Raw genomic sequence first — 57,671 nt, forward strand, 5'->3', positions numbered from 1 at the left:
ATCGCTTCCGGCTCCAACATCTCCTGCACTCCGCAAACCACACGGCGCACAGGATCTACCTCAATGTGCTTCGTTTCCAACGATGGCCTCCTTGCGAACGAGGGGGTCAGTTCCTCGTGTCGCTAGGGGGTCAATTTACGGTGTCGCCTGACACCCCGCGGGCGGCGATGCGCCGGCTCCGCTTGCACGCGCGCCGCCACTACGTCAGCGAGGTATCGACAGCGCGCCGCTGCAAGGCCAGATACGCCTTGGACTGCATCTCGCGCAAGCGCGAGACCGTGCGTGGGAACTCATGCGCAAGCAGGCCCTCGGTGTAGAGCTGCTCCGGCGGGACGGCGGCCGAGACGATCAACTTGACACGACGGTCGTACAGCACATCCACCAACCAGGTCAGGCGCCGCGCCGCCGACGCCATGTTGGCCGGCAGATGCGGGACGTTGCTCAGCAGCACGGTGTGAAACTGGCTGGCGATTTCCAGATAGTCGTTGTGCGAGCGGGGGCCGCCGCACAGGGTGCGAAAGTCGAACCACACCACACCGCCGGCACGACGAATGGCGCGAATTTCACGCGCCTCGATCTGCAACACCGGATTTTCGTCCTGTGCCTCGGCCAAGCGCTCGAAGATGGCCTCCATTTCGCGCTCGGTGGCCTCCCCCAGCGGGGTCAGGTACGAGCGCACGTGCTCCAGCGTGCGGCCGCGGTAGTCGATACCGTGATCGACATGGATCACCTCCATGGTGCGCTTGAGCAGCTCGATGGCCGGCAGGATGCGGTCACGATGCAGGCCATCGGGGTAGAGGCCATCGGGATGAAAATTGCTGGTGGTCACCATGCCGATGCCATATTTGTGCATTGCCTCCAGCAAGCGGTGCAAGATCATGGCGTCGGTCACATCGGCGACGTGAAATTCGTCGAAACAGATGAGCCGAAAGCGCACTGCCATCCGCTGGGCCAAGGCGTCCAGCGGATCGACGGTGCCTTGCAGGTCAGCCAACTGCCGATGCACCTCACGCATGAATTCGTGAAAGTGCAGCCGGGTTTTGCGGCGCAGTGGCACCGCGTTGTAGAAGCAGTCCATCAAAAAGCTCTTGCCCCGCCCCACTCCGCCGTACAGGTACACGCCTCGCGGAATGGGCAGCCGGTTGATGAGCTTTTTGAGGGGGTTGGAGCGCCGCTGCTTGAAGTGGGTCCAATCGGCTGCGCAGCGCTCCAGCGCTTCGATACCGCGCAACTGGGCCGGATCGCTGCGGTAGCCGCGTGCGGCCAGTTCGGCTTCGTAGGCGCGCCGCACTGGCCCCCAGGCTGGCATGGGAGCCGGTGCGGCGCTGGGCACAGCATCACGGGCCGTCATGCCGCCCACGTCAGAAGTTCAGCGTGCGCTTGTCCACCGCCAGCGCGGCTTCTTTCGTAGCCTCGGACAGCGAGGGGTGGGCGTGGCAGGTACGCGCGATGTCCTCGGCGCTGGCACGGAATTCCATCGCCAATACCGCTTCGGCGATCAGCTCGGAGGCCATGGGGCCGATGATGTGCACACCGAGCACTTCGTCGGTCTGCGCGTCGGCCAGGATTTTGACCATGCCGGTGGTATCGCCCAGCGCGCGTGCCCGCCCATTGGCAAGGAACGGGAAGGTGCCGGCTTTGTAGGCGCGCCCGGCAGCCTTGAGCTGCTGTTCGGTTTGACCGACCCAGGCGATTTCCGGGCTGGTGTAGATGACCCAGGGAATGGTGTTGAAGTTGACGTGCGGGTGCTGGCCGGCGATGCGCTCGGCCACCGCCACGCCCTCCTCCTCGGCTTTGTGGGCCAGCATCGGGCCGCGCACCACGTCGCCCACCGCCCACACGCCAGGCAGGTTGGTGCGGCACTCATCATCCACCACGATGGCGCCACGTTCGTCCCGCTGCAGACCCACGGCGTCGGCGTTGAGGCCGGCGGTGTTGGGCACACGGCCAATCGAGACGATGAGCCGGTCGGCTTCCAGCGTCACGGCTTCGCCTTTGGCGTTGGTGTAGGCGATGGCAACGCCCTTGCGGCTGGTTTTGACCTCGCCCACCTTGACGCCGAGCTCGATCGTCAAGCCTTGCTTGTCGAACGCCTTTTTGGCTTCTTTGGCGATTTGCTCGTCGGCAGCAGCCAAGAACGTGGGCAAGCCTTCCAAAAGGGTGACTTCCGCCCCCAGGCGGCGCCACACCGAGCCCATTTCCAGCCCGATGACGCCAGCGCCGATGATCGCCAGCTTCTTGGGCACCGCTTGCAGGCGCAGTGCGCCGTCGTTGGAGAGGATGCGTTCCTCATCGAACGCCACTCCGGGCAAGGCGCGCGCGGTCGAGCCGGTGGCCACGATGATGTGCCGGCCGATGAGCGTGGCCGGCTGGGCTCCGGTGACGGCGATCTCGTAGCCACCTTCGACCGCCTTGACGAACGAACCGTGGCCGTGGAAGAACGTGACCTTGTTCTTTTTGAACAGATACAGGATGCCGTCGTTGTTTTGTTTGACCACGGCGTCCTTGCGCGCGATCATGCGCGGCACGTCGATTTTGACCGTGCCGACGCCGATGCCGTGCTCGGCGAAATGGTGCTGCGCGTGCTCGAAATATTCGGACGACTGCAGCAGCGCTTTGGAGGGAATGCAGCCAACGTTGGTGCATGTGCCGCCGGGCGCTGCGCCGCCGGCGGCGTTGGTCCAGGCGTCGATACAGGCAACCTGCAGGCCGAGTTGCGCCGCGCGAATGGCGGCGATGTAGCCACCGGGGCCGGCGCCGATGACGATGACGTCAAAAGTCTGGGACATGATGGGGGGTTCCTAGGGCGTTGCGCCAGCGCCCCCGCTTGGGCGCTGGCCAGAGCAGACAAGGCCTACTCAGATATTGAAGAGCAGACGGGCCGGATCTTCCAGCGCTTCTTTCATCGCCACCAGGCCCAGCACGGCTTCGCGACCATCGATGATGCGGTGATCGTACGACAGCGCCAGGTAATTGATGGGGCGAATGACGATTTGGCCGTTTTCCACCACCGGGCGTTCCTTGGTGGCGTGAACGCCCAGAATTGCCGACTGCGGCGGATTGATGATGGGGGTGGACAACATCGAGCCGAACACGCCACCGTTGGAGATCGAGAACGTGCCACCGGTCATTTCCTCGATGCCGAGCTTACCCTCGGCAGCGCGCTTGCCGAAGTCGGCGATTTTCTTCTCGATATCGGCAAAGCTGAGCTGATCGGCATTGCGCAGGATCGGCACCACCAGCCCCCGCGGCGAGCCCACGGCGATGCCGATGTCGAAGTAGCCGTGATAGACGATGTCGTTGCCGTCCACACTGGCGTTGAGGATGGGGAATTTTTTCAGCGCATGCACCGCGGCCTTGACGAAGAAGCTCATGAAGCCGAGCTTGACGCCATGCTCCTTCTCGAAGCGTTCCTGGTATTTTTTGCGCAATTCCATCACCGGCGCCATGTTGACCTCGTTGAAGGTGGTCAGGATGGCGTTGGTGGCTTGTGACTGCAGCAGCCGCTCGGCGATGCGGGCCCGCAGGCGCGTCATGGGCACGCGCTGCTCGGGACGATTGGCCAGCGCGGGCGACAGCCCGAGCGGGGCGCTGACCTGAGGCAACGCCTTGGCAGGTACGCCGGTGGGGATGGCAGCCGGGGCGGCTGCGGGTTTAGGGGCGGCGACGGCAGCCAGCACGTCGCCCTTGGTGATGCGACCGTCCTTGCCGGTGCCGGCCACCGAACCCGGCGCCAAGCCGTGGTCGGCCATCAGTTTGGCGGCAGCGGGCATGGCGATGGCGGCTGCAGCTACCGTTGCCGGGGCAGGGGCAGGCGCGGTGGCCGGGGCCGCCACCGCCGTACTCGCAGCCACGGGGGCGGCAGCCGCAGCCGTGGCCGCTGCCTTGCCCGTGGTGTCGATGCGCGCGATCACCTGCTCCGAGACCACGGTGCCGCCGTCGCCGACGACGATTTCGGACAAGACGCCGGCAGCGGGCGCCGGAACTTCCAGCACCACTTTATCGGTTTCGATTTCGATCAGGATTTCGTCGGCGGCAACCGGCTCGCCGGGTTTTTTCTTCCACTGCAGCAGCGTTGCTTCCGCCACCGATTCGGACAGCTGCGGCACTTTGACTTCGACGATGGCCATGATGTGTTCTTCCTCTGTCAATACGACTGAAAAGCGGTGTGGCTAGCAGCGCGCTCCGCCTACGCAGGGCGCGCCGCTGAGGCCTTGGGGTGATTTATTTGGTCAGGATGAAGCCCTTGAGGCGGCCAAAAGCGGCTTCCACCAGCGCTTTTTGCTGCTCTTGGTGCAGATGGGCATAGCCCACTGCGGGCGAGGCCGAGGCAGCGCGCCCGGCATAGCCCAGGCGCTGGCCATCGAGCATGTTTTCGTGAATGTTGTGTTGCACGAAGAACCAGGGTCCCTGGTTTTGCGGCTCATCCTGACACCAGACGACGTCGGTGGCGTTCGGGTAGCGTTTCATCTCCGCCGCAAAGGCTTTGTGCGGGAACGGATAGAGCTGCTCGATACGCACGATGGCGACGTCGTCCAACCCCTTGGCCTCGCGCTTCTTGACGAGGTCGTAGTACACCTTGCCCGAGCAGACGATGACCCGCTTGACGCGCTGCGCGTTCTTGACGATGTCGGCGTTTTGCTCGGGGATCACGGTTTGGAAGCCACCCTTGGTGAATTCGGACAGCGGCGAAGTCGCTTCCTTGGCACGCAGCAGTGACTTCGGCGTGAAGACGATGAGGGGCTTGCGCAGGTTGCGAATCATTTGCCGGCGCAGCACGTGGAAGATCTGCGCCGCGGTGGTCGGCTGCACGATCTGCATATTGGTGTCGGCCGCCAACTGCATGAAGCGCTCGATGCGCGCCGAACTGTGCTCCGGGCCCTGCCCCTCGTAGCCATGCGGCAAAAACAGCGTGATGCCGTTGACGCGTCCCCACTTGACCTCGCCGGAGGCGATGAACTGGTCGATGACCACTTGCGCGCCATTGGCGAAGTCGCCAAACTGAGCCTCCCAGATCACCAGCGTATTCGGCTCATTGGACGCGTAGCCATATTCGAAGCCGAGCACCGCTTCTTCCGACAGGATCGAGTCGATGACGGTGAAGGGGGCTTGATTGTCGGCCACGTTTTGCAGCGGGATGTACGTGCCCTCGTCCCACTTCTCGCGGTTTTGGTCGTGGATGACCGCGTGCCGGTGTGTGAAGGTGCCACGACCGCAGTCCTCGCCCGACAGCCGCACGCCATAGCCACTGGCCACCAGCGAGGCAAACGCCATGTGCTCGCCCATGCCCCAGTCGACGTTGATTTCGCCGCGCCCCATCGCTGCGCGGTCGGCCAACACCTTCTTGACCAGTTGGTGCGGCGTGATGTTGTCCGGCACCGTGGTGATGCGCTCGGCCAGGCGCTTCCACTCCGCCAAGGGAATGGCGGTGTCGGCGGCGTCGGTCCACTTTTTGCCTAGGAATGGCGACCAATCGACCGCGTAGGTGCTCTTGTAGTTGGTCAGCACCGGCTCCACCGTGCGCCGCCCTTCATCCAGAATGGCGCGGTAGGCCTTGACCATCTGTTCGGGTTCATCGGCGCCGAGCACGCCTTGCGCCACCAGCTTGTCCGCGTACAACTTGCGGGTGCCGGGGTGCGCCGCAATCTTCTTGTACATCAGCGGCTGCGTCAGCGAGGGCGTGTCTTGCTCGTTGTGTCCGAGCTTGCGGAAGCACACGATGTCGATCACCACGTCCTTTTTGAACGTCTGGCGGAACTCGACCGCCAGTTGCGTGGCTAGCGTCACCGCTTCCGGATCGTCGCCGTTGACGTGCAGCACCGGTGCCTCGATCATCTTGACGACATCGGTGCAGTACAGCGTGGAGCGGCTATCACGCGGGTCGGAGGTGGTAAAGCCGATCTGGTTGTTGATGACCAAATGGACCGTGCCGCCGGTGTAGTAGCCGCGCGTCTGCGCCAGTGCCAGGGTTTCCATGACGACCCCCTGCCCGGCAAAGGCGGCATCACCATGCACCAGTACCGGCATCACCTGGTCGCCGCGACGGTCGCCGCGACGATCCATGCGCGCCCGCGTCGAACCCTCCACCACCGGGTTGACGATTTCCAGGTGCGAGGGGTTGAATGCCAGGCTCAAATGCACCGGGCCGCCGGGGGTGGAGACGTCGGAGCTGAAGCCCTGGTGGTACTTCACGTCTCCGGCCGGTAGATCTTCCGGCGCGGTGTGCTCGAATTCGGCGAACAAATCCTTGGGCATCTTGCCCATCACGTTGACCAGCACGTTGAGCCGGCCGCGGTGCGCCATGCCGATGACCACTTCTTGCACACCGCGCGCGCCAGCTTGCTGGATCAGCTCGTCCATGGCGGCGATGAAGCTCTCGCCCCCTTCCAGCGAGAAGCGTTTCTGCCCCACATATTTGGTGTGCAGGTAGCGCTCCAGCCCCTCGGCTGCGGTCAGGTTTTGCAGGATGTGGCGCTTTTGCTCGGACGTAAAGTTGGGCTTGCTGCGGATGCGTTCGAGCTTTTCTTGCCACCAGCGCTTTTGCGTCTGGTCGGTGATATACATGAACTCGGCGCCGATCGTGCCGCAGTAGGTCTCGCGCAGCGCATTGAGCAGCTCGCGCAGCGACATCGTGTCTTTGCCGAAGTAGGTGTTGCTGGTGTTGAACACCGTCTCCAGGTCGGCGTCGGTCAAGCCGTAGAAGGCCGGATCGAGCTCGGGAATGTTCTCACGCTCGGCGCGCTTGAGCGGGTCCAGATTGGCCCAGCGTACCCCCAGATTGCGGTAGGCGGCAATGAGCTGCTGCGTGGCCACCAGCTTGCGCGCCTGCTCCGGATCGGCGGGCTGGGCGGCGGTGGTCTGCAAAGTCCCTTGCTTGGCCATCTCCGCAAAGGCGGCGATGACCGGCATGTGCGGAATGTCGCGGGCGTCACTGCCATCGACCGCTGGTACATGCTGCAGCGCGTCGAAATAATCACGCCATTCGGCTGGAACGCTGGTGGGGTCGGTGAGGTATTTCTCGTACATCTCTTCGACATAAGGCGCATTGCCGCCGAAGAGATAGGAGTTGGCCGAGAACGCCTCGTAGACGCTTGTCGTCTCGCTCATGGAATCGCTGACCTCCGTCCCCCTGTAGGGGACTGACGGGTGGGTGAAAAAACCTTCCGCGACACGGCTGAACCGGTTGGCGGACGCGACAGTGGCACTGGAAGGGACTGTGCAGAGCGAATTGTGCCATCAAGCGCCCATGATGCCAATGGGCTTTGTATCAGATGGCATGTCATAAGATGTCATTATGCTGGCACCGGGCCGCCAGGCGAGCTCGGCCCGGGCCGTCACCGTCACAGCGGCGTTGCCGCGCGCAGCCACAGCATGCCCGGCTGCGCCTGGGTTGCCGCAGGGTATTTGCGCTCGGTGGAGGCCCGTGCGGTCGTCGGGGCGTTTAGCTGCGCCGGGGCAGCAGCCGCTCTGCGCCGGGCGTGCTGCCGGGGTTGTCGAGTTCGATGGCGATTTGCGTGCAGACGGTGCGGCACAGGGCCACCGCCTGCTCACTCTGTACGCGGTAGTACACCTGCGTGCCTTCTTTGCGCTTGGCCAGCACGCCCGCGCGGTACAGCAGATTGAGGTGCTGCGACAGATTGGGCTGTGTGGTGTCGATTTCGGCCAACAGCTCGGAAACCGATTTTTCCTTGTCGCACAGGGCGTTGAGGATGCGCAAACGGGTTGGCGTCGCGAGGATGCCGAACAGCTCGGCCGCCAGCTCGAATACACGATCCTTGTCCGCAAGGGTGTCGTTATCGGTGAGTGGTTGCATATATAAGCGGACGCATCTCTACGTCCGCTCATCATAGCGGGAAAACGCTCCACCACCAACGGTTCAGACGACACGAGCCAACCACCGAAGCGCGCTGCCGCCGATGGCACCGCTGCGGGCGACGGCCTTTTGCATCGAGGCCGACGGCGCGTCGCCGCGCGCAGCGGTGACGCGACCGCCCGGCCTTACGCGCTAGGGGGCTGCACCAAGTCGCGAATCTGCTGCAGGGCGCTGGGGTCGTCGAGGGTGGTCAAGTCACCGGGGTCGCGCCCTTCGCACACGGCCTGGATGGCACGCCGCAGCAATTTGCCGCTGCGCGTCTTGGGCAGCAGACTGACGAAGCGCACGCGTGCCGGCCGCGCCACCGCCCCCAACTGCTCGTCCACCACTTTCATGATCTCGCCTTCGAGCTTGAGCGCATCGGCCTCGGTGGCGGCGCGCGCCGGGTCTTTCAGCACCGCGAAGGCCACGGCCACCTGCCCTTTGAGCGCATCGGCCACACCCACCACCGCGACTTCGGCCACCGCCGGGTGGCTGGAGATGCTTTCCTCGATCTCGCGCGTGCCCAGCCGGTGGCCGGCAACGTTGATCACGTCGTCCGTGCGACCGAGGATGTAGTAGTAACCGTCGGCGTCGCGCACCCCCCAATCGAAGGTGCTGTACATCTGCCGTCCCGGGATGCTGGACCAGTAGGTCTTGACGTAGCGCTCGTCATCGCCCCAGACGGTCTGCAGACAACCCGGTGGCAGCGGCCCCTGCACCGCGATGACGCCTTTGCGGTTGGGTTCGGTGATCTTCTCGCCGGTGTTTTCGTCGATCAGGCGCACGTCGTAGCCATACACCGCCTTACCAGGGGAGCCGAACTTGGTAGGGGCTGGCTCGACACCATTGCAAACGGCCAAAATCGGCCAGCCAGTCTCGGTTTGCCAGTAATTGTCGATGACGGGTTTGCCAATGGCCTGCGCCATCCAGGTGGCGGTGGGCTCATCCAAGGGTTCCCCCGCCAAAAACAAGGCGCGCAAAGAGCTCAGGTCGTACTTCGTCAGATAGGCAGGATCTTGTTTTTTGAGCACCCGCGCCGCCGTGGGTGCGGTGAACATGACGGTGACGCGGTAGTCCTGCACCAGGCGCCACCAGATGCCGGCATCGGGCCGGATCGGCGTGCCCTCGTACATGATGGTGGCCATGCCGTTGATGAGCGGGCCGTAGATGATGTAGCTGTGGCCGACCACCCAGCCGATGTCACTGGTGGAGAAATACGTCTCACCTGGCTGCGCCATATAGATGTAGCGCATGGAGGCAGCCAGCGCCACGGCATAGCCGCCGGTATCGCGCTGTACCCCTTTCGGTTTGCCGGTGGTGCCGCTGGTGTAGAGAATGTAGCTGGGGTGGGTGCTATCGACCCACTCGCACGGGACCTGTGCCTGTAGATGTGCTTCGCGTAAGGTGGCATAGTCCACGTCGCGCTCGGCCACCGGGTCCAACGGAGCCAGTCCGCGGTTGACCATCAGCACGCGCTGCGGCTGGTGGCGGGACAGGCGAATGGCCTCATCCAACAGATGCTTGTAGGGAACGACTTTGCCTGCACGCATGCCGGCATCGGCACTGACGATGACCTTGGGGGCGGCGTCGTCGATGCGGGTGGCCAGGGAATGACTGGCGAAGCCGCCGAACACCACCGAGTGGATGGCGCCGATGCGCACGCACGCCAGCATGGCAAACGCCGCCTCTGGGATCATCGGCATATAGATGAGCACGCGGTCGCCCTTTTGCACGCCGAGTGCGCGCAGGATCGCTGCCATGCGTTGCACCTCGGTGTGCAGTTCGCGGTAGGTGTAAGCACGCTCGGTACCGGTTTCGGTGGAGACGTAGATCAGCGCGTTTTGGTCGGCCCGCGTGGCCAGATGGCGATCGACCGCGTTGTGGCACAGATTGGTCAGTCCGCCTTCGAACCAGCGCGCAAACGGCGGGTTGTCGTAGTTGCACACCCGATCGAACGGGCGCTGCCAATCGATCAGACGGGCCTGCTCGGCCCAGAAGCCATCGCGGTCGTCGATGGAGCGGCGGTAGAACGAGGCGTAATCGGTGTGGCTCATGGCGGTCTCTCTCCTCGGGTCGTCGGGGGACTGACCATCGCATTATGGAAGAGCGCCTTGCGCGGCGCTGACGCTCGCGGCAAACACCAAACGGTCAATAAAAAACCCGCTTGCAGCAAGGCTACAAGCGGGCGCGATGTTTGGTGGGTGATGCAGGGTTCGAACCTACGACCCCTGCCGTGTGAAGGCAGTGCTCTACCGCTGAGCTAATCACCCGGTCGTGTCTGACAACGAATCGGATTATAGCTTAGTTTGGGGGTCTGTTTGCCGCCGTGGCGCTGCTCGCCGCCTCCAGGCGGCGCCACACGGTGCGGCCCTTGCTTTCCTGGTCGAGTGAGGCCAGCAGCGCCTCGTGCGCGGCGCGCTCCTCGGCACTGGCCTGCAGTACCGGCAACGCCAAGGCGGACAGATCGATGCGCTGCAGCGTGGCGCTGCCGTCGTCCTCACCGTGGACATCGATGACCAGCGATTCCTGGCCGCGTGTCATGTAGATGTAGACGTCGGCCAGCAGTTCGGCGTCCAGCAGCGCTCCGTGCAGTTGGCGGCCGGAGTTGTCGACGCCCAGGCGATCGCACAGCGCGTCGAGCCCGTTGCGCTTGCCGGGCCACATTTCCTTGGCCAACACCAGGGTATCGATGACGCCCGCCACCAGGCTACGCGTGGGCCCCAGCCCCAGGCGAGCGAATTCGGCATCCAAAAAGCCCAGGTCGAACGGCGCGTTGTGGATGATCAGCTCGGCGCCGCGCAGATAGTCGAGTAACTCGGCAGCGACGTCGGCAAAGCGCGGCTTGTCGGCCAAAAATTCGCGCGTGATGCCGTGCACACGCAGCGCTTCTTCATGGATGTCGCGCTCGGGATTGAGGTAGAAGTGGCGATTGTTGCCCGTGAGCTGGCGGTTGACGAGCTCCACGCAACCGATTTCGATGATGCGGTCACCGTCTTGCGGCGACAGGCCGGTGGTTTCGGTGTCCAGCACGATTTGTCGCATCGCCCTGCCCCGCTTCAGTGACGCTCGCGCGCGTGGTTGATCGAGTAGCGCGGGATTTCGATGGTGACGTCGCGCGTACCCAGCCGAGCCTGACAACTCAAGCGCGATTGTGGCTCCAGCCCCCAGGCTTTGTCGAGCATGTCTTCTTCTTCCTCGCTGGGCGGATTGAGCGACTCGAACCCTTGGCGTACCACGACGTGGCAGGTGGTGCAGGCACAGCTCATTTCGCAGGCATGCTCGATTTCGATGCCGTTGTCCAGCAGCGCCTCGCACAAGCTGGTGCCGGTGGGCGCTTGCAGACGTGCGCCCTGCGGGCAGTACTCGGGGTGGGGCAAAACCGTGATGGCAGGCATGGGGCAAGGGGGGGTTAGATGTGGTCCACGGACTGGCCGGCCAAAGCCCGGGCAATGCTGCGGTTCATGCGGGCCGCGGCAAACGCCTCGGTGCCTTTGGCCAGCGCCTGCGTGGCGGCGTCGATGGCGGCTGCGTCGTCGCCCTGGCGCGCTTGCTCGACGGCCTGCATCAGCGCTTCGATGGCGGCGCGCTCACGGTCGCTGAGCAGATCGCCATCGGCGGCCAGCGCGCTGCGCGTGGCCAGCAGCATGCGCTCGGCCTCGACCCGCGCTTCGATGAGGGCGCGCAGGCGCATGTCGGCTTCCGCCGCGGCAAAACTTTCCTGCAGCATGCGCGCCACCTGATCGTCGCTGAGCCCATAAGAGGGCTTGACGTCCACATGGGCTTCAACGCCCGTGGTCAATTCGCGGGCGCTGACATGCAGCAGCCCGTCGGCGTCCACGGTGAAGGTGACACGGATACGCGCCGCGCCCGCAGCCATCGGCGGGATACCGCGTAACTCGAAGCGCGCCAGACTGCGGCAGTCTTGCACGCGCTCACGCTCGCCCTGCACGACGTGGATCGCCATCGCCGTCTGGCCGTCGCGGTAGGTGGTGAAGTCCTGTGCGCGCGCCGTGGGAATGGGGGTGTTGCGGGGCACGATGCGCTCCACCAACCCCCCCATGGTTTCGATGCCCAGCGACAGCGGCGTGACGTCGAGCAAGAGCAGTTCGCCGTTGGGGTCGTTGCCCGCGAGCTGGTTGGCCTGGATGGCCGCGCCCAGCGCCACCACTTCGTCGGGGTTGAGGTTGGTCAGTGGCGCCCGTCCAAACAAGCGCGCAACCGCATCACGCACCACGGGCATGCGGGTGGCACCTCCCACCAAGACGACGCCTTGCACTTCATCCACCGTCACCTGGGCGTCGCGCAGTACGCGGCGCACGGCCGTCAGCGTGCGTTCGGTCAGTGCATGGGTGATCGCCTCGAACTGCGCCGGGCGCACGGGCACCGCCACATCGCCATCGGGCCCTGGCACGAGCAGTGTCACGGCATCCCCGGCCGCGCAAGCGCTCAGCGCCTCCTTGGCCTGGCGCGCGCGCGCCAGTAGGGTGGCGCGCGCGCGTGCGCTCAGCTCGGCGGTCTGTGCGCCCGGGCGCACCTGTTGCAAGGCCCAATCGGCCAGGGCGCGGTCGTAGTCGTCGCCACCAAGGGCGGAGTCACCTCCGGTGGCCACCACCTCGAATACGCCACGCGTCAGACGCAGCAGCGACACGTCGAAGGTGCCGCCGCCCAAGTCATATACCAGGTACAGCCCTTCTGCCGCATTGTCCAGACCATAAGCGATGGCCGCAGCAGTGGGTTCGTTGAGCAGGCGCAGCACCTCGATACCGGCCAGCCGCGCCGCGTCCTTGGTGGCTTGCCGCTGGGCGTCGTCGAAGTAGGCCGGCACGGTGATGACGGCGCCGTAGAGCTCGGCGTCGAACGTCTCTTCGGCGCGTTGGCGCAGCGTGGCCAGAATCTCGGCGCTGACTTCCACCGGCGTTTTGTCGCCGGCGACGGTGCGCACCACCACCCCGCCTGGGCCCTCGTGCACGGGATAGGGCAAGCGCGCCGCCACTCCCTGGGCCTGGATGTCCGCCAGTGAACGCCCCATCAGTCGCTTGACCGAGCTGATGGTGTTGGCCGGGTCGTCGACCTGCGCCGCCAGCGCGTCGAACCCCACCTGACGCGACGGGCGGCTGCCTGGCGGCAGATAGCGCACCACACTGGGCAGGATCACCCGTCCCTGGGCGTCGGGCAGGCACTCGGCCACCCCGTGGCGCACCGCTGCCACCAGCGAATGCGTGGTGCCCAGATCGATGCCGACGGCGATGCGGCGCTGGTGCGGGTCGGGCGTCTGCCCCGGCTCGGAAATTTGCAATAAGGCCATGCGCAAGCAAAAGGTTAGGTGTCGAGCCGCTCGTGCAGCGTCTCAAGGAAGCGCTCGATGAACATCAGCGCGCGGACCTGGGCCGCGGCAGCAGCGGCATCGTGATGGGTGTCGATGGCGGCGGCCAGCGTCTGCAGGCGCGCGTCGCGCTCGGCCTGCACCTCATGCCGCAGGCGCTGCAAGTCGGTGGGATCGCGCGCCTCCTCCAAGGCTTCGCGCCACTGCATTTGCTGCAGCAAGAACTCGGCCGGCATGGCCGTGTTGCTGTCGGCCTGCACCGGCTGCCCCTGCAGTTCGCACCAGTAAGCGGCACGGCGCAAAGGGTCGCGCAGGCGCTGATAGGCCTCGTTGACCCGCACCGACCACTGCATGGCCAGGCGCTGTGCGGCCGCACCGGCATGGGCATGACGATCCGGGTGAGCCAGACGTTGCAGCGCCTTCCAGCGCTCTTGCAGCAACGCTGCATCCAGCGCGAAGCGCTGCGGCAGCCCGAACAGCGCAAAATCGTTGGCGGACAGCGACGGCTCAGACACGGAAGGATTCGCCACAGCCACAGCGGTCGCGTTCATTCGGGTTGTGGAAGCGGAATCCCTCGTTGAGGCCTTCGCGCACGAAATCGAGCTCGGTGCCGTCCAGGTAGGGCAGGCTCTTCGGGTCGACCAAGACCTTGACGCCATGCGCTTCGAAGACGATGTCTTCGGGCGCAATGTCGTCGGCGTATTCGAGCTTGTAGGCCAGTCCGGAACAGCCCGTGGTTTTGACCCCGAGGCGCACGCCGATGCCCTTGCCCCGCCGGGACAGGTATTTGTGGACGTGCCGCGCAGCGGCTTCGGTGAGTGTGACGGCCATGAACGAACTGGAATGCAGGAAAACGGGAAAGACAGCCGAGCTGGCCGACGCTGCCGGCTTCGCGCGCGGCATGCGTTGGCAACGGGTCACGCGGCCGCGGTCTGGGCAGCGTGTTTCTTCTTGTAGTCTTCAACCGCCGCCTTGATGGCGTCTTCGGCCAGAATCGAACAGTGTATCTTGACCGGCGGCAGCGCCAGCTCTTCGGCGATCTGGCTGTTTTTGATTTGCGCCGCTTCGTCCAAGGTCTTGCCCTTGACCCACTCAGTGACCAGCGAGCTGGAGGCGATGGCCGAGCCGCAGCCATAGGTCTTGAAACGCGCATCTTCGATGATACCGGTCTGCGGGTTGACCTTGATTTGCAGCTTCATCACGTCACCGCAGGCCGGCGCACCCACCATGCCGGTGCCGACATGGCTGTCATTTTTGTCGAAGCTGCCGACGTTGCGCGGGTTTTCGTAGTGGTCGATGACCTTGTCGCTGTATGCCATGGTGTGCTCCTTTCGGTGAAACCCGCCGCGTCAGTGCGCGGCCCACTGAATGCTGTTCAAGTCGATGCCCTCTTGGTACATCTCCCACAGGGGCGAGAGTTCGCGCAGTTTGGCGACGTTGGCCTTGATGGCTTCGATGGCGTAGTCGATCTCTTGCTCGGTGGTCCAGCGCCCGATGGTCATGCGCAGGCTGCTATGGGCGAGCTCGTCGCTGCGCCCAAGCGCCCGCAGCACGTAGCTGGGCTCCAGGCTGGCCGACGTGCACGCCGAACCGCTGGACACCGCCACCCCCTTGATGCCCATGATGAGCGACTCGCCCTCGACGAAGTTGAAGCTCATGTTCAGGTTGTGCGGCACGCGCCGTGTGGGGTGGCCGTTGATGAAGGACTGCTCGATCTGCGTCAGCCCCGCCACCAGCCGGTCGTGCAGCCGCTGGATGCGCGGCAATTCGGTGGGCATCTCCGCCTTGGCGATGGCGAACGCCTCGCCCATGCCGACGCATTGGTGGGTGGCCAGCGTGCCGGAGCGCAGCCCGCGCTCGTGGCCGCCGCCGTGCATCTGCGCCTCCAGCCGCACGCGCGGTTTACGCCGCACGTACAGCGCGCCGATGCCCTTGGGGCCGTAGGTTTTGTGTGAGGCCAGGCTCATCAGATCCACCGGCAGCTGCCGCAGGTCGATCTGGACCTTGCCCGTGGCCTGTGCGGCGTCCACATGAAAGATGACGCCCTTTTCGCGGCAAATGGCGCCGATGGCGGCGATGTCCTGGATGACGCCGATTTCGTTGTTGACGAACATCACGCTGGCCAGGATGGTGTCGGGCCGCAGGGCGGCGCGAAACGCGTCCAGGTCCAGCAAACCGTACTCGTCCACGTCCAGGTAGGTGACTTCGAACCCCTCGCGCTCCAGGTGCCGGCAGGTGTCCAGCACGGCCTTGTGCTCGGTCTTGACGGTGACGATGTGCCGCCCCTTGCCTTGGTAGAAATGCGCGGCGCCTTTGAGCGCCAGGTTGTTCGACTCGGTGGCGCCACTGGTCCAGACGATTTCGCGCGGATCGGCGCCGATCAGGTCGGCGACCTGTTCGCGTGCATGCTCGACGGCTTTTTCGGCCTCCCAGCCCCAGGCGTGGCTGCGCGAAGCGGGATTGCCGAAATGTTCGTATAGCCACGGCACCATCTTTTCGACCACACGCGGATCGACGGGCGTCGTGGCGCTGTAGTCCAGGTATAGGGGCATGTGCGGGGTGCTGCTCATCGAAAACTCCTGGTGGCGGGTGGCACGAGCGGGACGTTCATTCGGCGGCGGCCGTAGCCAGCGCGAACACCGAGTTCGGCGCGTTGACACGGATGGGCTTGACCACCGGGGTGGCCGAGATGGCCCGCTTGAGCGAGGGTGCCGGCTCCACCGCCACCCCCTTGGCCAGCTGCTGGTCGACGAGTTGCTGCAGCGTCACCGAGCGCAAAAAATCGATCATGCGCTCGTTGAGCTCGGTCCACAGATCATGCGTCATGCAACGCTGCCCGTCGCCGTGGCAGTTTTCCTTGCCGCCGCACTGGGTGGCGTCGATGGGCTCATCCACCGACAGAATGATGTCAGCCACCGTGATGTCGGCGGCGCGGCGCCCGAGGGTATAGCCGCCGCCGGGGCCGCGCGTGGACTCCACCAGCCGGTGGCGGCGCAGCTTGCCAAACAACTGCTCCAGATAAGACAGCGAGATGTGCTGCCGCTGGCTGATGGCGGCGAGCGTGACGGGGCCGCTGGCTTCGCGCAGCGCCAAATCGATCATCGCCGTGACGGCGAATCGCCCTTTGGTGGTCAGACGCATGGCAGACTCCTGGTGGTGGGCTGACGATTGCTTCAGGGGATACCCGAGCGTTTTCGTCGAGTATAGCAAAAAGCCGAACGTTTTGCTCGGGATTGCGTGATCGCAGCCGCTTCACGCCGCGCGCGTCATCCACGCGCTGTCAACCGCGGGCGGGTTGCCATGCAAAGGAAAGGCCAGCTCGATACCCGTGCCCGGGTGGGCATCGTAGAAGCGCACGCTCGCCCCCAGCTTGGTGGCACGCGTGATGATGTTGCGCAAGCCCCGGCCACCCGGCGGTCGTTTTTCGGGCGGCGGCAGCCCCGTGCCGTCGTCCTCGATGGTCAGCACCACGTGGTCGTCGCGCAGCCAGGTGCTGACGGTGACGCGCGTCGCGTGTGCGTGTTTGACGACGTTGGCCAAGATTTCCTGTAAGCAGCGAAACAGGTGCATGACGCCACGCGCATCCAAGCCCTGCAGCGGCGGCACATCCTGTACTTCCCAGCGCAGCTCCAGGCCGGCGGCCTCCAGTGCCGGCCCCAGACGGCGCCGCAGGGTGCCGAGGATCGCGGGCAAATCGCCCTCCATCGGCTCCAGCGAGTCCAGCGTCAAGCGCAACTCATCGAGCGCCTGACGCAGCAGCGCTTCGATGGAAGAACGCTCGACATGTCCTTCGGCGCTGCGCACCAGATTGAGGGTCTGCACCAGCTGGCTGCCCAGACCGTCGTGCATATCGCGCATCAGGCGCCGCCGCTCCTCCTCCACCACCCGCTGTCGCTCAGCCAAGCGCAGACGTTGGAAGGCCTCACGCAGTTCGTTCTCGCGCCGCGCCACCGCCTCCGATAACGAAGCGTTGAGACGTTGCACGTCGCGTGCCCATGAGGTGGCACGCTCCACCAAGGCCGCGCCGAGCGCAAACATCAGCACGATGCTGCCAAAGGTCAGCCAGCGCAGCTCGCCGTCGCCAGGGAAGTCGAGCTGCACCACCAAAAAGTCGCGAATACCGGTCAGCAAGGCAAATGCCGCCACCAACCCCACCGCAGTGGCCGAAAAGGTCAGGTGTCCACGCTGCTGGTGTTCGACGACGACGGCGCTCAGTGCTGCGATGGCAAAAACGGTGATGGCGCCGGCCCACGCACGCACCACGGCGTAGTCCTGTACCCACTGCGCCCAGACCATCCACGGCACGGTCAAGCCGATCATCAGCCACGACCCGATTCGCACCCAGCGCATCTGACGGCCAAAAAAATCTTCGACCATCAAAATGAACAGGCCGACGAACAGGGCAAATGCCAACCGATGCAGGAAAAACAACAGCTCGTACGGCAGGGGCGGCTCGACGACGACCAACATCACGGTACGCGCCATCAGCGCCAACGCCGCGCCGCCCATCAGCAAAAAGAGTCGCTCACCCAGCACGCGCCACAGCAGCAGTGCCAGAACCCCGACGAACAAGGCCAGGGTGGCCATGATCCACGCGCCGGTGATCTGCCACCATTCGAGTTGGCGATGACGTCGCAGCAAGACATCGTGGTCGCCGATGTGTAGCGGCGACAGGCCACTGCGCTCCAGCGGCTGTCCCCGCACTTCGATGATGAGACGATTGTGCGTGGCCTGCGGCAGCAGCAAGGAGCTGGGCAACGCCACCAAATGCGGCTGGGCGGTGGACAATACCGTCGCTCGCTCGGGGCCATACCACCCCATCTGGGCGATTTCGCGATCGTTCAGGAGCAAGCGAAACCGCGGGCCGACGCGGGGCAGCAACACCGCCAGTCGGGCTTCGGCCGGATTTTGATAGGTCAGCGTCGCCGGCCATGCCAGGGTGTATGTGACCCAGCCCCACCATGCCGGCGATTCGTCGTCGAGGATGTGGGGTAACGGCACCGTGCGCGGCGGCTGCTGCGGATCCAGCGGCAGGTGCACCTGGGCTTCGCGCACGGCGGCCACACCGTCCAGCGCGCGCGGCGCCGATACCGCGTACAGCAAGGCCACCAGCGACGCGAGCAACAGGATTAGGCCAACGACAGCCGTGCGCGCCCCCACGCTTGTGATGGCTGCCTCCGCATTACGCTGCAATGGCGCCGGCATTCGCGTCACAGCAATCCCCGGGCCTGAGCCGCCCGCACCGCCTGCACGCGTGTGCGCACCGCCAGTTTGCGGTACAAGCTTTTGACGTGCGTGCTGACGGTGGCCACGCCGATGCCCAGCCGCTGTGCGATTTCCTTGTTGACATAGCCCTGCGCCACCAGGCGCAGCACATCGGTTTCGCGTTCGGACAGGCTGGGCGTCGGCCCGTCGGGGCCGCCCACCGCATCGGCCGCGCGGAACTGCTTGAGCAGCATGCGCGCCAACAGGGGCGAGATCGGTGCACCACCGGCGCGAATTTGCTCGATGGCATCGATGAGCTCGGCTTCGCTGCAGCCCTTCAGGACATAGCCGGTGGCGCCTGCCTGCAACGCTGGGATGAGGCGTGACTCGTCGCCGAACACGGTAAACACCAGCAATTCGGCTTCGGGCTTGGCGGCAGCGAGCTGGCGCAGCAGGTCTTCACCGCGCCCGTCGGGCAACCCCAAATCGACCAGAAAGACGTCTGCCAGGCTGTTGGGCGCCATCAGCTCGGCATGAGCGTAGGTGTCGGAATGGCCTACCAGGCGCCAGTCGGGACGCTGGCGCAAGGCGGCTTCGACGAAACGCAAAATAGAGGGGTCGTCTTCGATCAGGTAAATCCGCGTGATGCCTGACATGAGACGGATTGTGAACAATCTGATCGCAGATCGAACTCCCCCAAACAGGGGAGGCGACTACGCACTCGTCGCCAGGGCCTCGTCTGCGGCGCCGTGGGCCCCCAGCACGCGGTCCTTGAGCTGCATGAGCTGGTCGCGTACCCGAGCGGCAGCCTCGAACTCCAGGTTGCGGGCGTGCTCCAGCATCTGCCTCTCCAGCCGCTTGATCTCGCGCGCCAGGGCCTTCTCGTCCAGCGCCTGCAAGGCTTCGGCTTGCTCGCGCAGCCGGCGTTGGCGTTGCTCGGCTTCGGCCGCCTTGTCGCTGACCACGCCTTCGATCAGATCCTTGATGCGCTTGCTCACCCCACGCGGGGTGACGCCATGCGCGGCGTTGTAGGCGAGTTGCTTGGCGCGCCGACGTTCGGTTTCCTCGATGGCGCGGCGCATCGAATCGGTGACGGTATCGGCATAAAGGATGGCCATGCCATTGAGGTTGCGCGCGGCGCGGCCGATGGTCTGAATGAGGCTGCGTTCGGCGCGCAAAAACCCTTCCTTGTCGGCGTCCAAAATGGCGACCAGCGACACTTCCGGAATGTCCAGCCCCTCACGCAGCAGGTTGATACCGACCAAGACGTCGAACGCACCCAGCCGTAAGTCGCGGATGATTTCCACGCGCTCCACCGTATCGACGTCGGAGTGCAGGTAGCGCACGCGCACCCCATTTTCATTCAGATAGTCGGTGAGCTGCTCGGCCATGCGCTTGGTCAGCGTGGTCACCAGCACGCGTTCGTCGCGCTGCACGCGCAGCCGAATCTCCTGCAGCAGATCGTCCACCTGATGAGTGGCGGGACGCACCTGTACCACCGGGTCGACCAATCCGGTCGGGCGTACCACCTGCTCGACCACGCGCGAGCAGCGGCGCAATTCGTACTCGCCCGGCGTGGCGGAGACGAATATCACCTGCCGCATGCGCTGCTCGAACTCCTCGAATTTCAGGGGCCGGTTGTCCAGCGCGCTGGGCAGGCGAAAGCCGTACTCCACCAAAGTGGTTTTGCGCGCCCGGTCGCCGTTGTACATCCCCGCCAGTTGGCCGATCATCACGTGGCTCTCATCCAAAAACATCAAGGCATCGGGCGGCAGGTAGTCGGTGAGCGTGCTGGGCGGCTCGCCCGGCGCCGCCCCAGACAAGTGGCGGGTGTAGTTTTCGATGCCCTTGCAGTGGCCGACTTCCACCAGCATTTCCAAGTCGAACCGCGTGCGCTGCTCCAGCCGCTGCGCCTCCAGCAGTTTGCCCATGGCCAGCAGTTCCTGCACCCTGGCTTGCAGCTCGTCCTTGATCGACTCCACGGCGCGCAGCACCTGCTCGCGCGGTGTCACGTAGTGGCTGCTCGGGTAGACGGTAAAGCGCAGCAGACGTTGACGGCTCTGCCCGGTCAGCGGATCGAACAGCGTCAACGACTCGATTTCATCGTCGAAGAGCTCGACGCGCAGCGCCAGCTCGGAGTGCTCGGCAGGGAAAATATCGATGACGTCGCCGCGCACCCGGAATTTGCCACGCACGAACTCTTGCTCATTGCGCTGGTACTGCATGCGCACCAGCTGCGCGATGATGTCGCGCTGGCTGAGGCGGTCGCCCGTGCGCAGCGTCAGGATCATGCGGTGGTAGTGCTCGGGCTTGCCGATGCCGTAGATGGCGCTGACGGTGGCGACGATGACGACGTCGCGGCGCTCCAGCAAGCTCTTGGTACAGCTCAGCCGCAGCTGCTCGATGTGCTCGTTGATGGCGCTGTCTTTTTCGATATAGAGATCGCGCTGTGGCACATAGGCCTCTGGTTGGTAGTAATCGTAATAGCTGACAAAGTACTCGACCGCGTTTTTGGGAAAAAACTCTCGAAATTCGCTGTAAAGCTGTGCCGCCAAAGTCTTGTTTGGGGCAAAGACGATCGCCGGCCGGCCCAGGCGCGCGATCACATTGGCCATGGTGAAGGTTTTGCCCGAACCGGTGACGCCCAGCAGCGTCTGAAAGGCTTCGCCGTCCAGCACCCCTTCGACGAGTTGCTCGATGGCCGCGGGCTGATCCCCCGCCGGTGGGTAAGGTTGAAACAGCTCGAAAGGCGAGCCGGGAAAGCGGACCATTTGGCCGCTGGCAGGCAGAGGTGTGGAGGACATGGCGGTGATGATAGTTCGACCTCGGTGACGCGCGCCGACGACCACGCCGCCACGCCGCCAGGCACGGGCACACCCCCCTGTGGCGCCTGCCGCAGGGCCGCACGCTAAAATAATAAAGTTTGCCTTTGCCGCAGACGGCGGCCCCTCGAGGCGGCCGGCGTCCGTTCTTTTATCCCCTCCTTTTCCGTCAGGTTGCTGTCCATGTCGCTTTTTGCCGCCGTCGAAATGGCCCCGCGTGACCCGATTTTGGGTCTGAATGAGCAGTTCGCTGCCGACCCCCGCCCCAACAAGGTCAATCTGGGGGTGGGCGTGTACTATGACGACAACGGCAAACTGCCGCTGCTGCAATGCGTGCGCGAGGCCGAGCAGCGCTTGTTGGCCCAGCCCAGCGCGCGCGGTTACTTGCCCATCGACGGCATGCCCGCCTACGACCAGGCGGTCAAGGCGTTGGTATTCGGTGCCGACAGCGAAGTGGTGCGCACCGGCCGTGTCGCCACCGTGCAAGCCTTGGGCGGCACCGGCGGCTTGAAAATCGGGGCCGATTTCTTGAAAAAGTTGCTGCCGTCGGCGCAGGTGTTGATCAGCGATCCGAGCTGGGAGAACCACCGCGCGCTGTTTGGCAACGCCGGCTTTGCCGTGCACACCTACGCTTACTACGACGGCGCCCGGCGCGGCGTCGATGTGGAGGGGATGCTGGCGAGTCTGCGCGCCGCCGCTCCGGGCACCATTGTCGTGCTGCACGCCTGCTGCCACAACCCAACTGGCTATGACCTGACGCCAGCGCAGTGGGATGCCGTGGTGGCGGTGGTGCGCGAGCGCGGCCTGGTGCCGTTTCTGGATATGGCGTATCAAGGGTTTGGCCATGGCATTGCCGAAGACGGCGCGGTCGTCGGCAAGTTCGTGGACGCCGGGCTGGACGTCTTCGTCGCCACCTCGTTTTCCAAGAGCTTTAGCCTGTATGGGGAGCGCGTCGGCGCCCTGTCGGTGGTGTGCGCCAGCCGGGACGAAGCCGAGCGCGTGCTGTCGCAGCTCAAGGTCGTGGTGCGGACCAACTACTCCAACCCGCCCACCCACGGGGCAGCGGTGGTGGCCACGGTGCTCAACACGCCCGAGTTGCGCGCCCTGTGGGAGCAGGAGCTCGGCGAGATGCGCACCCGCATTCGTGCCATGCGGCAACGCCTGGTCGATGGCCTCAAGGCCGCCGGCGTGGAACAGGATATGTCGTTCATCACGCAGCAGCTGGGTATGTTCAGCTACTCGGGCCTGAGCAAAGACCAGATGGTGCGCCTGCGCCAGGAGTTCGGGGTCTATGGTACGGATAGCGGGCGTATGTGTGTGGCCGCGCTCAACAGCCGTAATGTGGACTACGTGTGCCAGGCGATCGCCGCGGTGCTGTGACCCTGTCTCCCAGGTGACGGTCTATCCGGGTTGATGGGCATGGCGCAAACATTCGGTTCCTGTTATATTTGTTGCACTGCAACATAAAAGGCCGACGCCATGCTGTATCACCTGTATGAGGCGCAACGCGCCCTGATGGAGCCGTTTTCTGACTTCGCAGCAGTGGCGGCGAAGCTGTTCGCCACGCCGACGTCGCCCTTGGCGCAGACACCGTTTGCGCAGCGTATCGCCGCGGGCTACGACCTGCTGCACCGCCTGGGCAAGGATTACGAGAAACCCGAGTTCGGCATCCGCGAGGTGGATGTCAACGGCGTGCACGTCACGGTGCACGAGCGCGTCGAAATCGACAAGCCGTTTTGCCAGCTGCGCCGCTTCAAGCGCTACGCCGACGATCCGCAGACGTTGTTGCGTCTGAAGGAGCAGCCCGTGGTGTTGATCGTGGCGCCCTTGTCTGGCCACTACGCCACCTTGCTGCGCGATACCGTGCGCACCATGCTGCGCGACCACAAGGTCTACATCACCGACTGGAAGAACGCGCGTATGGTGCCGCTGTCCGAGGGCGACTTCCACCTCGATGACTACGTTCACTATGTCGAGGAGTTCATCCGCTACCTGCAGCGGCGTTACGGGAACTGTCACGTCATGAGCGTGTGCCAGCCCACCGTGCCGGTGTTGGCGGCGGTGTCGCTGATGGCCAGCCGCGGCGAAAAAACCCCGCTGTCGATGACGATGATGGGCGGCCCCATCGACGCGCGCAAATCCCCCACGGCCGTCAATAACCTGGCGTTGCAGCGCAGCTACGCCTGGTTCGAAAACAATGTCATCTACCGCGTGCCCACCGGTTTTCCGGGTGAAGGGCGACGCGTGTATCCGGGGTTCCTGCAGCATGCCGGGTTCATCGCGATGAACCCGAGTCGCCATGTCAATAGTCATTACGACTATTTCCAGCACCTGGTCCAAGGCGACAACGAAAGCGCCGAGGCGCACCGCCAGTTCTACGACGAGTACAACGCCGTGCTGGACATGGACGCCAACTACTACCTGGAGACGATCCGCACCGTGTTCCAGGAGTTTCGCCTGGTTCAAGGCACCTGGGACGTGCGGCGACCGGACGGGGGCGTGGAGCGCGTGCGCCCACAAGATATCCGCGACACGGCCCTGCTCACCGTCGAGGGTGAGCTGGACGATATCTCCGGCAGTGGCCAGACGCGCGCCGCGCACGATCTCTGCACTCAAATCCCGGGCCAGCACAAACAGCACTTCGAAGTCGAAGGGGCGGGCCACTACGGCATCTTCAGTGGTCGCCGCTGGCGGCAGATGGTATATCCGGTGGTGCGGGATTTCATTCGCGCCCACCAGCCGGCGATGGGCGGTGCCGACTTGGCGGCAGTGCAAACCGAGGCCGAGTTGATGGCCTCGGCGATCCGGCGCGAGGAAGGTTCCCATACCCGCTCGGGCCGCACGCGCCGCGGCGACGAAGCCGCGCTGTGAGCATGGGCAGCGACAGCGCCGTGTCCGGGCCCGAAGCAACGTGCGCGGCATTGACCGAGCGCATCGACGCCGTTTTACCGCAGACGCAGTGCAGGCGCTGTGGTTATCCCGATTGCCGCGCCTACGCCGAGGCCATCGCGCGTGGCCAAGCCGACATCAACCGCTGCCCGCCAGGCGGGGCCGAGGGGATCGAGCGGCTCGCCGCGGTGACGGGCCGCCCGGTCCTTCCGCTGGATCCGGCGTGTGGACGGGAGCAGCCGCTGGCCGTGGCCGTGATCGACGAGACCTGGTGTATCGGCTGCACCTTGTGCCTGAAGGCCTGCCCGACCGATGCGATCGTCGGCGCCAACAAGCGCATGCACACCGTGATCGAAGGGTATTGCACGGGGTGTGAGCTGTGTGTTCCGGTGTGCCCGGTGGACTGTATCGCAATGGTCAACGTCAGCGGGCAGCGCACGGGCTGGGCGGCTTGGACGCCGGCCCAGGCCGAGCAGGCGCGTACGCGTTACCAGGCGCGGCAAGCACGGCGGTCGCGCGAGGTCGAGGAGCAGGCCGAGCGTCGCCTGCACAAGGCACAAGCCAAGCTCGCGGATCTGTCCGCCCACTCCAAACACAGCGACCCCGCGGTGCTGCAGCGCAAGCGCGCCCTGATCGAAGCGGCCATCGCCAAGGCCCGCGCGGCGCGAGCGGCCGCCGCGCCCCCGCCGCAGTAAGGGCCAACGCCCGCTGCCTCAACCACCGGCATCCGTGTGGGCATCGGCCCAGGTCTTCAACGCCTGCACGACCTCGGGCGGTGCTTGCACCAGCTCGATCAACACCCCCTCTCCGCTCACCGGAAACTCGTCGTTTCCCTTGGGATGGATGAAGCAAATATCGAAGCCGGCCGCGCCGCGGCGGATGCCGCCGGGGGCAAAACGCACGCCCTGGGCGCTGAGCCACTCGACCGCACGCGGCAGATCGTCCACCCACAGCCCGACGTGGTTGAGCGGAGTGGCGTGCACGGCGGGTTTCTTTTCGGGGTCGAGCGGCTGCATCAAATCGACCTCGACGGCAAACGGACCGGTGCCGATGGTGCAGATATCTTCATCGACGTTTTCACGCTCGCTGACGAAGTAACCGGTCACGGACAGGCCGAACAGCTCCACCCACAGGCGGCGCAAGCGTTGCTTGTCCAAGCCGCCGATGGCGATTTGCTGGATGCCCAGCACGCGGAACGGGCGCGCGCTCATCGCTCGAACTCCACGATCGGTTGATCGACCACCAGCGATTCGCCGGGGCGCGCCAGCACCTTGGCGACGACACCATCGGCGGCGGCAAAGAGAACGTTTTCCATCTTCATGGCCTCGATGACGGCAACCCGCTCGCCCGCCTGAATCTTTTGGCCGGGTTGCACCGCCACCTCCACCAACAGGCCCGGCATCGGCGACAGCACATAGCGGCTCATGTCCGGCGGCGCCTTGAAGGGCATGAGGCGATAGAGCTCGGCCATGCGCGGCGACACCACCAAACATTCGAGCTGTGTGCCATTGTGTTGAACCACCAGCGCCAGTGGGTTTTTCACCGTGCCGCGCTCGACCTGGGCGGTGAACGGTACGCCGTTGCACTCGCCATGGATGACGATATCGTTCAGACGCGACGGCGAGCTGATTTTGTACCGGCGCGCTTGCGCGCCCTCGCCCACCAGCACCGAGGCATAGCCGGTTTCGCCGACGAACTCGTCCACATGCACCGGGATGTAGCGGTGGCGGCCATCGGCGGCCAACTGGATGACGGTGTAGTCCTTGCCCACTTTGACGCCGTAGCCGGGCAACTGACCGCTGATGGCAGCCGCCCGCTCACGCGATTTGCGGCGCACGAAGGCCGCCAGCGCGACCAAAAAATCCGGATCGTCGTGGGGCACATCCTCCGCGCGGAAGCCGCGGCCGTAGTGCTGGGCGATGAAGCCGGTGTCGAAACGGCCCGCGACGAAGTCCGGATGCGACAGCAGCGCGGCTTGAAAAGGAATATTGCTGTTGATGCCGCGGATGACGAAACCGTTGAGGGCCTCGCGCATTTTGGCGATGGCCTCCGCCCGATCCCGGCCATGGACGATGAGCTTGGCGATCATCGAGTCGTAGTACATGGGGATTTCGCCACCCTCGAATACCCCGGTGTCCACCCGCACGCCATAGCGGTGCGCGGTGTCGGCCGCCCACATCGTCTCGGTGGGCGGCTTGAAGTGCACCAGCCGCCCGGTCGAAGGCAAGAAGTTGCGGAAGGGGTCTTCGGCGTTGATGCGGCATTCGATCGCCCAGCCTTCGCGCTTGACGTCGGCCTGCGTCAGCGGCAGCGGTTCGCCGGCGGCGATGCGAATCATCAGCTCGACCAAGTCCAGCCCGGTGATGCACTCGGTCACCGGGTGCTCCACCTGCAGCCGGGTGTTCATCTCCAGGAAGTAAAAGCTCTGGTCCTTGCCGACCACGAATTCCACCGTGCCGGCGCTTTGGTACTGCACGGCCCGGGCCAGCGCCACGGCCTGCTCGCCCATGGCGCGGCGGGTGGCGTCGCTGATGAAGGGGCTGGGCGCCTCCTCGATCACCTTTTGGTGGCGGCGCTGGATCGAACACTCCCGCTCGTTCAGATAAATGACATGGCCGTAGGCGTCGCCGAGCACTTGGATTTCGATGTGGCGCGGCTCCTCCACGAATTTTTCGATGAAGACGCGATCGTCACCGAAGCTGTTGCGCGCTTCGTTGCGGCACGAGGCAAAGCCGTCGAAGGCTTCCTTGTCGGTGAACGCCACGCGCAGACCCTTGCCGCCACCGCCGGCGCTGGCTTTGATCATGACGGGGTAGCCGATGCGGCGCGCGATCTCGACCGCCTGCTCGGGCGTGTCGATCGGGTCGTTCCAGCCGGGAATGGTGTTGACCCCTGCTGCTTGAGCGAGCTTCTTGGAGGCGATCTTGTCCCCCATTGCGGCGATGGAAGCGTGCTTCGGGCCGATGAAGACCAGCCCTTCTTCTTCCACGCGGCGTGCGAAGTCTTCGTTTTCGGACAAAAAGCCATAGCCGGGGTGAATCGCCTCGGCGCCAGTGGCTTTGGCTGCGGCGATGATCTTGTCGGCGAGCAGGTAGCTCTCGCGACTGGGCGCGGGTCCGATGCAGACGGCTTCGTCGGCCAGACGAACGTGGCGTGCCTCGCGGTCGGCCTCGGAATAAACGGCGACCGTTGCAATGCCCAGTTTGCGTGCCGTGGCGATGACGCGGCAGGCAATCTCGCCGCGGTTGGCAATCAGGATCTTCTTGAACACGGTGTGTATCCCCCCTGGCCTCACAGCGGAATGTTGCCGTGCTTGCGCCACGGATTGTCGAGCTTCTTGTCTTTGAGCATGACCAGACTGCGGCAGATGCGCTTGCGCGTTTCGTGCGGCAGGATCACGTCATCGATGTAGCCGCGCTCGGCCGCGACGAAGGGATTGGCAAAACGGCGTTTGTACTCGGCCTCGCGTTCGGCCAGCTTGGCCGGGTCTTTCTTGTCCTCGCGGAAGATGATCTCCACCGCGCCCTTGGCCCCCATGACCGCGATTTCGGCGTTGGGCCAGGCCAGGTTGACGTCGCCGCGCAGGTGCTTGGAGGCCATCACGTCGTAGGCGCCGCCGTAGGCCTTGCGGGTGATGACCGTGATTTTGGGCACGGTGGCTTCGGCGTACGCATACAGCAGCTTGGCGCCATGCTTGATGATGCCGCCGTACTCCTGCGCCGTGCCCGGCATGAAGCCGGGCACATCGACAAAGGTGATGACCGGGATGTGGAAGGCGTCGCAGAAGCGCACGAAGCGTGCCGCCTTGATGCTGCTCTTGATGTCCAGACAGCCGGCCAGCACCAGCGGCTGGTTGGCGACGATGCCCACCGTCTGCCCGTCCATGCGCGCGAAGCCGACGATGATGTTCTTGGCGTAGTCGGGCTGGATCTCGAAGAAGTCGCCGTCGTCGACCGTCTTCAAAATCAGCTCCTTCATGTCGTAGGGCTTATTCGGGTTGTCCGGCACCAGGGTGTCCAGGCTGAGTTCGGCGCGATCGATCGGATCGCCGCTGGGCCGCACCGGCGCTTTTTCACGATTGGACAACGGCAGGTAGTTGAACAGCCGGCGCACCATGAGCAGCGCCTCCACGTCGTTGTCGAACGCGCGGTCGGCCACTCCGCTGCGCGTGGTGTGGGTGGTGGCGCCACCCAGCTCCTCGGCGGTGACCTCTTCGTGGGTGACGGTCTTGACCACGTCCGGACCGGTGACGAACATGTACGAGGTGTCTTTGACCATGAAGATGAAGTCGGTCATGGCCGGCGAGTACACTGCCCCACCCGCACACGGGCCCATGATGACGCTGATCTGCGGGATCACCCCGGAGGCCAAGACATTGCGCTGGAACACTTCGGCATAGCCGCCCAATGATGCCACCCCTTCCTGGATGCGGGCGCCCCCGGAGTCGTTGAGGCCGATGACCGGCGCACCCACCTTCATCGCCTGGTCCATGATCTTGCAGATTTTCTCGGCGTGCGCCTCGGACAGGGCACCGCCAAACACGGTGAAGTCCTGGCTGAACACGAAGACCAGGCGGCCGTTGATCATTCCGTAGCCTGTGACGACGCCGTCACCCGGAATTTTTTGCTCCGCCATCCCGAAGTCGGTGCAGCGGTGTTCGACGAACATGTCCCACTCTTCGAACGTGCCTTCGTCGAGCAGCACTTCCAGGCGCTCGCGCGCGGTGAGTTTGCCCTTGGCATGTTGGGCATCGATGCGCTTTTGCCCGCCGCCCAGCCGGGCCGCGGCGCGCTTGCGCTCGAGTTGGTCGAGGATGTCTTGCATGGAAACTCCCGATGAATAAACAGAAAAAACCGCTGGGCCCAGCACCTTACTCAGCGCAATGGTGTCGATTCGAGGGATGTGCACGGCAGCCCCTGATCTGCCTGTGCATCCAAAAAGACGTGCAGTAACTCGCGCGCCGCCACGGAGGCCACCACACGCCCGGCCAGCACATCCTCGGTAAGCGCAGGCAGCCGCGCCCGCACAGCGGCGTGCTGGCCAAAGGCCTCGCGCAAACCCGCATCGATGCGCTCCCACATCCAGGCGGCGGCTTGGCGGCGCCGGCGCTCAGCCAGCGCGCCGTTGACCTCTTGCAGGTGGCGGTAGCGCTGCACCGCTTCCCAGAACGCCGCCACACCCTGGCCGGTGGCGGCGCTCAGCGTCAACACAGTGGGCTGCCAGCGCGGCATGGTCGGATCGTCGGCCATGGCGCGTCCGTGCAACCCCAACAGCCGCAGCGCCGAGGTGATCTGGGCCTGCGCGCGCGTGGCGGCGTCGGGGTCGAGGTCGGCCTTATTGATGACGATGAGATCGGCCAGCTCCATGATGCCCTTCTTGATCGCCTGCAAGTCGTCTCCGGCATTGGGCAGCTGCAGCACACAAAACAGGTCGGTCATGTCCGCCACCGCGGTCTCGCTCTGTCCTACCCCCACGGTTTCGACGATGACGACGTCGTAGCCTGCGGCTTCGCACACCAGCATCGCCTCGCGGGTCTTGGCCGCGACACCACCCAGTGTGCCGCCGCTGGGGCTGGGACGGATGAAGGCATGCTCGTGCACGGACAGCTTTTCCATGCGCGTCTTGTCGCCCAGGATGGACCCGCCGGAGACGCTGCTGCTCGGATCCACCGCTAATACCGCCACCCGGTGGCCCCGTTCGATGAGGTAGATGCCCAGCGCTTCGATGAAGGTGCTCTTGCCGACTCCGGGGACGCCGCTGATGCCCAGCCGAAACGCGCGCCCGGTGTGCGGCAGCAAGGTGTTGAGCAACGCGTCGGCTATGCGTCGGTGGTCGGTGCGGGTCGACTCCAGCAACGTGATCGCCTTGGCCATCGCACGGCGCTGCACGGTCCCTTGGCCGTGCAAAATGCCCTCGACCCAGGGCACAGCGCTCATGCAGCGGCTCCTCGCGTCAGCGCGGCGCGGATTTTTTCCAAAACGTCTTTGGCACTGGCGGGAATGGGTGTGCCCGGCCCGTAGATGCCCTGGACACCCGCCTGGTACAGAAACTTGTAGTCCTGGCGCGGAATGACGCCACCGACGAAGACGATGATGTCGTCCGCCCCTTGTTGGCGCAGCGCTTCGATGATGGCCGGCACCAGTGTTTTGTGGCCTGCTGCCAAGGTGCTGATGCCAACGGCGTGCACGTCGTTTTCGATCGCCTGACGTGCGCACTCCTCTGGCGTCTGGAACAGCGGCCCCATATCCACGTCGAAGCCCAAGTCGGCGTAGGCGGTGGCCACCACCTTGGCGCCGCGGTCGTGCCCGTCCTGACCCAGCTTGGCGATCATGACCCGCGGACGGCGCCCGAACTCTTGCGCGAAGGCTTCGACTTCCTGCTTGAGTTTTTCCCAGCCCTCGGCCGAGTCGTAGGCCGCGGCGTACACCCCGGTCACCTTTTGGGTGTCGGCGCGGTGTCGGCCAAACACTTTTTCCAGCGCGTCCGACACTTCACCCACCGTCGCACGCAGGCGCATGGCCTCGATCGACAGTGCCAGCAGATTGCCTTGGTCGGACGCCGCGCACGCGGTCAGCGCTTGCAGCGCATGCTGCACCGCCGCTTCGTCGCGGGTGGCGCGGATGCGCTGCAGGCGCGCGATTTGCGCCTCGCGTACTTTCATGTTGTCCACCTCCAGGATCTCGACCGGGTCTTCCTTGTCCAGGCGGTACTTGTTGACGCCGACGATGACATCTTTGCCCGAATCGATGCGCGCCTGCTTCTCGGCGGCGCTGGCCTCGATTTTGAGCTTGGCCCAGCCGCTGGCCACCGCGCGGGTCATGCCGCCCATCGCGTCCACTTCCTCGATGATGGCCCAGGCCTTGTCGGCCATTTGTTGCGTCAGCGCCTCCATCATGTAACTGCCCCCCCAGGGATCGACGACGCGCGTGATCTGGGTTTCCTCTTGCAGGATGAGCTGGGTGTTGCGCGCGATGCGGGCGCTGAACTCGGTGGGCAGGGCGATGGCCTCGTCGAATGAGTTGGTGTGCAGCGATTGGGTGCCACCGAACACAGCCGCCATCGCCTCGATGGTGGTGCGTACGATGTTGTTGTAGGGATCCTGCTCGGTCAGGCTCCAGCCGGACGTCTGGCAGTGGGTGCGCAGCATCAGGCTCTTGGGGTTTTTCGCGCCGAATCCCTTCATGATGCGGCACCACAGCAGCCGCGCGGCGCGCATTTTGGCGATTTCGAGATAGAAGTTCATCCCGATCGCCCAAAAAAACGACAGCCGCCCGGCGAAGTCGTCCACGTCCAGGCCCTTGGCCAGTGCCGTCTTGACGTACTCCTTGCCATCGGCCAGCGTGAAGGCCAGCTCCAATGCTTGGTTGGCACCAGCCTCCTGCATGTGGTAGCCGGAGATGCTGATCGAGTTGAACTTGGGCATGTGCCGCGCCGTGTACTCGATGATGTCGCCGATGATGCGCATCGAGGGTTCGGGCGGGTAGATGTAGGTGTTGCGGACCATGAACTCCTTGAGGATGTCGTTCTGAATGGTCCCCGAGAGCTGGTCCTGGCGCACCCCCTGTTCTTCGGCGGCGACGATGTAGCCGGCCAGTACCGGCAACACCGCCCCGTTCATCGTCATCGACACCGATACCTGGTCGAGCGGAATGCCGTCGAACAGGATTTTCATGTCTTCGACGCTGTCGATGGCCACACCGGCCTTGCCGACGTCGCCCACCACGCGCGGGTTGTCCGAGTCATAGCCGCGGTGGGTGGCCAGGTCGAAAGCGACGCTGACGCCTTGTGCGCCGGCGGCCAGCGCTTTGCGGTAGAAGGCGTTGGACTCCTCCGCGGTCGAAAAGCCCGCGTACTGGCGGATGGTCCAGGGGCGCACCGCGTACATCGTGGCCTGCGGACCGCGGATGAAGGGTTCAAAACCGGGCAGCGTGTCGGTGTATGGCAGGTCGCGGATGTCGGCCGCCGTATACAGCGGCTTGACAACGATGCCCTCGGGCGTCACCCAATTCAGTCGCTCCAGGGGCGCCCCCTTGAGCGACTGTCGGGCCGCGGCTTCCCAGTCGGCCAGGGTGTAGGTGCGGAATTCGGAGGTGGACATGGTGTTTGGCGGACAGCGACGAGGTGAGCGAGGCGGCCGCAGGCGGCGCCCATCGAATCGACCGCGTGCCGGCGTCGCGGATCGGCTGCGGCGCGTTTGCCGCGCCGGTGGCCGGCAACCGTGGCATCGACACGCTGGTGTAAGGCCAGAGTGTAACGCATTCATAATTATTGATGCGAAATGCATCACGCGGTATCATGCGAGTATGACAGCGGTTCCTTTGATGTCGCGTGCGCTTTACGAGGAAGTGGCGGAATGGCTGCGCCAGCGTATCTTCAACCGTGAATTGCCGCCGGGCGCCTGGATCGATGAGCTCAAGATCGCCGAGGAGCTGGGCATCAGCCGCACGCCGCTGCGCGAAGCGATCAAGGTGCTGGCCGCCGAGGGACTGGTGACGATGAAGGTGCGCCGCGGCGCCTACGTCACCGAAGTGTCGCCCCAGGATTTGCGTGAGGTCTATGAGGTGTTGGCCTTGCTGGAGGCCGATGCAGCCGAGGCCGCCTGTTGGCGCGCCACCGAGGCCGATCTGGCCGAGCTGGAACGTCTGCACACGGAGCTGGAGGCCGCCGCCGACCCGCACACCGGCTCACGCGAGCGTTTTTTCGAGTGCAACGAAGCGTTTCATTTGCGCATTCTGGATCTGGCGCAGAACCGCTGGCGCAAACAGCTGGTGCTCGATCTGCGCAAGGTCATGAAGCTCAACCGCCACGGGTCGCTGGCCAAGGAAGGGCGTATCGCCGAGTCGCTGGCCGAGCATCGAGCCATTTTGGATGCACTCAAACGCCGCGATGCGGCCGCAGCCGCGCAGGCCGTGCGCGTGCACTTTGCCAACGGGTTGCAGGCGGCGGTCTGACGGGTGCGCCGCGCCGGCGGCGCGCATCGCCCGCTGCGACGACGCACCCGGCGCGTCACTTGCCTGTGACCAGTGACCGCTCGAGGGCCTGGCGGGCCCGTTGCGCCACCTCGTGCGGCGGCAAGGACTTGAGCCGGTGGTCACTCCAGACCTGACGCCAGCGGCGCGCACCGGGCTGACCGTGGCGCAGGCCCAGCATGTGGCGTGCGATGGCGTACCAGCCGCCCGGCAGCGTCGGCGCGTGACGGGCCATATAGTCCACCAGGCGTGCCTCCACCGCGTCCCGATCCGCAGCGACGCCGTGCATCCCGAAGTAGCGCTCGTCCCACGACGCCAGCCACCACGGGTTGTGATAAGCCTGTCTGCCCACCATGACGCCATCGACGTGCCGCAAGTGTTCGGCCACCTGGGCGTCGGTGGTGACGCCGCCGTTGACGACGATGGTCAGATGCGGGAAATCGCGCTTGAGGCGGTACACGACCTCAACGCGCAGCGGGGGGACGGTACGGTTTTCGGCCGGACTCAAGCCATCGAGCCACGCGTTGCGGGCGTGCACGATGAAGACCGCACAACCGGCCTCGGCCACGGCACCGACGAAATCGCGCACGAAGGCGTAGTCTTGCACGCGGTCGATGCCGATGCGGTGCTTGACCGTCACGGGAATCTGCACGGCATCGCGCATGGCGCGCACGCATTGGGCCACCAGGGTGGGGTGTTCCATCAGACAGGCGCCGAACGCACCACGCTGCACGCGCGGGCTGGGGCAGCCACAATTGAGGTTGATTTCATCGTAGCCCCAGGCCTCGCCGATGCGCGCGCACACCGCCAATTCGCGCGCGTCGTTGCCGCCGAGCTGCAGCGCCACCGGGTGCTCGATGGGATCGAACGCCAACAGGCGCCGCGCGTCCCCGTGCAGCAGCGCACCGGTGGTGACCATTTCGGTGTAGAGCCGAGCGCAACGCGTCAACTGCCGGTGCAGCCAGCGGCAGTGGCGATCGGTCCACTCCATCATCGGCGCCACACTCAGGCGCCATGGGTTGGCGCTGGACGCCGTCAAGGCGGTGCTCGGCGTAGGCGGTGCAGAGGCGGGGGCATTGGCGCTCACGCCCCGATTATCGCCGAGGGCCGCTTTCGCGCCGCAGCCACGGCCGCATCGGGCGGCGCGCCGCCGTGCGGCGTCGTGGCGCACCGGTGCCCCACAGCCAGACAGCTGGACAGCCGGGCCACGCGCGGGGCGGTGCGCGCATTTCACGCAGCGGCGCAGTGGGCCCGCCCCCGCGCCTGCGCGCTCGCTGCGGGCATCAGCCCATGTGCAGGCCGCCGTTGATCGAAAAGTCGGCCCCGGTGGCAAAGCCGGCGTCGTCGCTTGCCAGCCAGGCCACGATGGAGGCGATTTCGCGCGGCTCGCCCAGACGCTTGACCGGAATTTGGGCGACGATTTTTTCCAGCACGTCCGGACGGATGGCCTTGACCATATCGGTGGCGATGTAGCCCGGGCTGACGGTGTTGACCGTGATGCCTTTGGAGGCGAGTTCTTGCGCCAACGCCATCGTGAAGCCGTGCATGCCCGCCTTGGCCGCCGAGTAGTTGGTTTGCCCGGCTTGGCCCTTTTCCCCGTTGACCGACGAGATTTGGATGATGCGGCCCCAGCCCCGTTCGATCATGTCCGGCACCACCTGCTTGGTGACGTTGAACATCGAGGTCAGGTTGGTGTTGATGACCGCATCCCAGTCCTCTTTCGTCATCTTGACGAAGAGGCGATCGCGCGTGATGCCGGCATTGTTGACCAGCACGTCGATGGGCCCGTGCTCGGCTTTGGCCTTGGAAAAGGCTTGCACGACGCTGTCCCAGTCAGCCACGTTGCCGACGCTGGCGTAGAAGGTATAGCCGAGCGCTTTTTGCTCATCCAGCCATTTTTGATAGTCCCGCGTGGGGCCGCAGCCAGCGATGACCTTGAACCCGGCTTTGTACAGGGCCTGGCAGATGGCGGTGCCGATGCCGCCCATGCCGCCGGTGACGTATGCGACGCGTTGCTGACTCATGAGAGACTCCTCCGTCTGGGTGGTGGGTTGAAAAACGATACGCGGTGTGGCTTGGCTGCGACGACGGCTACTGCGCGGCTCGGGCCCTGCCAGAATGCGCCGCCGAGCGGGCGCCTCAGCGCTCCACGCACAGGGACACCCCCATGCCGCCGCCAATGCACAGCGCCGCCAAACCTTTCTTGGCGTTGCGCCGCTGCATCTCGTGCAGCAAGGTGACCAAAATGCGGCAGCCCGACGCTCCGATCGGGTGCCCCAGCGCGATGGCGCCGCCGTTGACATTGACTTTTTGCGGATCGATACCGAGCACTTGGTTGACCGCGCAAGCCTGAGCGGCGAAGGCTTCGTTGAGTTCGAATAGATCGACATCGGCCACCGACCAGCCAGCGCGCGCCAGGGCCTTTTGCGAGGCCGACACCGGACCCATACCCATGATCGCTGGATCGAGTCCGCTGGTGCCGAAACTGGCGATGCGTGCGAGCACCGGCAGGCCGAGCTCGGCCGCCTTGCGCGCCGACGTCACCATCACGGCGGCTGCCCCGTCGTTGATGCCGCTGGCATTGCCCGCCGTCACGGTGCCCGCTTTGTCGAACGCTGGCTTGAGTCCGGCCAGCGCCTCGGCGCTGGTTTTGCGATTGAGGTATTCGTCGGTGTCGAACACCAATGGGTCACCCTTGCGTTGCGGAATCGTCACCGGGACGATTTCGTCTTTGAATTTACCGGCATCTTGCGCGGCAGCGGCTTTTTGCTGGCTGGCCAGGGCGAAGGCGTCTTGCATCTCGCGCGTGATGCCGTGCGCTTTGGCCACGTTTTCCGCGGTGATGCCCATATGGTACTGGTTGTAGACGTCCCACAGGCCATCGACGATCATCGAATCGATCATCTTCCAGTCGCCCATGCGCTGCCCCTCACGGCTGCCCATGAGCACATGCGGCGCTAGGCTCATGTTCTCTTGCCCGCCGGCGATGACGATTTCGCTGTCGCCCCAGGCCACGGCTTGTGCCGCCAGCATCACGGCTTTGAGGCCCGAGCCGCAGACGGCGTTGATGGTGAGGGCCGGGGTTTCCTTGGGCACGCCGGCTTTCATGGCGGCCTGGCGGGCCGGATTTTGGCCGCAGCCGGCTGCCAGCACCTGCCCCATGATGACCTCGCCCACTTGCGCGGCGGGCACCCCGGTGCGCTCCAGCAGCGCGCGGATGACGGTGGCGCCGAGCTCGGTGGCCGGGGTTTTGGACAAGGTGCCGCCGAAGCGGCCGATGGCGGTGCGCACGGCGCCCACGATGACGATGTCTTGCATGACGACTCCTCGAACGAAAAAGATGTGGGGAGAACCCCGCCGCAAGCGGGTATGTGGTTGACGCTCAAACGGTGCTGCCGCCCTTGACCATGGTGGCCAACGCCGCCTCGGCCGATACCTTGACATAGCGGCCGGGGGCCGGCTCGATGGGCTTGTAGCGCCGGTTGCCGGGGCTGCGCGGGGCTTTGACCCACCCACCGCCATGACCAGCCAACCAGGGTGCCCAGTCGGTCCACCAACTACCGCGCTGCTCGGTGGCGGTGGCCAGCCAGTCGTCCCAACGCTCGGGAAAGTGTTGTGCCGGGCCGGTCCAGAAACTGCGCTTGCCTTTGGAGGCCGGGTTGATGACGCCCGCGATGTGGCCCGAGGCCCCCATGACGAAACGCATCGGCCCGCCCAGGTGGCGGGTGGTGGCATAGGCGCCGCCGATGGGGACGATGTGGTCCTCGCGCGAGCCGTAGATGTACGCAGGGATGTCGATGGCCCCCAGGTCGAGCGGGACGCCACAGACGGTGAGCTGGCCGGGCTGACAAAGCTCGTTTTGCAGATAGAGGTGACGCAGATACCAGGCGTAGTAGCGACCGGGCAAGTTGGTGCTGTCGCTGTTCCAGTACAGCAGGTCAAACGGCGGCGGCGACTCGCCCTTGAGGTAGTTGCCCACCACGTAGTTCCACACCAGGTCGTTGGGACGCAGGAAGCTGAAGGTGGTGGCGAGCTCGCGCCCGGGAAGGATGCCGCCGTTGATGAACTGCAGCTCGCGAAAGCGCACGAAGGCCTCGTCGATGAAGACGTCCAACACCCCGGTGTCGCTGAAGTCGAGCAACGTGGTCAAAAACGTGACGCTTTCGACCTTGCGCTGGCCGCGCGCCGCCAGCACCGCCAGCGCGGTGCCCAGCATCGTGCCGCCGACGCAAAAGCCCAGTGTATTGATGGTGTCGCAGCGACCGATGTCGCGCACCACGTCGATGGCCTGAATCACCGCCTGCTCGATGTAGTCGTCCCAGGTGGCCTGGGCCAGCGTGGCGTCGGGGTTGCGCCAACTCATCACGAAAGTGCGATGCCCCTGCTCGACTGCGTAGCGCAGAAAGGAATTGTCGGGCTGGAGATCGAGGATGTAGTACTTGTTGATGCACGGCGGCACGACCAAAAAGGGACGCTCGTACACCTGCGGCGTCAGCGGCTTGTATTCGATGAGCTGAAACAGTGCGTTTTCGAACACCACCTGCCCCTCGGTGGTGGCGACGTTGCGCCCCACCTCGAAGGCGCTGTGGTCGGTCATCGACACGAAACCCTGCTGCATGTCCTTGAGCAGGTTTTGCACCCCTTTGGCAATGCTTTCGCCTTGGGTTTCGATGGCTCGGCGCTGCGCTTCGGCGTTGAAGGCCCAAAAATTGCTGGGCGCACTGGCATCGATCCACTGCTGCACCGCAAATCGGATGCGCGCACGCGTTTTGGCGTCACCCTGCACCGCGTCAGCCATGCGCATCAGCGTGCGGGCGTTGAGCAAATACAGCGCCGCACTGAAGGCCGCCACCGGGTTGCGCGCCCAGGCCTCGTCGGCAAAACGGCGGTCGTCGCGCGGCGGCTGCACTTGCCAGCCCTGTTGCCACAGCTGCGTGATTTCGTTCAGGTAGTCGCGTTGAATCTCGGCCCAGGCTTGCGGCTCCAGGGTCACACCCTGCCCTGCCGTTTGACGAAACAGGTCTGACAGCACGCTGGCGCTTGCCCACTGCGGGGGCATGCCCGACGCCTCTGCCGACGCCGCGGCATGAGGCCACGTCTGTGCGGCCTGCGTCCACAACCGTAGCGCCTGCTGCGACCATTCGGCCCACGCCGCCATCGGATCGGTTGGGCGGGATTGCGTCATGCGTTGTCTCCTTGGATTCCCTGTCGTTACCATCGTAACGCAGATGAATGCCAGTATCGTGACAATGTCACCTGCGTTGCCGCAAACCGTAGCGCCGCTGCCATGGCGGATGGCGCGACGATGACGATTCTGTGTCTGCGACCGCGGGCAGTGTCACGCACGATCCGTCCGTGACGCTGACAACCTACCCTCGCGCATGGAGACGATACGATGTACCTGGTGTTGATCGCGTGGGGCTATGTGGTGCTGATGATGGCCGTGGCCGAAGCCATGAGTCCGGCGGGCAGCATCCTGGGTGCCATCGGGACTGCGCTGGCCTACGGTGTGTTGCCGATGGCCTTGGTGGCCTATATCGCGGGCAGCCCGCTGCGCCGCCGCGCGCGCCAGCGGGCTGAACGGCCAATGACCGCGGGGGCGGCGGCCTCAACGCCGCCAGATGACGGCGGCCATACGCCCGCTGCTGCCGAAGACGACCGCGTCGCGCCGGTGCGAGAAAAACCGTGACGGTTGGCTGGCGGTGCACCACGACGCGGTGCCGTCGTTACCCAAGATATGCTCGAACCCCAGCCGCCGCAGACGCCGGCGCGCCAGCGCCGGCAGATCCGCCAGCCAGCGCTCGGGGTCGCGGGGCGACGGCGCAAACGCATCCGCGTCGTCGGCGTGCGCGCCAACGAAGGCGGCGCGCACCTCCGGCCCCACCTCGAAATGTCGCGGGCCGATGCCAGCACCGATCCAGACCACCGTCGCGCGGCGCGCCGCGGCGCTGCGCACCGCTGGCCACGTTTGCACCAGAGCCTCCAGAATCCCCTGCCCGTCTGCTCCCGCCAGGCCGCGCCAGCCGGCGTGCACGGCCGCCACCGAGGCTGCCCCGGGTGCTGCGAACAGCAGTGGCAGGCAGTCCGCGACCAGCACGGTGCAGGCTACCTGATCGTCCGTGGTCCAGCAGGCATCGGCTGGCACGCCGTCGGGTGTGTGGCGGTCGATGGGCACCACGGTGCAACCATGCACTTGGCGCAAGTACACCGGGCGCACACCCAAGGCGCCGGCCAGCCGCGCGCGGTTGGCCGCGACCGCGGCGGCGTCGTCGCCCACGTGGTCACCCAGGTTCAAGGATGCCCACGGCCCTTGCGAGACGCCGCCGGCGCGGCCAGTCATGCCTGCGCAGATCGCATGGCCCAACTCCGCGGTCAATGTGAACAAGGCGTCTGGCGCAGCCCCCACCGTCTTGCCGGGCATGGACGACTCATCGGCGGTTGCGTCGGTGGTTGGGGCCATGGCGAAACGGGCAAGCTGGCGTGCTGGCACCGGCTTCATTCGGCGTCCGGACAGCGCGCGGGATGGGCGCGCTGGAAGGCGTCGAGCGCCATGCAACGCTCATAGACGGCCAGCGTCAACGGGACGTCCAGATCCTCGACGCGCAAGCCAAAGCGTTGGCCGTTGACGATTTGCGGCACCAGACAGCAGTCGGCCAAGGTGGGCGTGTCGCCATACGAGTAGATCGACGGTGGTAGGCCCGCGCGTGCGCGTTCCTCGGCCAGTTGCTGCAGCCGCCGTTCGTAGTGCCGCAGCCCTTCGCGCACCCAATGGTTGTACCAGGTGGTGCGTTGCGCCTCGTCCAGCCCGAGTGGGCCCGCCAGATACTTGAGCACGCGCAGATTGTTGAGCGGATGAATCTCGCAGGCCACGGTCTGCGCCAGCGCCCGCACGCGCGCACGCCCCAAGGGATCGCGCGGCATCAGCGGCGGCTCGGGGTGGGTTTCGTCCAGGTATTCGATGATGGCCATCGACTGGCTCAGCAGCGCATGGTCGGGGTCGCCCTCGACGTCGAGCAGCGGCACCAACGAGTCTGGGCTCAGCGCACGATAGGCCGCGCCGTGTTGCTCGCCCTTGGCCAAGTGGACCGGCACGTAGTCATAGGACAAACCTTTGAGGTTGAGCGCAATGCGCACCCGAAACGAGGTGCCGGAGCGGAAATAGTTGTACAGCTTCATGGAAGGAGTTACCCAGTCGATGGCGCAGCGGTGCCCCGGAGCGAAGCGGCTTGGCCGCGCGCTGGCCGCACCACCTCGCGCGCTCGTCTCCGCGTCGGCATGGCCCTCTGTCCGCGCGGGGCCACCGCGCAGGGCCCGCATACGGTGGGGGGCCGACGCGGATCGGAAAACGAGGCGTAGGCTGCAAGTCTAGCCGGTTAGCCAGTGTGTGGCCTCATGCGTTTAGCCAGCAACCGTACTGCGCCGGTGCCGTCGGCGCGCCTACGCAGCGTGGCCGCGCAGGCCTACTCGCCGCCTGCCGCGACGGCATCGGCATGGCACGGTCGACGCCGCGCAGCGTACACTTGTGGTCCTGGTCGGCGGCGTTGCGCACGCGCTGACGGTGCGGGGCTGGTAGCCCCTTTCGCGAAGCGGCGCCGCTGCCCCCCGCGTTGCCTCGTCCCTCACTGGAGATCCGATTCATGCTCACCCGCCGTTGCCTGCTGCGTTGTGGCGCCACCGCTGCGTTGGCTTCCCCCGCGTTGATCGGTTTCGCGCAGAGTTCCGTGACGCTGAAATTCCACACTTTCATGTCGCCGACGTCCAACGTTTGGTTGAACATGCACAAGGCGTGGATGGACAAGGTCGAAAAAGACTCGGGCGGTCGCATCAAATTCGAAGCCTACCCAGCGATGCAGCTGGGCGGCTCGCCGGTGCAGCTGTACGACCAGGCCAAGGACGGCGTCGTCGACATCGTCTGGACACTGCCGGGCAACACGCCGGGGCGTTTTCCGCGCACCGAAGTGTTCGAGCTGCCCTTCATGATGACCAACGCCGAGGCCACATCCAAGGCGTTTTGGGAGTACGTTCAAACCAAAGCGGCCGATGAATACCGCGATATCCACCCGATCGCGTTCCAGGTGCACGGCCCCGGGATGTTTCACGTCAAGACGCGCCTGATCACGCAGCCTGACGATTTGCGCGGCCTGAAGATGCGCGGCCCGACGCGCCAGATCACCAAGATGCTGGGGTATTTGGGCGCCACGCCGGTGGGCATGCCATTGCCGCAGATTCCCGATGCCTTGTCCAAGGGTGTGATCGACGGCTGCGTCATTCCGTGGGAAGTGGTGCCGTCGGTCAAGGTGCATGAGCTGGTCAGCAACCACAGCGAGTTCGATCCCAAGGGCGGCGCACTGTACACGACAACCTTCGTGATGGGCATGAACAAGGCGCGCTATGAGTCGCTGCCGCCGGATCTCAAGCGCGTCATCGACGCCAATTCCGGCCTGGAGACGTCGGCCTTCCTGGGGCGCGTCCAGCAAGCCGGTGATGCGCCGGCGCGTAAACTCGCCGTCGAACGTGGCAATCGCATCCACACCATCGGACTGGCCGAGGCGCAGGAGTTCCGTCGCCGCGCGCGCGTGGCGGAGGCCGAGTGGGTGCAGGAGATGGACAAGCGCGGCTTCAACGGCCGCGATCTGTTGGAGACGGCGCGTAAGCTGATCGAAAAGCACACCAAAGCGTGAGATGTGCCCCTGCCGGCGGCGTGCCGCCGCCGGCTGCGTACCTGCGTACACTTGTGGGATGCCTCGCGATTCCATCCGGTTCTGCCGCGCTTGCGCCACTGCCGTCGAGTACCGTGTGCCCGACGACGGCGATACGCGCGTGCGCGCCGTCTGTCCGGCCTGTGGCACCATCCACTACGAAAATCCGCTCAACGTCGTCGGCACGGTGCCGTATTGGGGTGCCGATGGCGCACAGGTGCTGCTGTGTCGGCGCGCCATCGAGCCGCGGCGCGGCAAGTGGACGCTGCCTGCCGGCTTCATGGAATTGGGGGAAACCACCGCCGAGGGAGCGGTGCGCGAAACCCAGGAAGAAGCGGGCGCACACATTGCGCTGGAGGGGTTGTTTACCCTGCTGAACGTGGCCCGGGTGGGCCAGGTGCACATTTACTACCGCGCGCGCTTGTTGAGCGACCGTTTCGCACCCGGTCACGAAACACTCGAGGCGCGCCTCTTTCACGAGCACGAAATCCCCTGGGAGGAGCTGGCGTTTCGCACCGTGCAGGAGACGCTGCGCCGCTACTTCGACGATCGCCGCCGCGGGCATTTCGGGGTGCACACGGCCGACATTGCGTGAGCCGCCGCGGTGCAGAAAACCCGGGTGCGTCTGCGTTGGGGAACGCGCCCGCGCAACGCAATCGACGCCAACGGTGTAGCGTGTCTTCTGCGCGACGGGCGCGGCACTACTGGCCGCAATGCGGAACCCCGGGTGGCACGCGTTGCTCCGCGTCGGCCTGCGGCGGCTCAGCTGAACAAGCGGCGCGCCGCCGGTGACCCAGCCGGCAGCTCGTGCGCCTGCAGCGTTTCGTACAACCGATCCAATTCCTGCCCTATACGATCGAGGGCGGCACCATCGAGCGGCTGGCCGCTGTCGTCGCCGACCCAGCCATCCATGGCCTCGGCCAGCGCCGTCGCCAACTCGCGCAAGCGCTCGAACGGCCGTTCGTTGGCCGGCACGTGCGGCACTTCCAGCACCAGCCGCACCTCACGCAACACCGCCAGCTCCGGGTCCTCGGCCAGCGCGGCCTGGGTTTCGAGCTGCAACACCAGTAAGGGGGCGGCACCGGGCTCGCTCGACGGCCACACCATGCGCCCGGGCAGCGCACCCGCCACGAAACCCAGCCGGCTGGCGTGCTGCGCGACGTAGCCGGGGCTCCAGGCGGCGCGGCGCGCACGCACCGTTAGCGCCAACTGCACATCGTGCGCGGCAGCAAACTGGTCGAGCGCGCGCGCGCGTTGCACCACCGCCAACATGTCGGGCGGATCGCCCGCAGCCAGCCAGTGTTCGCACCAGTCGTGCAGTTTCTGTATGAACTCCGAATACTCGATTTCGTTGAGGGCGCCGGCCCGATTGGCGAGCTGAATACCAGCGCGCAGCGCACCGTAACGCTGCCCGGGCATCAGCGTCTGCCAGTCGGCCTGGGGCCCGCCGCCGGCCTGATCGCTGGGCTGCTCCGCTTGCAGCGGCACGCCTTCGACGACAAAGGGCTTGGAGCCGATGCGCCGGCTGCCGGGCAGCACCGACCATACCGCCTCGGCTGTCACCGGCTTGTCCAGGCGCAAGGTCACGATGGCGTCGAGCCGCTCATCGAGCACCGCTGGGGCGGCGTGTGTCACGGAAGCCGGCAGCGGTGCGTCCAGCGTCGGCTCTCGACGCGGGGGTGGCTCGGGGCCCATCACCGCGGGCGCGTCGCCATCGGCGCGGCGCGGGCTCAGGCGCTTGACCTGCCAGCGGTAATAGGCCCAAATGGCCAGCAACACGACGACGCCGGCCACCAGCAAGGCCAACTGTAACGAGGACATCATGAGGCGGCATTGTCCATCAGCGCGACCGCTTCGGCCAGATCGACCGCCACGACGCGCGACACCCCTTGCTCCTGCATCGTCACCCCGATGAGTTGCTCGGCCATCTCCATCGCAATGCGGTTGTGACTGATGAAGAGGAACTGCGTGTCGCGGCTCATGCGGGTGACCAGCCGCGCATAACGCTCGGTGTTGGCGTCGTCCAGCGGCGCATCGACTTCGTCGAGCAGGCAAAACGGCGCCGGGTTGAGCTGGAAGATGGCGAACACCAAGGCGATGGCGGTCAGCGCCTTTTCCCCGCCGGACAGCAGGTGGATGGTCTGGTTGCGTTTGCCGGGGGGCTGCGCCATCACCTGCACGCCGGCGTCGAGGATTTCTTCGCCGGTCATGATCAGACGCGCCTGGCCGCCGCCGAACAATTCGGGAAACATTTGCCCAAAGTGCGCGTTGACGGTATCGAAGGTGTGTGCCAGCAGCGCGCGCGTTTCGGCGTCGATTTTGCGGATGGCGTCTTCCAGGGTCTGAATGGCCTGCTGCAGATCGCGTGACTGGCTCGACAAAAACTGCTCGCGCTCGCGCGCAGCGGCCAATTCTTCCAGCGCCGCCAGGTTGACCGCCCCCAGCGCGGCGACCTCGCGCTGCAGGCGCTCGATTTCGGCCGGCAGGCTGGCGGCGCGCACGCCGTCTTCGGCCACACTGTGCTGCACGGCGCTCAGGTCGGCTCCGGCCTCGGCGAGCTGATGACTGTACTGGTCCAGGGCGAGCTGCGCGGCTTGCTCCTTGAGCTGGCACTCCGTGATGCGCGCGCGCAGCGGCTCGAGCTCGCGCTCCAGACGCAGGCGTTGCTCGTCAGCGGTGCGCAGGCGCGCCGTCAACTCGTCGTAGCGGCTGCGCGCAGCGGCCAAAGCGGCCTCGCGGTGCTGACGCCCCTGCAGCGCCTGCTGTAACGCCGCGTCGGTTTCGTCGTCATGACGTTGCGCCAACTCCTGCTGGAGCTGCTCGGCCTCTGCGTGTAGGCGGGCGAGCTGCTCGGCGGCCGTTTCGACCTGCCGCAACAGCTCGGCGCGCCGCGCCGCCAGCGTGCGCTGGCCGAAACGCGCCTCCTGCGCCCGCCGCTCGGCGGCGCGCCACTGCTCTCGCGCCGCGTCGCGCTCGGCGGCCGCGCGCGCGGCACGTTCTTCGGCGTGGCGCAGGTGCATCTGCAGGTCGGCCAGCTGGAGGTCCAACGCTTCGAAAGCCAGCTCACTTTGCACGCGCCGCTCCTGCAGCGCCTCGATGTGCGCCTGCACTTCCTGCAGATCCTGCGCCAGCCGCTGCTGGTGTTGGCGCGCCTGTTCGGCCAACTGCTCGCCTTTGAGCACCTCGAGCTGCAAGGTGTGGCGGCGCTGCTGCCACTGCGCCGCCTCGCGCCGCCACTGCTGCACCTGCTGGGTGAGCTGGTGTACCTGCGCTTCGGCGCGCTGAGCGCGTTCGCGCGCGTCTTCGTGCAGCAGCTCGTGCGCACGCCATTGGCGCTGGAGGTCGTCGATTTCATGCGCGCGCGCCAGCATCCCCGACTGGGGGTCGTCGGCCGCGTAAAAGCTCACGTCGTGCCGGCCCACGCTGTGCCCCTGCGGGGTGTAGAGCCGTTGCCCGGCCCGCAGCGCGCTGCGCCAGCGCAAGGCGGTGGGCAGGTCCGCCGCGCACAGGCAGCCGTCCAGCCAGTCGCTCAAGACGGCATACAGCTCGGCATCGTGCAGGCGCAATCGCTGCAGCAACGGCACGGCACTCGGATCGGGCGGCGATGCAGCGGCAGCGCGCGCATGGCCCTCGCCCGCAGCCCAGAAGGCCAGTTTGACCGGTGGCGCCGTGCGTTGCAGGCTGGCCAATCCATCGAGCCGTTGCACCCGCAACGCCCGCAAGCGTTCACGCAAGGCGGCTTCGATGGCGGTCTCCCAGCCGGGTTCGACGTCGAGCACCCGCCACAACGCCGCCAAGCCTTCCAGCCCCTGTGCTTGCAACCAGGGCTGCAAGCGCTCGTCCGCGGCCAGCCGATCTTGCAGCGCCTGCAACGCCTGCAAGCGGGCGCGAATCTCGGCGCCGCGCCGCGCTTGATCGCGTTCGTGCTGTTGGGCCTGCGTCCAGGCGACCTGCGCGGCCGGCAGGGCCTGCTCGGCATCGTGCAGGCGGGCCTGGGCGTCGGCCCAAGCCGCCTCGGCGGCGGCAAGCGCCTGGCGCTGCTGCTGCAAATGCGGCCCATCGGGGCTTTCGATGTGGCGCTGTTCGGCGCGCAGGCGCTCCTCGCGCTGCCGCCACTGGCGCAGTTGCTCGTCCAAGGCGCGTTGCTCGGCTGCCTGCACCCCCAGCGCCTGCTGCGCCTGGGCGACGCGCTCGCGCTGCGCGGCCCAGTGTGCCTGGGCCTGAGCAGCGGCTTCCTCCAGCGCCGGCAGACGCTGCGCGTGCTCCTCCATCTGGGCGGCGAGCAGCTCGGCTTCTTCGGCCGAGGCGGCCTCCTGTTCATCGAGTTGCGACAGTGCCTGCGCTGCTTGCTCGGCCCGCCCCTGCCAGTCCTGCAGCTGCTGACCCAAAGCCTGCAGCCGCTGCTCGGCGCGTTGGCGGCCTTCGGCGGCGAAGCGCAGCTGCGCTTGCAGGCGCGCCACCTCGGCACCGATGTCGTAGACCTGAGCCTGCGCCCGATTGACCGCTTCACCAGCGTCGTAGTGGCTCTGACGCAGCGCCTCCACGTCGGCTTCGACCGCCCGCAACGCGGCCAGCCGCTCCTGCAGCGCATTGAGCGCCTGCAGCCCCTGCGCGCGCACCGCTTCAAGCTGAGCGCTGGCTTCCTCGCGTTTGAGCCACCAAAACTGCTGCTGGCGCCGCGCTATCAGGCGCTGCAAATCGTGGTAACGCTGCGCCACCGCGGCTTGCTGCTCGAGTCGTTGCAATTGGGCCTCGAGTTCGCCCAAAATATCCTCGACTCGCGTCAGGTTGTCGCGTGTGTCGGCCAGGCGCGCTGCCGTTTCCTTGCGTCGCTCTTTGTATTTGGACACGCCCGCCGCCTCTTCCAAAAACAGGCGCAGTTCCTCCGGGCGACTTTCGATGATGCGGCTGATCGTGCCCTGCCCGATGATGGCGTAGGCGCGCGGCCCCAAGCCCGTGCCCAGGAACACGTCGTGCACGTCGCGCCGCCGCACCGGCTGGTTGTTGATGGCGTAGCTGCTGGTGCCGTCGCGCGTGAGTACCCGCCGCACGGAGATTTCGGCGTATTGGTTCCACGGCCCGCCGGCGCGCCGCGCACTGTTGTCGAACACCAGTTCGACACTGGCGCGCTGGGCGGGCTTGCGCTGCGCGCTGCCGTTGAAGATGACGTCCTGCATGGACTCGCCACGCAGCTCGCTGGCACGCGACTCGCCCAGCACCCAGCGCACGGCGTCCATGATGTTGGATTTGCCGCAGCCATTGGGGCCGACCACCCCCACCCGCTGCCCAGGCAAGTGCAGCGTGGTGGGTTCGGCGAACGATTTGAAGCCGGAGAGTTTGATCGTCTGCAGTCGCACGGGGCGCTAGTTTACGGGGCGCCCCGCGCGGCGCGTGCGCTGGCATGAGCCGACCGTGCAGCGCCCCGAGCGCAGCCATTACCATTGCACCCCGTGGACGACGCCAATCACCTCCCCTTGAACCCCTTGCTGCAGCGGCTGCAGCCCTATCCGTTCGAGCGCCTGCGGGCACTGTTGGCCGGTGTGGTACCCGAGCCGCAGTGGCGCCCCATCAACCTCGGCATCGGCGAGCCCCGTCACCCCACCCCAGCGGTGCTCAAAGACGCCTTGCACGCGGCCATCGAGCGCACCGACGCCGGTCTGGCGGTCTACCCGGCCACGGCGGGCACGACGGCTCTGCGCCAGGCCTGCGCGCGCTGGGTGCAGCGGCGCTACGGCGTCACACTCGACCCCGACACCCAGGTACTGCCCACGCTGGGCTCGCGCGAGGCGCTGTTTGCGCTGGCGCAGGTGGTGATCGACCCGCGCGCCTTCGCCACGGGCGAAGAGCCCGTCGTCGTTTGCCCCAATCCGTTCTACCAGATTTACGAGGGCGCGGCGCTCCTGGCCGGCGCCCAGCCGTGGTATGCGCCCTGCGATCCGGCGCGCAACTTCGCCGTCGATTGGGACCGCGTGCCCGCGTCCGTGTGGGCGCGCACCCGGCTGCTGTATGCCTGCTCTCCGGGCAATCCGACCGGTGCGGTGATGCCGCTGGCCGAGTGGGAGCGACTGTTCGCGCTCAGCGACCGCTACGGCTTCGTCATCGCCAGCGACGAGTGCTACAGCGAGATCTACTTCCGTGACGAGCCGCCCCTGGGGGCCTTGCAGGCTGCCCAGCTACTTGGCCGATCTGGGTTCGAGCGCTTGATCGTCCTGACCAGCCTGTCCAAGCGCAGCAATGCGCCTGGCCTGCGCTCGGGCTTCGTCGCCGGGGACGCCAAGCTCATCCGCGCCTTCACGCTCTACCGCACCTATCACGGCAGCGCCATGAGCGTGGCGGTGCAGCAAGCCAGCGCCGCCGCCTGGGACGACGAAGCGCACGTGCAGGCCAATCGCGCGCAATACCGCGAGAAGTTCGAGCGCGTCACGCCGCTGCTGGCGCAAGTGCTGGACGTGCGCCTGCCCGACGCTGGGTTTTATCTGTGGGCAGGCGTGCCCGGAGGCGATGACCTGGCCTTCGCGCGCGCCCTCCATGCCCACTACAATGTCACGGTATTGCCGGGCCGGTTCTTGGCGCGCGATGTCGATGGCCGCAATCCCGGGGCCGGACGCGTGCGCCTGGCGCTGGTGGCCGAGCTCGACGAATGCCTGGAAGCGGCTGAGCGCATCGTCCGTTTCGTGCGTACCGCATCCGCTTCGTCTCCCGCTTCTTAATTTTCAACCGTCATGACGCAACAGTTGCAGCAAATCATCGAAAACGCCTGGGACAACCGCGTCCAACTGTCGCCCGGCAACGCCCCGCAGGAAGTCATCGACGCCGTCGAACACGTCATCGACGAGCTCAACACCGGCCGCCTGCGCGTGGCGACCCGTCATGGGGTGGGTCAGTGGACGGTGCATCAGTGGATCAAGAAGGCGGTGTTGCTGAGCTTTCGCCTGCACGACAACGAACTCATGCGCGCCGGGGACTTGGCCTTCTACGACAAGGTCAAGACCAAATTCGCGCATCTGACGCCGCAAGAAATGGCAGCGGCCGGGGTACGCGTGGTGCCGCCCGCCGTCGCTCGCCGCGGCAGCTACATTGCACGCGGCGCCATCCTCATGCCATCCTACGTCAACATCGGTGCCTATGTCGATGAAGGCACGATGGTGGACACTTGGGCCACGGTGGGCTCGTGTGCCCAGGTCGGCAAGAACGTGCATCTGTCGGGCGGTGTGGGCCTGGGCGGCGTACTCGAGCCACTGCAGGCCAACCCCACCATCATCGAGGACAACTGCTTTATCGGGGCGCGCTCCGAAATCGTCGAAGGCGTCATCGTCGAGGAGAACTCGGTCATCTCGATGGGGGTCTATATCGGCCAGAGTACGCCGATCTACGACCGCACCACCGGTGAGATCCTGTACGGCCGGGTGCCAGCGGGCTCGGTCGTCATCAGCGGCAGTCTGCCCAAGGAAGGCGGCAAATACAGCCTGTATGCAGCCATCATCGTCAAACGCGTGGACGCGCAGACGCGCGCCAAAACCAGCCTCAATGAACTGCTGCGCGACTGAGGCGACGCCGCGGCCAAACGGGCGGCGGCCGCGTGTGGGCACGATGGCGCTCGCGCAGCATCGGGGGGCTGCGCGCGGGCAGGCTTGCCACGAAAACGGGGTGTCGCCATGGGCGTGATGGAGCAGCTGCTGCGTTTGATGGCCGAGCGCCACGCCTCCGATATCTATCTGTCGGCGTCGTCACCCGTGCTGATCAAAATCAACGGGGTCACGCAACCGGTCAACGACAAGCCGCTGCCAGCCGACGGGCCGTACCGCTTGTTGGCCGAAGTCGTCAGCGCCGAGCAGTTGCGCACCTTCGACCAGACGGGGGAGCTCAACATCGCCATCCCGATGCCCGACGTGGGGCGTTTTCGCATCAGTGCCATGCGCCAACGCGGCACCTGCGCCGTCGTGGTGCGCTTCATCAGCGGACGGATCCCGGCGGTATCGGAACTTGGCATTCCGCCGGTGCTCACGCGCATGATCATGGCCAAGCGCGGCCTGATGCTGGTGGTGGGGGCCACGGGTTCCGGCAAAAGCACCACACTCGCTGCCCTGCTCGATCACCGCAACGCCAACGACTGCTGCCACATCCTCACCATCGAAGATCCGATCGAGTATCTGTTCAAGAACAAAAAGGCGGTGGTCAACCAGCGCGAGGTCGGCAACGATACCGAGTCGCTGCACACCGCGCTGAAAAACGCATTGCGGCAGGCGCCCGACGTGATCCTGATCGGTGAGATCCGGGACCGCGAGACGATGTCGCACGCCATCGCCTACGCCCAGTCCGGGCATTTGGTCCTGGCCACCCTGCACGCCAACAACAGCTACCAAGCGCTCAACCGCATCCTGAACTTCTATCCGGCCGAAGTGCGCCCGACCATGCTCAACGACTTGGCCTCGTCGCTGCGTGCCATCGTCTCGCAGCGCTTGCTGCGCACGGTCGACGGCGGGCGCACGCCGGCGGTGGAAGTCCTGGTCAACACCCGCCTGATCAGCGAATTGATCGAAAAAGCGGATTTTTTTGGCGTGCGCGAGGCACTGGAAAAATCGATGGCGGAGGAGTCGCAGACGTTCGAGGCCGATTTGGCGCGGCTGATCCTGTCGGGACGCATCACGCGCGAAGAAGGTCTGGCCTACGCCGACTCGCCCACCAACCTCTTGTGGCGCCTGCAAAACGACGACCGTGCCCGCGCCGCGGCTGCTTCCGCCGCCGCGCACGGTCCCGCCGCCGAGCCCGGTCAAGGCGGTGGGCCGTCGTTCGAGGGCTTTTTGCCGCCCCAGTCCTGACGCGGCACCTTGCATCGACGCTTTCCGATGACCTCAACCATGGACCCAGCCCTGCACGAGACGCATGACGCGGGGGCGGCAGTCGTCCAGCTGACCGAGGCGCTGATCGGTCGCCCCTCCGTGACCCCAGACGACGCGGGCTGTCAAGCGTTGTTGGCCGAACGCCTGTCCGCACTCGGTTTTCAATGTGAAACCCTGGTCAGCGGCCCCCCCGAATTCCGCGTCACCAATCTGTGGGCTCTGCGCCCGGGCGCCACGCCGCAGGCACCCGTATTGGTGTTTGCGGGCCACACCGATGTGGTGCCGACCGGACCGCGCGAGCACTGGCACAGCGATCCCTTCACCCCGACGCTGCGCGACGGCAAGCTCTATGGCCGCGGCGCCAGCGACATGAAGGCGTCGCTGGCGGCCATGGTGGTGGCGTGTGAGCGCTTTTTGGCCGAGTCGCCCAACCCTCCTCTGAGCATTGGTTTTTTGCTCACCAGCGACGAGGAAGGGCCGGCGCGCGATGGCACCGTGGTGGTGTGCGAGGCTCTACGGCGGCGGGGGCAGCGGCTCGACTACTGCATCGTCGGTGAGCCCACCAGCGTGCGGCGCACCGGTGACATGATCAAAAATGGCCGCCGGGGCACGATGAGCGGGCGGCTGACGGTCAAGGGCATTCAGGGCCACATCGCCTACCCTCACCTGGCGCGCAATCCCATACACCTGCTCGCGCCAGCCCTGGCCGAACTGGTGGCCACGCGCTGGGATGACGGCAACGCCCACTTCCCCCCCACCACCTGGCAAGTCAGCCATATCCACGCCGGCACGGGGGCCAGCAACGTCATCCCCGGCACCGTGGTGCTGGACTTCAACTTTCGCTTCAGCACCGAATCCACGCCGGAGGGCTTGCAGGCACGCGTGAGCGACATCCTGGCGCGCCACGGTCTGCGCCCGGGCCAAGACTATGAGCTGGCGTGGACGGTGGGCGGCCTGCCCTTTTTGACCCCGCGCGGTACACTGGTCGATGCCATCCGCGCGGCCATCCGCGACGTCACCGGCACGGAACCGGAACTGTCCACCACCGGCGGCACCAGCGACGGTCGCTTCATCGCCCAAATCTGCCCGCAGGTGGTCGAGTGTGGCCCGCCCAACACCACCATCCATCAGGTCGACGAATGCATCGACGTCGAGGATTTAAAATCGCTGACACATATTTACCATCGCATCTTGCAACGCTTAACGCACCATGAATAAGAAAATTTCGATCGCGACCCCCATTTCTTCAATGCAGCAGTGGGCCTGGCAACGCGGCTTGTCAGCCCTGCTGCTAGCGCTCACCCCGATTTGGGGTCAAGCCAGCGCTCTAGATGCCACCACGGCACGACTCATTCAACAATGGTTGCAGAGCGGTCAGTACCAGCGCGCCTTGGCCACGATCGACGAAAAGTTGTCGAAAGCGCCCGATGATGCCGAATTGCTGCTGGCCAAAGGCGTCGTATTGGTTGAGTTGGGCAAGCGTGAGGAAGCCAAGCAAATCTTTTTGCGCCTGGTCAATGAGCATCCTGGGTTACCGGAACCGCATAATAACTTAGCGGTTATCTATGCCGCACAAGGCGAGTACGACAAGGCGCGCGCGACCCTCGAGGCTGCGATCAAAACGCACCCCAGCTACGCAACGGCTTTCGAAAACCTAGGCGATCTATACGCCAAACTGGCCAGCCAATCATATGCAAAGGCATTGAACTTGGCCCGCGCTCAAAAACGTGATATCCAACCCAAGCTGCGACTCTTGAATCAAGTCATTGCATTGGCGACCCCAACCGCAGTAGAAAACGGTGCAGGCGGCGCCATCGGTACCGTCAAATCAGCACGAGCCTCAAACGCTCCAGCCCAAGACGAAAGCGCAACCTCCGCTACTGTCAAAACAACCGCGGATACCACCGCTGCCAACGCACGCACGGCACCCGGCGCCACGAACGGCGTACGGCACGACATTCAAGCGGCGGTCGAAAGCTGGGCCGATGCGTGGAGCAAGCGCGATATTCAGCGCTATTTAGACCATTATGCGCCTGACTTTGCAACACCGGGCATGTCGAATCGAGAGTGGATCAATGATCGTACACAAAAAATCGTGTCGAAAAAGTTCATCGATGTCAAAATATCGAACATCTCGATACGCCCGATCGATGCGGGCACTTACCAAGTTCGTTTTGTCCAGCGCTACCGATCCGACCAGCTGACGGCAACGACGCGCAAGACACTCGTCTTCGCCAACAAGAATGGGCGCTGGCTGATTACCAGCGAACGCTCATCGTGAAAACGCGAATGGCCTTCGCAAGATAAACCATTTTTACCGGTAATATTGAATTTACATGACGATCCGACAACTCACGACACTCGGCGCGATACTGACGCTGGGTTTCGTACTGGTATTTTTTGGAGGAAAGGTCGGTCTTATCATTCCGTCTTCACCGTCGATCCCAACCGCCGGTGCAATGAGCGGAATGCAGCCGGCCGCCGCCTCGGATGTCCGATTCAGCCCGAATTTCGACCTTTCAGCCTCGCTGACCGACGTGGAGCGGCTCTTTTTGCAATCGATCGACGCCCTCGTCGGCGGAGACCTACGGGGCGCAGAACAGCAGCTCAGACGTCTTTTGGAAACCCAGCCCGATTTTTCACTTGCGCGTGTCATTCTCGCTGATACACTCGCCATGCAAAGCGGTAGGGCCTCGAAGCCGCAAAGTCTCGAAGATCCCGCGCTGGTCGACGTGCTGCAGGAGTTGCGTTATCGTGCAAGCGCGCTCGCTTCGATACCGCCAGCCAATGCCTGGCCTCTGGAGCTGGTGGCACTTGCACGCAATCAGCACGATGTGATCGTCGTGGATGTGGAAAGCCATCGTCTGTACTGGCTCCAGCGCGATGACTCACAAAACGATCGACTCAAGCTCGTGCGTAATTTTTATATCTCGATCGGTAAGGCAGGCTACGGCAAACAACGGGAAGGTGACAACAAAACACCGATTGGCAGCTATCGGATCGTTGCTCTCAAAGACGCATCCGAACTTCCTTCTTTCTACGGGGCCGGCGCCCTGATTTTAGATTATCCTAATTCGGTTGATCGGCAGTTAATGCGTAGTGGCAGCGGTATTTGGATACATGGCACGCCTCCGAATACCTATAGCCGCCCGCCGCTGGCATCGGAGGGCTGTATCGTGGTCGCCAACGACGACATGTTGGCGCTACTGCAACACGATGGTATACAGAACGTCCCCGTACTGCTGATGAGCGGCGTGCAGTGGCGTACCGAAAGTGGTTCCGATGCCCTTGCTCCCGAGTTCGAGCGGCTGTATGCCTGGTTGCATCAACGTCTGGCCGAGCTGCCCGCTCGCGACCAGGTGACCGCTACCCGCTGGCAAGAAAGCGATGGAAGTATTTATTGGCGTCTGGAGTGGGCGGGGCAGGACGGGCACTCCACCCCACGCACCCTATTCGTGCGCGAACGGGACAACGAATTTTCGCCCGTTCAACCCGAACCATGGTTTTTGACAAGCCTCGATAGGCAGCAGTCGCCATCTGCCCAGGCATCATCGCCAAGCCACTCCGCTGGCGGTGACGAATCGGATATCGAGGCCGTTCGCCAGCACTTGTTGAGTTGGGCGCGCGCGTGGTCTCAACGCGATATCGAGAATTATTTTTCGCACTATCATCCAGCATTCGCACCGTCGGGGAAAACCCATGATCAGTGGCGTCGAAGCCGTCTGCAGCGTATTGAAAGCCGTGCCGCGATCGATGTGCAAATCGAGCGGTTACGTATCGTCGTGGATAGCGATCGAGCTTACGTGACCTTCATTCAGCGGTACCGCGCCGCGGGTGCCAAGGAGCTCCGAACCCATAAGTCCATGGAGCTCCAACGTATGAAAGATCGTTGGTGGATCGTTGCTGAGCGAGCTGGGCAGTGAGAACCGTCGTGACCCCCTTGTCCGCCCTGGTCGAACGCGCCGAGCGCCGACTCAGCGCCGCCGGTGTTGCGTTTGGTCATGGAACCACCAACGCCTACGACGAAGCGGCGTGGCTGGTGCTGTGGCGGCTTGGGCTGCCGTTGGACACCGACGTGGTGGCCAATGGTTCGATGCCTGTGCCGGCGGCGGATGCGCAGCGCGTCGACGCGCTCATCGAGGAGCGCATCCGCACACGCAAACCGGCTGCCTACCTGACGCGCGAGGCCTGGCTGCAGGGCGTGCCGTTTTACGTGGACGAGCGCGTCATCGTGCCGCGCAGCCTGATTGCCGAGCTGATCGCCGCCGCGCCCCAGGCCGACCCCATCGACCCCTGGCTCGGGCCACACACGCGCCGAGTGCTCGATCTGTGCACCGGCAACGGCTCGCTGGCCGTGCTGGCGGCGCTGGCGTGGCCCGAGGTCACGGTCGACGCCAGTGACATCAGCGCCGACGCGCTGGCCGTGGCACAGCGCAACGTCCAGCGCCATGGTTTGCAAAATCGCATCCGTTTGCTGCAATCCGATGGTTGGCGCCAGATCGACGGACGCTACGACCTCGTTCTCTGCAACCCGCCCTACGTCAACCGGCGCAGCATGGCAGCCCTGCCGCCCGAGTTTCGCGCCGAGCCGGCTTTGGCATTGGATGGCGGCGAGGACGGGATGGACTTCGTCCGCCATGTGCTAGCGCACGCGTTGACGCACCTCAATCCAGAGGGCGTGCTGGTGCTGGAAATTGGGCACGAGCGGCCGCATTTCGAACGTGCCTTCCCCCATGTCCCTGTGGTGTGGCTGCGCACCAGCGCCGGTGACGACGCGGTGCTGCTGATCACCCGCGACGCCCTGGCCATGGCGCAAGCTGGCGACGGCGCAGCAGGCGGGCCAGTCGATGCAGCCGCCGGTGCAGCGCGATACGGTGGCGGCACCGACGCGCTCGGTGCGCCGCATGCCAGTGCCGGGCGCCGCGCACCGGCAGCGCACGCGCGTGAGGCCGAGCCGCCCGCGACGGACCTGCTGCCATGATCGTGCTGCGCGACGTCGTGCTGCGGCGCGGCACCAAACTCGTGCTCGACGGTGCCAGTCTGATCCTGAATCCTGGCGAGAAGGTGGGGCTGGTCGGGCGCAATGGCGCCGGCAAATCGAGCCTGTTTGCCTTGCTGCGTGGCGAGCTGCACGAAGACCGCGGAGAGGTGACCGTGCCGCCGCATTGGCGCGTGGCCCATGTGGCGCAGGATATGCCCGAGACCGATGCCGACGCGACGGCCTTCGTGCTGGCTGGGGATACGCGCCTGAGCGACGCGCAGGCCCAGCTGCGTGCCGCCGAAATCAGCGGTGATGGCGCGGCGATCGCCGCGGCCCATGCCGCCCTGGCCGACGCCGGCGCCCACGACGCCCGCGCGCGCGCGCAGGCTTTGTTGCTCGGCCTGGGTTTTGCGCCCGATGGGCTGGAGCAGCCGGTACGCTCGTTTTCCGGGGGCTGGCGCATGCGGCTGCAGCTGGCACGCGCCCTCATGTGCCCGAGCGACGCGCTGCTGCTGGACGAGCCCACCAACCACTTGGATCTGGACGCCTTGATTTGGCTCGAAGGCTGGCTGCAACGCTACGCGGGCACGCTCATCGTGATCAGCCACGACCGCGAGTTCCTGGATGCCGTCACGCGCGTGACCGTCCATCTGGAGGATGGGCGACTGACACGCTACGGCGGCTGCCTGAGCGCCTTCGAGGACTGGCAAGCCCAGCAACTCGCGCAGCAACATGCCGCCTACGAGCGCCAGCAAGCACGGATCGCCCATCTGCAACGTTTCGTGGAGCGTTTTCGGGCCAAAGCCACCAAGGCGCGCCAGGCACAAAGCCGTCTGAAGGCACTGGCGCGTATGGAACGCTTAGCCCCGGTACTGGCGCACAACGCCTTTGCCTTCCAATTTGCCCCGGCGGGGGCGATGCCGAACCCGTTGCTGATCTTGCACGATGTCACGGCGGGCTATCGGCTGGCCGACGGCGACGTGCGCCCGATCGTGCGTGGCGTGCGCTGCAGCGTGTTGCCGGGTCAGCGCATCGGCATTTTGGGGGCCAATGGACAGGGCAAGTCCACGCTCGTCAAGACCTTGGCCGGTGTGCTGCCGCCACTGGCGGGCCGGATGGCGGTCGGGCGCGGTTTGCGCATCGGCTACTTCGCGCAGCACGAGCTCGATGTACTGCGTCCCGATGAGACGCCGCTGCAGCATCTGCAGCGGCTGGCACGCCAGGTCGAGGCCCACGGCCCAAGCAACCCTCAGTCGTTGGTGCGCGAGGCCGATCTGCGGGCCTTCTTGGGCGGCTTTGCCTTCAGCGGCGAAATGGCTCTGCAACCGGTCGGCTCGCTCAGTGGCGGCGAGAAGGCGCGCTTGGCATTGGCCCTGCTGGTGTGGCAGCGCCCGCACCTGCTGCTGTTGGACGAACCCACCAACCACTTGGACCTGGACTTGCGCCAAGCGCTCGCCGTCGCCCTCAACGATTTCGACGGCAGCGTGTTGCTGGTCAGCCACGACCGCGCCTTGCTGCGCAGTGTCTGTGATGGTTTTTGGCTGGTGAGCGAGGGTCAACTGCAGCCGTTCGACGGCGATCTGGAAGACTATCAACGGCACGTGCTGCAACACGCCCGGCAGCGCCGTGAAGCCTGGCGTGCCGGCGGCCGCAGCGGTCGATCCGAGCCCAGCCCGGATGACCCGCTCGGCAGCCACCACAATGGAGCGGCATCCGTTGCCGAAGTACCCATGCCGCAGACGGCTGCCGACGATGCAGGGGCGGGGTTGACGCCCCAGGAGCGCCGCCGCCGACTGGCCCAGCGGCGCCAGCAGCTCGCGCTTCGCCTGCGACCGCACCTGCGCGAGCGTGAGGCCGTGGAGGGGCAGTTACAGCGCCTGCAAAGCGAGCAAACGGCGCTGCAGGCCCAGCTGGCACAGCCGCTCACCCCCGTGCAACGGGCCGAGTTGGGCCGGCGCCTGAAGGCGTTGGAGAGTGAAATCGCCGCTGCGGAGGAGCGCTGGCTGACCATCGCCGAGACGATCGAGGCGCTGGAGCGCGACGCCCATGTCGAGCTTCCGGCAGCGTAACGCCCCTTGCCCGCTGACG

The 57,671-nt window shown here is 65.4% G+C and carries 44 protein-coding genes, 1 tRNA gene and 2 pseudogenes; 16 read left to right on the forward strand and 31 right to left on the reverse strand.

Features of this window, described 5'->3' with window-relative positions; all coding sequences use genetic code 11:
• Positions 1-199: 199 nt before the first annotated feature.
• From zapE to uvrB, 18 genes and pseudogenes are all read right to left on the reverse strand, one after another.
• On the reverse strand, positions 200-1,309 hold the full coding sequence (gene zapE, locus Tchar_RS02100) for a cell division protein ZapE (RefSeq protein ID WP_144327510.1): 1,110 nt from the start codon (positions 1,307-1,309) through the stop codon (positions 200-202).
• A gap of 52 nt (positions 1,310-1,361) precedes the next feature.
• Complete coding sequence (gene lpdA, locus Tchar_RS02105; protein ID WP_144327448.1) at positions 1,362-2,789, reverse strand: dihydrolipoyl dehydrogenase; 1,428 nt, start codon at positions 2,787-2,789, stop codon at positions 1,362-1,364.
• Positions 2,790-2,858: 69 nt separating this feature from the next.
• Positions 2,859-4,130 carry a 2-oxoglutarate dehydrogenase complex dihydrolipoyllysine-residue succinyltransferase gene (odhB, locus tag Tchar_RS02110; RefSeq protein ID WP_144327449.1) on the reverse strand — a complete coding sequence of 424 codons (1,272 nt, stop codon included), beginning with the start codon at positions 4,128-4,130 and terminating at the stop codon, positions 2,859-2,861.
• 94 nt (positions 4,131-4,224) lie between these two features.
• On the reverse strand, positions 4,225-7,107 hold the full coding sequence (locus tag Tchar_RS02115) for a 2-oxoglutarate dehydrogenase E1 component (RefSeq protein WP_144327450.1): 2,883 nt from the start codon (positions 7,105-7,107) through the stop codon (positions 4,225-4,227).
• A gap of 334 nt (positions 7,108-7,441) precedes the next feature.
• The gene (locus Tchar_RS02120) at positions 7,442-7,813 is read right to left on the reverse strand and encodes an ArsR/SmtB family transcription factor (RefSeq protein WP_144327451.1); all 372 of its coding nucleotides are present in this window, start codon (positions 7,811-7,813) and stop codon (positions 7,442-7,444) included.
• 185 nt (positions 7,814-7,998) lie between these two features.
• Positions 7,999-9,912: pseudogene (locus Tchar_RS02125) on the reverse strand (propionate--CoA ligase); the annotation flags it as partial.
• Between the two features lie 138 nt (positions 9,913-10,050).
• Positions 10,051-10,125 (reverse strand) — tRNA-Val (locus Tchar_RS02130).
• 31 nt (positions 10,126-10,156) lie between these two features.
• Positions 10,157-10,897, reverse strand: coding sequence for a DNA polymerase III subunit epsilon (gene dnaQ / locus Tchar_RS02135; protein WP_144327453.1), 741 nt, complete (start codon positions 10,895-10,897; stop codon positions 10,157-10,159).
• A gap of 14 nt (positions 10,898-10,911) precedes the next feature.
• On the reverse strand, positions 10,912-11,250 hold the full coding sequence (gene fdx, locus Tchar_RS02140; protein WP_144327454.1) for an ISC system 2Fe-2S type ferredoxin: 339 nt from the start codon (positions 11,248-11,250) through the stop codon (positions 10,912-10,914).
• 14 nt (positions 11,251-11,264) lie between these two features.
• Positions 11,265-13,160 (reverse strand): Fe-S protein assembly chaperone HscA, encoded by a 1,896-nt coding sequence (gene hscA, locus Tchar_RS02145; RefSeq protein ID WP_144327455.1) that lies wholly within the window; start codon positions 13,158-13,160, stop codon positions 11,265-11,267.
• A gap of 14 nt (positions 13,161-13,174) precedes the next feature.
• A complete protein-coding gene (gene hscB, locus Tchar_RS02150) occupies positions 13,175-13,693 on the reverse strand; it encodes a Fe-S protein assembly co-chaperone HscB (RefSeq protein ID WP_236640099.1) in 519 nt (172 codons plus the stop codon).
• Positions 13,686-14,009: an iron-sulfur cluster assembly protein IscA gene (gene iscA / locus Tchar_RS02155; RefSeq protein WP_144327457.1), complete on the reverse strand. Its 324-nt coding sequence runs from the start codon at positions 14,007-14,009 to the stop codon at positions 13,686-13,688. The genes hscB and iscA overlap by 8 nt, the downstream gene beginning before the upstream one ends.
• Positions 14,010-14,095: 86 nt before the next feature.
• Positions 14,096-14,497, reverse strand: coding sequence for a Fe-S cluster assembly scaffold IscU (gene iscU / locus Tchar_RS02160; RefSeq protein WP_144327458.1), 402 nt, complete (start codon positions 14,495-14,497; stop codon positions 14,096-14,098).
• A 30-nt stretch (positions 14,498-14,527) separates the two neighbouring features.
• The gene (locus tag Tchar_RS02165) at positions 14,528-15,748 is read right to left on the reverse strand and encodes an IscS subfamily cysteine desulfurase (protein ID WP_144327459.1); all 1,221 of its coding nucleotides are present in this window, start codon (positions 15,746-15,748) and stop codon (positions 14,528-14,530) included.
• 37 nt (positions 15,749-15,785) lie between these two features.
• Entirely contained in the window at positions 15,786-16,319 is a 534-nt protein-coding gene (gene iscR / locus Tchar_RS02170; RefSeq protein ID WP_144327460.1) for a Fe-S cluster assembly transcriptional regulator IscR, read from the reverse strand.
• Between the two features lie 111 nt (positions 16,320-16,430).
• The gene (locus Tchar_RS02175; RefSeq protein WP_161595429.1) at positions 16,431-18,302 is read right to left on the reverse strand and encodes a sensor histidine kinase; all 1,872 of its coding nucleotides are present in this window, start codon (positions 18,300-18,302) and stop codon (positions 16,431-16,433) included.
• 86 nt (positions 18,303-18,388) lie between these two features.
• On the reverse strand, positions 18,389-19,039 hold the full coding sequence (locus Tchar_RS02180; protein ID WP_144327462.1) for a LuxR C-terminal-related transcriptional regulator: 651 nt from the start codon (positions 19,037-19,039) through the stop codon (positions 18,389-18,391).
• Positions 19,040-19,096: 57 nt separating this feature from the next.
• Positions 19,097-21,187 (reverse strand): excinuclease ABC subunit UvrB, encoded by a 2,091-nt coding sequence (gene uvrB, locus Tchar_RS02185; RefSeq protein WP_144327463.1) that lies wholly within the window; start codon positions 21,185-21,187, stop codon positions 19,097-19,099.
• A gap of 201 nt (positions 21,188-21,388) precedes the next feature.
• Between uvrB and Tchar_RS02190 the strand changes: the two genes are divergently transcribed.
• From Tchar_RS02190 to rsxB, 3 genes are all read left to right on the forward strand, one after another.
• On the forward strand, positions 21,389-22,585 hold the full coding sequence (locus Tchar_RS02190; RefSeq protein ID WP_144327464.1) for an amino acid aminotransferase: 1,197 nt from the start codon (positions 21,389-21,391) through the stop codon (positions 22,583-22,585).
• Positions 22,586-22,684: 99 nt separating this feature from the next.
• Positions 22,685-24,076, forward strand: coding sequence for a polyhydroxyalkanoate depolymerase (locus Tchar_RS02195; protein ID WP_144327465.1), 1,392 nt, complete (start codon positions 22,685-22,687; stop codon positions 24,074-24,076).
• Between the two features lie 2 nt (positions 24,077-24,078).
• Entirely contained in the window at positions 24,079-24,789 is a 711-nt protein-coding gene (rsxB, locus tag Tchar_RS02200) for an electron transport complex subunit RsxB (protein WP_144327511.1), read from the forward strand.
• Between the two features lie 18 nt (positions 24,790-24,807).
• On the opposite strand, the gene Tchar_RS02205 is transcribed toward rsxB, so the two are convergent.
• Genes Tchar_RS02205 through scpA form a run of 5 tightly spaced genes read right to left on the reverse strand, consistent with a single transcriptional unit; the run spans position 24,808 to position 32,192 of the window.
• Positions 24,808-25,305, reverse strand: coding sequence for a VOC family protein (locus Tchar_RS02205; RefSeq protein WP_144327466.1), 498 nt, complete (start codon positions 25,303-25,305; stop codon positions 24,808-24,810).
• Complete coding sequence (gene accC / locus Tchar_RS02210; RefSeq protein WP_144327467.1) at positions 25,302-27,365, reverse strand: acetyl-CoA carboxylase biotin carboxylase subunit; 2,064 nt, start codon at positions 27,363-27,365, stop codon at positions 25,302-25,304. Before accC ends, Tchar_RS02205 begins: the two co-directional genes overlap by 4 nt.
• A 20-nt stretch (positions 27,366-27,385) precedes the next feature.
• Positions 27,386-28,918 carry an acyl-CoA carboxylase subunit beta gene (locus tag Tchar_RS02215; protein WP_144327468.1) on the reverse strand — a complete coding sequence of 511 codons (1,533 nt, stop codon included), beginning with the start codon at positions 28,916-28,918 and terminating at the stop codon, positions 27,386-27,388.
• Positions 28,919-28,968: 50 nt separating this feature from the next.
• Positions 28,969-30,030 (reverse strand): methylmalonyl Co-A mutase-associated GTPase MeaB, encoded by a 1,062-nt coding sequence (gene meaB / locus Tchar_RS02220; protein WP_144327469.1) that lies wholly within the window; start codon positions 30,028-30,030, stop codon positions 28,969-28,971.
• Positions 30,027-32,192 carry a methylmalonyl-CoA mutase gene (gene scpA, locus Tchar_RS02225; RefSeq protein WP_144327470.1) on the reverse strand — a complete coding sequence of 722 codons (2,166 nt, stop codon included), beginning with the start codon at positions 32,190-32,192 and terminating at the stop codon, positions 30,027-30,029. The genes meaB and scpA overlap by 4 nt, the downstream gene beginning before the upstream one ends.
• Before the next feature lie 5 nt (positions 32,193-32,197).
• Between scpA and Tchar_RS13695 the strand changes: the two genes are divergently transcribed.
• Together Tchar_RS13695 and Tchar_RS02230 are read left to right on the forward strand one after the other, a co-directional pair.
• Positions 32,198-32,335 carry a hypothetical protein gene (locus Tchar_RS13695; protein ID WP_161595430.1) on the forward strand — a complete coding sequence of 46 codons (138 nt, stop codon included), beginning with the start codon at positions 32,198-32,200 and terminating at the stop codon, positions 32,333-32,335.
• Positions 32,336-32,397: 62 nt separating this feature from the next.
• Positions 32,398-33,045, forward strand: a complete 648-nt coding sequence (locus tag Tchar_RS02230; protein ID WP_144327471.1) for a GntR family transcriptional regulator — start codon at positions 32,398-32,400, stop codon at positions 33,043-33,045.
• A gap of 55 nt (positions 33,046-33,100) precedes the next feature.
• On the opposite strand, the gene dusA is transcribed toward Tchar_RS02230, so the two are convergent.
• The 4 genes from dusA to phaC form a co-directional block, all read right to left on the reverse strand.
• The gene (dusA, locus tag Tchar_RS02235) at positions 33,101-34,102 is read right to left on the reverse strand and encodes a tRNA dihydrouridine(20/20a) synthase DusA (RefSeq protein ID WP_144327512.1); all 1,002 of its coding nucleotides are present in this window, start codon (positions 34,100-34,102) and stop codon (positions 33,101-33,103) included.
• Positions 34,103-34,346: 244 nt separating this feature from the next.
• Positions 34,347-35,087 carry an acetoacetyl-CoA reductase gene (gene phbB, locus Tchar_RS02240; protein WP_144327472.1) on the reverse strand — a complete coding sequence of 247 codons (741 nt, stop codon included), beginning with the start codon at positions 35,085-35,087 and terminating at the stop codon, positions 34,347-34,349.
• A 115-nt stretch (positions 35,088-35,202) separates the two neighbouring features.
• Positions 35,203-36,381: an acetyl-CoA C-acetyltransferase gene (locus tag Tchar_RS02245; RefSeq protein ID WP_144327473.1), complete on the reverse strand. Its 1,179-nt coding sequence runs from the start codon at positions 36,379-36,381 to the stop codon at positions 35,203-35,205.
• Between the two features lie 64 nt (positions 36,382-36,445).
• Positions 36,446-38,248 (reverse strand): class I poly(R)-hydroxyalkanoic acid synthase, encoded by a 1,803-nt coding sequence (phaC, locus tag Tchar_RS02250; RefSeq protein WP_144327474.1) that lies wholly within the window; start codon positions 38,246-38,248, stop codon positions 36,446-36,448.
• Positions 38,249-38,458: 210 nt separating this feature from the next.
• Between phaC and Tchar_RS02255 the strand changes: the two genes are divergently transcribed.
• Positions 38,459-38,752, forward strand: a complete 294-nt coding sequence (locus Tchar_RS02255) for a hypothetical protein (protein WP_144327475.1) — start codon at positions 38,459-38,461, stop codon at positions 38,750-38,752.
• On the opposite strand, the gene pgeF is transcribed toward Tchar_RS02255, so the two are convergent.
• Positions 38,672-39,523 carry a peptidoglycan editing factor PgeF gene (pgeF, locus tag Tchar_RS02260; RefSeq protein ID WP_236640113.1) on the reverse strand — a complete coding sequence of 284 codons (852 nt, stop codon included), beginning with the start codon at positions 39,521-39,523 and terminating at the stop codon, positions 38,672-38,674. The two genes, Tchar_RS02255 and pgeF, sit on opposite strands and share 81 nt — an antisense overlap.
• 35 nt (positions 39,524-39,558) lie before the next feature.
• Positions 39,559-40,239 (reverse strand): maleylacetoacetate isomerase, encoded by a 681-nt coding sequence (gene maiA, locus Tchar_RS02265; RefSeq protein ID WP_144327476.1) that lies wholly within the window; start codon positions 40,237-40,239, stop codon positions 39,559-39,561.
• Positions 40,240-40,700: 461 nt separating this feature from the next.
• Between maiA and Tchar_RS02270 the strand changes: the two genes are divergently transcribed.
• Together Tchar_RS02270 and Tchar_RS02275 are read left to right on the forward strand one after the other, a co-directional pair.
• Positions 40,701-41,744 (forward strand): TRAP transporter substrate-binding protein, encoded by a 1,044-nt coding sequence (locus Tchar_RS02270; protein ID WP_144327477.1) that lies wholly within the window; start codon positions 40,701-40,703, stop codon positions 41,742-41,744.
• A gap of 58 nt (positions 41,745-41,802) precedes the next feature.
• Positions 41,803-42,357: an NUDIX hydrolase gene (locus tag Tchar_RS02275; protein WP_144327478.1), complete on the forward strand. Its 555-nt coding sequence runs from the start codon at positions 41,803-41,805 to the stop codon at positions 42,355-42,357.
• 167 nt (positions 42,358-42,524) lie between these two features.
• Here the strand turns inward: Tchar_RS02275 and Tchar_RS02280 are convergent, their stop codons facing one another.
• On the reverse strand, positions 42,525-43,586 hold the full coding sequence (locus Tchar_RS02280) for a cell division protein ZipA C-terminal FtsZ-binding domain-containing protein (RefSeq protein WP_236640115.1): 1,062 nt from the start codon (positions 43,584-43,586) through the stop codon (positions 42,525-42,527).
• Positions 43,583-47,119 (reverse strand): chromosome segregation protein SMC, encoded by a 3,537-nt coding sequence (smc, locus tag Tchar_RS02285; RefSeq protein ID WP_144327479.1) that lies wholly within the window; start codon positions 47,117-47,119, stop codon positions 43,583-43,585. Before smc ends, Tchar_RS02280 begins: the two co-directional genes overlap by 4 nt.
• 117 nt (positions 47,120-47,236) lie before the next feature.
• Between smc and dapC the strand changes: the two genes are divergently transcribed.
• From dapC to Tchar_RS02325, 8 genes and pseudogenes are all read left to right on the forward strand, one after another.
• Positions 47,237-48,472: a succinyldiaminopimelate transaminase gene (gene dapC / locus Tchar_RS02290; RefSeq protein ID WP_144327515.1), complete on the forward strand. Its 1,236-nt coding sequence runs from the start codon at positions 47,237-47,239 to the stop codon at positions 48,470-48,472.
• A 12-nt stretch (positions 48,473-48,484) separates the two neighbouring features.
• Positions 48,485-49,309 carry a 2,3,4,5-tetrahydropyridine-2,6-dicarboxylate N-succinyltransferase gene (gene dapD, locus Tchar_RS02295; RefSeq protein WP_144327480.1) on the forward strand — a complete coding sequence of 275 codons (825 nt, stop codon included), beginning with the start codon at positions 48,485-48,487 and terminating at the stop codon, positions 49,307-49,309.
• Between the two features lie 108 nt (positions 49,310-49,417).
• Complete coding sequence (locus Tchar_RS02300) at positions 49,418-50,581, forward strand: PilT/PilU family type 4a pilus ATPase (protein ID WP_144327481.1); 1,164 nt, start codon at positions 49,418-49,420, stop codon at positions 50,579-50,581.
• Positions 50,582-50,608: 27 nt separating this feature from the next.
• The gene (gene dapE / locus Tchar_RS02305) at positions 50,609-51,820 is read left to right on the forward strand and encodes a succinyl-diaminopimelate desuccinylase (protein ID WP_236640117.1); all 1,212 of its coding nucleotides are present in this window, start codon (positions 50,609-50,611) and stop codon (positions 51,818-51,820) included.
• Positions 51,813-52,883, forward strand: a complete 1,071-nt coding sequence (locus Tchar_RS02310; RefSeq protein ID WP_144327482.1) for a nuclear transport factor 2 family protein — start codon at positions 51,813-51,815, stop codon at positions 52,881-52,883. Before dapE ends, Tchar_RS02310 begins: the two co-directional genes overlap by 8 nt.
• 55 nt (positions 52,884-52,938) lie before the next feature.
• Positions 52,939-54,525, forward strand: a complete 1,587-nt coding sequence (locus Tchar_RS02315; RefSeq protein ID WP_144327483.1) for a L,D-transpeptidase family protein — start codon at positions 52,939-52,941, stop codon at positions 54,523-54,525.
• An 8-nt stretch (positions 54,526-54,533) separates the two neighbouring features.
• Positions 54,534-55,409, forward strand: a pseudogene (gene prmB, locus Tchar_RS02320) (50S ribosomal protein L3 N(5)-glutamine methyltransferase); the annotation flags it as partial.
• Positions 55,410-55,579: 170 nt separating this feature from the next.
• On the forward strand, positions 55,580-57,652 hold the full coding sequence (locus tag Tchar_RS02325) for an ABC-F family ATP-binding cassette domain-containing protein (protein WP_144327485.1): 2,073 nt from the start codon (positions 55,580-55,582) through the stop codon (positions 57,650-57,652).
• Positions 57,653-57,671 lie beyond the last annotated feature (19 nt).

The organism is Tepidimonas charontis (assembly GCF_007556685.1).
GTDB lineage: Bacteria > Pseudomonadota > Gammaproteobacteria > Burkholderiales > Burkholderiaceae_C > Tepidimonas > Tepidimonas charontis.

Coding starts and splice junctions, on each gene's coding strand:
- phbB (WP_144327472.1), bottom strand. CDS start 35,087: ATGAGTCAGCAACGCGTCGCATACGTCACCGGCGGCATGGGCGGCATC.
- meaB (WP_144327469.1), bottom strand. CDS start 30,030: ATGAGCGCTGTGCCCTGGGTCGAGGGCATTTTGCACGGCCAAGGGACC.
- iscA (WP_144327457.1), bottom strand. CDS start 14,009: ATGGCCGTCACACTCACCGAAGCCGCTGCGCGGCACGTCCACAAATAC.
- Tchar_RS02215 (WP_144327468.1), bottom strand. CDS start 28,918: ATGCAAGACATCCTCGACCAACTCGAGCGCAAGCGCGCCGCGGCCCGG.
- Tchar_RS02180 (WP_144327462.1), bottom strand. CDS start 19,039: ATGTCAGGCATCACGCGGATTTACCTGATCGAAGACGACCCCTCTATT.
- Tchar_RS02165 (WP_144327459.1), bottom strand. CDS start 15,748: ATGAGCAGCACCCCGCACATGCCCCTATACCTGGACTACAGCGCCACG.
- iscR (WP_144327460.1), bottom strand. CDS start 16,319: ATGCGTCTGACCACCAAAGGGCGATTCGCCGTCACGGCGATGATCGAT.
- Tchar_RS02325 (WP_144327485.1), top strand. CDS start 55,580: ATGATCGTGCTGCGCGACGTCGTGCTGCGGCGCGGCACCAAACTCGTG.
- dnaQ (WP_144327453.1), bottom strand. CDS start 10,897: ATGCGACAAATCGTGCTGGACACCGAAACCACCGGCCTGTCGCCGCAA.
- Tchar_RS02270 (WP_144327477.1), top strand. CDS start 40,701: ATGCTCACCCGCCGTTGCCTGCTGCGTTGTGGCGCCACCGCTGCGTTG.
- phaC (WP_144327474.1), bottom strand. CDS start 38,248: ATGACGCAATCCCGCCCAACCGATCCGATGGCGGCGTGGGCCGAATGG.
- Tchar_RS02310 (WP_144327482.1), top strand. CDS start 51,813: ATGAATAAGAAAATTTCGATCGCGACCCCCATTTCTTCAATGCAGCAG.
- Tchar_RS02275 (WP_144327478.1), top strand. CDS start 41,803: ATGCCTCGCGATTCCATCCGGTTCTGCCGCGCTTGCGCCACTGCCGTC.
- pgeF (WP_236640113.1), bottom strand. CDS start 39,523: ATGGCCCCAACCACCGACGCAACCGCCGATGAGTCGTCCATGCCCGGC.
- iscU (WP_144327458.1), bottom strand. CDS start 14,497: ATGGCATACAGCGACAAGGTCATCGACCACTACGAAAACCCGCGCAAC.
- dapD (WP_144327480.1), top strand. CDS start 48,485: ATGACGCAACAGTTGCAGCAAATCATCGAAAACGCCTGGGACAACCGC.
- Tchar_RS02230 (WP_144327471.1), top strand. CDS start 32,398: ATGACAGCGGTTCCTTTGATGTCGCGTGCGCTTTACGAGGAAGTGGCG.
- maiA (WP_144327476.1), bottom strand. CDS start 40,239: ATGAAGCTGTACAACTATTTCCGCTCCGGCACCTCGTTTCGGGTGCGC.
- odhB (WP_144327449.1), bottom strand. CDS start 4,130: ATGGCCATCGTCGAAGTCAAAGTGCCGCAGCTGTCCGAATCGGTGGCG.
- Tchar_RS02280 (WP_236640115.1), bottom strand. CDS start 43,586: ATGATGTCCTCGTTACAGTTGGCCTTGCTGGTGGCCGGCGTCGTCGTG.
- dapE (WP_236640117.1), top strand. CDS start 50,609: ATGACCTCAACCATGGACCCAGCCCTGCACGAGACGCATGACGCGGGG.
- Tchar_RS02245 (WP_144327473.1), bottom strand. CDS start 36,381: ATGCAAGACATCGTCATCGTGGGCGCCGTGCGCACCGCCATCGGCCGC.
- fdx (WP_144327454.1), bottom strand. CDS start 11,250: ATGCCTGCCATCACGGTTTTGCCCCACCCCGAGTACTGCCCGCAGGGC.
- Tchar_RS02115 (WP_144327450.1), bottom strand. CDS start 7,107: ATGAGCGAGACGACAAGCGTCTACGAGGCGTTCTCGGCCAACTCCTAT.
- Tchar_RS02190 (WP_144327464.1), top strand. CDS start 21,389: ATGTCGCTTTTTGCCGCCGTCGAAATGGCCCCGCGTGACCCGATTTTG.
- scpA (WP_144327470.1), bottom strand. CDS start 32,192: ATGTCCACCTCCGAATTCCGCACCTACACCCTGGCCGACTGGGAAGCC.
- Tchar_RS02120 (WP_144327451.1), bottom strand. CDS start 7,813: ATGCAACCACTCACCGATAACGACACCCTTGCGGACAAGGATCGTGTA.
- hscA (WP_144327455.1), bottom strand. CDS start 13,160: ATGGCCTTATTGCAAATTTCCGAGCCGGGGCAGACGCCCGACCCGCAC.
- Tchar_RS02255 (WP_144327475.1), top strand. CDS start 38,459: ATGTACCTGGTGTTGATCGCGTGGGGCTATGTGGTGCTGATGATGGCC.
- Tchar_RS02315 (WP_144327483.1), top strand. CDS start 52,939: ATGACGATCCGACAACTCACGACACTCGGCGCGATACTGACGCTGGGT.
- zapE (WP_144327510.1), bottom strand. CDS start 1,309: ATGCCAGCCTGGGGGCCAGTGCGGCGCGCCTACGAAGCCGAACTGGCC.
- Tchar_RS02300 (WP_144327481.1), top strand. CDS start 49,418: ATGGGCGTGATGGAGCAGCTGCTGCGTTTGATGGCCGAGCGCCACGCC.
- lpdA (WP_144327448.1), bottom strand. CDS start 2,789: ATGTCCCAGACTTTTGACGTCATCGTCATCGGCGCCGGCCCCGGTGGC.
- Tchar_RS02195 (WP_144327465.1), top strand. CDS start 22,685: ATGCTGTATCACCTGTATGAGGCGCAACGCGCCCTGATGGAGCCGTTT.
- uvrB (WP_144327463.1), bottom strand. CDS start 21,187: ATGTCCTCCACACCTCTGCCTGCCAGCGGCCAAATGGTCCGCTTTCCC.
- Tchar_RS02205 (WP_144327466.1), bottom strand. CDS start 25,305: ATGAGCGCGCGCCCGTTCCGCGTGCTGGGCATCCAGCAAATCGCCATC.
- rsxB (WP_144327511.1), top strand. CDS start 24,079: ATGGGCAGCGACAGCGCCGTGTCCGGGCCCGAAGCAACGTGCGCGGCA.